This window comes from Stagnihabitans sp., from assembly GCF_964946895.1.
Genome location: NZ_CBBQHX010000002.1, coordinates 113310 through 170980, shown reverse-complemented (window position 1 = coordinate 170980; position 57671 = coordinate 113310). Strand labels below are relative to the sequence as shown.

Here is a 57671-nt window from a genome sequence, read left to right as displayed (position 1 = left end):
TGACCGTGTTGCCCTCAACCTCGGTGCTGGAGCGGACGATCAGGAAGCCGATCTGGCTGTCGATCTTCGCTTCGATCTGGGCCTGATTGACGCCCTCTTCGGCGAATTCGATGTCAAAGGCCCAACCTGCGCTGGAGGCCTTCTTGTTGTAGGTGACCGTGGCCTTGGAATTGCCGTCCTCGTCCTTGCCCAAAAGCAGGTCGATGGCGTTTTGCAGGCTGGTGCGCGTGGCCGCAACCGTGGCCCCCAGCTCCAGCTCGGCGCTGGTCTTCAGCGTGTCGTCTGCACCAGTGCCCTTGTAGGACAACTTGAAGGTGCTGGCGATGTCCAGGTCCTGACGCAGGAACAGGATGCGCTGCACCTCTTTCGTCTTGGCACCGATATCCAGAACCTTGATCGGCTCCGTGGTCTTGTCGCCATAGGTCAGGGTGAATGTCAGTTCGCTGTCGGCCTTGACCTTGTCCTTGTCGACCGTGATCGCAATGTCCTGCACGCCTGACGTGCCGGCTTCTTCGGTCCCTACCTGTTCGGCAGCGGCCGGCGCCTCGGCATCGCTGCCGTCGGCCTTGGGCTTGGGCTGCTTGGTCAGCGGAATGTCGAACCCGATGCCTTTAAGCACCTGAATGCCAACGTCGAAGGCCTGCGCATAGACCGGGTCCTTAAGATCGTCCGGGGTGATGTCCCCCAGCGCAATCTTCGGGATCGTGTAGTCCAGCTTGGCCGTCGTATCGACCAGATAATCCGACAGCTTCACGTTGTTGATCTTGGGCAGCACGGCGTCCCAGATGTCGGTCAGGTCAACCAGCAGGTGGTTGGTCGCGCCAGCCTGCAGCATCGGGCTGCCAAACTGATTGATCAGCGTGCTGACCGGCAGCTTCTCGGACAGGTTGTAGCCCAGCAACGAGAAGGTCAGCGTCGGATCGGTCAGGTCCAGCGTCTTGGGCAGGACCTTGAGCGCAGCCAGAAGGCTGTCCTTGAAGGCATCCGGGGAATTGATGCTGAAGGTGGTCGCTGTGTCCCAATAGGTGTCAGGGCGGCCCGCAAGGTCCTTAGCGTCCCAGATCAGCGCATCCAGATCAACGTCCTTGATGATCGACTTCGGCAGCGTCACCGCCGGCAACGAGGAGTCGAACAGAAGCGGGTTGTCGACCGGCAGCGTCAGCGCCTCCGTGGAATCATAATGCAGCTTGAACGCCTTGCCGTAGATCGAGAACTTGATGTCGAAGGTCGGCAGCTTGTAGCTGGTCGGCAGCTTCTTGATCAGCGTCACGTCCTTCTGGTCGGGCGCATCAATATAGAAGCCGAAGTCCAGTTTGGGCATGAAGTAGCTGGCATCGCCCGACAACAGGGCCGCGACCAGTTCGGGGAACTTGGGATCATCCCAGCCGAATTTGGCCTCGATGCCATAGTCGACCATCTTGCCCTTGTATTCGACCTGCCCGACGACCTGCTTGAAATCGTAGTTCGGCAGTTTGATCTTCGGCATAACCAGATCGACCGAGATCGACGGCAGCGCCAGCCCGGAATCGCCCGCAGCCCCAAGGCCGAAGACAAAGCCCGTGCTGGTCAGCCGGAAGCCCGCCGGGACAACCCCCTGCTTGGAGATGAAGTCCAGAATGGTCAGATCGTCCCACCCGGCCTTGACCTTGACGCCAACGGTCATGCCGTCCTTGCCGATCGGCAAGGTGGTGGTGAAGGACTTGGCCTCTTGCGGCATCGCCGAATAGAGGAAGCCGAGCGTGGTGCCCATGAAGCCGACGGGCGGCGGAATTTCAAACCAGTAGCGGGTGTCGGCGAAGTTGGTCTGTGACAGGTTCAGCGTCGTGTCCGTGCCCATGAACCGGTAGATATGGCCAACCGTGCCACCGGCCGTATGGCCGTCCTTGACGAAAACCTGATTGCCAAAGGCAACCTCAGTGTCGCCTTCGTCGCTATAGTCGTTGACCTTGATGTATTCCTTGCCAGCCGTGGCCGCATCGACGGTGGTCGCCAGAACGGTGCCCTTGGCCGTGATCTCTGCCGCGTCCTTGGAGGTGACAGACAAACCGCCGCTCACCAGAACCGTGCCAACCGGCGACAGCAGGGCGGAATCGGCATGCGACGACACAAGGTTCGTCGCCAGAACGATCGAGGCTGCAGCCCCAGCCGCGCCCGATTTGGATTCGTTCAGCACAGACGCCGTGATCATGGCGGCATTGTCCGCCGCAACCGTCAGATCGCCGCCCACCACCAGTGCCGAGGTCTTGACATTGGCAGTGACGGTATCGGTGTCCTGCGACCCGATGCTGGTGCCCAGCAGGGTGTCAATCGTGTTGGCGAAGATATTCGACGGGGCCCAGCCCACGGTGTTGAAGGCCAGCGTCACGCCCACGGCTGTTCCAGTACCGGCAGCCGACTGCGTCGCGGTGTTGGTCGCAGAAATGCTGCCGACGTTCTTGGCGGTCACCGACAGGCTGCCGCCGGTCGAGATGTCAGAATTCTCAAGCGTGGCGGCCGATTTCGACAGCACGAGGTTGGTCGCAATCACGCCACCAGCGCCGATCGAGGAATCCTGGCTGTCCTTGTCTTCGGTCGATTCCGTCTTGCCGGTCAGCTCTGCCGTGATTGTGGTGGCTTGATCCGCCGTCAGGATCAGGTCGTTCTGCACCAGCAGTTTCAGGCCCGTGATGGTGGCTTGCACATCGCCACGCGCGTCGTTCAGCACCACGACAATGCCCACCGCCGCACCGCCACCGCTGCCAGCCGTCATCGCGGTCTTGGCATTGATCGCCGCCGTGTCCTTGGCCGCCACGTCGAGGGACCCCACGGAATAGTAGTCCGGATCGGCAAATGCCGAGGTGACCTTGGCCGTGGTCGAGGTCAGAACCCGGTTGGTGGCCAGCACCAGACCAACCCCTGCGGACCCCGAACCGCCCGCCGTCGAACTGTCGATCGAGGCGTCCAGCAGCGCGCCGTTCTGCGCCGCACTCGGGTCTGTCGCACCGGCCAGCACGCGCATGGCCCCGCCCGCGGCGAAGACCGAATTCAGGATCTGCGCCGTGGTGGCCGCAGCTTGCTGGGTGCCAAGGCTGGTGCCCAGCAACGCACTGGCGCCTTGGGTGAAGATGTCGGAATTGCTCCAGCCAATGCTGTTGAAGGCCAGCGTGATGCCGACGGCGGTGCCATCGGATTCCGCCTTCATCGCGTTGCTGGCCTTGATCAGCGTCACCGTGTCGGCCAGAACATCCAGCCCACCGCCCGAAACAACCGTGCCGCTGGAAATCGTCGCCTCAGCACCGCCCAGAACCATGTTGTTGGCAATCAGGCCGCCAATGGCCGTGCCGCCATCCTTGCTTTCGGAATCCTTCGGGGCCGCCACCTTGGTCGTGCCCGAGGCCGTGGCCTCGATCTGCGCCGCCCCCTTGGCCGACAGCGAGAAGTCGCCGCCCGACTGCAAGGCCATATCCGTCAACAGCGCCTTCACACCGCCGTGCACATCATTGCGCACAACAAGCCCGCCCACCGACGAGGTCCCGCCCGAGGATTCCAGCGTGACATTGGCCGTGATCGTCGAGGTGTCCTGCGCCGCATAGGACAGGTTGCCGGTGACATCGACCAGCGGCAGCAGCGCCCACGCACTTTCATCGCTGAAGTCCGCGTGCGACAGGTCCATCGCCTCGCCCGCGCCGATGTAGCGATAGCGCCGCCCGGCCTGACCGTTGGTGCGCCGTCCATCATCAACCAGCACCACGTCATTCGGGACCAGCGTCACCGGTCCGCCAGTCGAGCCAGAGCGGTGGTCCACCGTATCGGTGACGATGATCTGGCTGCGCGAACTGACGCGGTTCATCACGACAACGAAGCCCGCGCCGACCTTGTCGGTCGAGCTTGCCACCGCAGCCAGCTTGGCACTGATCGCCTGCGCGCTTTCGGCGGCAACAGACAGATTGCCGCCCGCCGTCATTTCGGCATTGGTCAGGGTCACCAGCGCATCGGCAGGCGTCTCGGTCCCGATATTGGTGCCGATCAGCGCATCAATCGTGTTGAGCAGGATGTTCTGCGGCTCAAGCCCCACGGTGTTGAAGGCCAGCGTGATGCCAACCGCCGTGCCATTGCTTTTGACGGTGGCAGAGTTGTCCGCCGTAATCGTGCCCGACGTGCGGGCAAGGTAGGACACATCCCCCCCCGCGATCAGCGACCCGCGTGTCATCGTCAAATGGGCGCTGGTCAGGATCATGTTGTTGGCAATGAACCCGGCTGCGGCAAGGCCACCAGCCTTGGCGTCCGCGGAAATCTCGAACGACCCGCTCAGGGTCGCGGTGATGGTTGCACTGGACCGCGCCGCGAAATCCGCACCGCCATCCGCGTGCAGCGTGTCATCGGTCAGCGTCAGGCTTGCGCCGTTGCGCACGTCGTTGCGCGCAGCAAGGCCGCCCGCAGCCACGGTGCTGCCGGCCACCTTCAGCGACACATCCGCCGTGATGGTCGAGGTTTCGTTGGCCAGAACAACCAGGGCGCCGCCCGATACCGTGGCGCCCGTCATGCTGACGCCGGTCCGGCTGGCCACCATGTTGCTCGACAGCAGGATCCCCGCCGCCGCCGCCCCACCCGAGGCCGCCGCAGCGACCAGCTTGGCGGTGATGGATTGCGTATTCTCTGCCGTGACCGACAGCGTGCCGCCGTTGGCCGTCAGGGTCGAGGCCCCCGAAATCGTCACAGTATCAACGGACTCCGCCTTGGTGCCGATATTCGTGCCCAGGATCGAGTCGATGCTGTTTGAGAAGATGTCCTGCGCCTGCCAGCCAATCGTGTTGAAGGCCAGGCTCACGCCGACCGTCGTCCCGTGCCCGGACGCAGAGGCGGTGTTTTCCGCCGTGATGGTGCCGGTGTTGGCCGCCGCAATGGTCAGATCCCCCTGAGAGGTCAGCGCGGAATCCGTGACCGTCACCGTCAGGCCGCCCAGAATGGCGTTGGTGGCGATAACCCCGGTCAGCGCGAAAGACGGCTGATCGGATTCCTCTGCCTTCTCTTCCGCCTCAGGCTGCGTGCCGCTCACCGTGGCGGTGATCGTTGCCGCTTCGACGGCATTGGCCGCAAGCGCCCCACCCGCCGACACCGTGGCCCCCGTGAACGCCATGCCGACGTTCGAGGTGATCAGGTTGCGCGCGAACAGCCCACCCAAGGCCGGCCCGCCCTTGCTGGCCGAGGTCACACTGCCATCCGCCGTGATGGTCGAGGTGTCCGAGGACTCCAGCGTGATGTCGCCACCCGCCGCGATGTTCCGGCCATCGGTATTGGTGATGGTCAGACCAACATTGGACACAATCCGGTTGCCCGCCACAACCAGACCAGCCCCCAGCGACTTGTCAGCGGCGCTGGCACTGGCCGCGACCTTGGCTTCGATCGTCGGCCGCGCGACGGCCGAAAGGGTGACAGCGCCGGCGGCATCCACCAGCACATTGGTCATCGTGACATGCGTCTCGAACGGATCCGCGCTGCCGGCAACCGTCGTGCCAAGAATCGTGTCGAAGGTATTGCCCACAACACCGGCCGACCCCGAATTCCAGCCCACGTTGTTGAAGGCAATCATCGCCGCCACGGCGGTGGAGTTGGATTCAACCCCGCCATCGACGACCGAGGACAAATGCATCCCGTTGGTGGCCGCAACGGTCACATCCGCCGCATCGCCCGTCGTGGTGATCGAACCGCCGGACAGGCTGACGGTCACATGGGCCAACACCTCGTTGGCCGCAACCATACCGCCAATCGCCACTTGCGGCAGACCGGTTGACCCTGCACTTGCCCCGCCACCGACTTCATCCGGGAAGGACACGGCTCTGCCCGCCAGATGCGCGCTGATCACGCTGGAATCCGTGGCGGTCACGCCAACAGCGCCCACGGACTGGATCACCACATTGGTCAGCGAAACCGAATCCGTGACCGACACGTCGTTGAAGCCGAACGCCGCCAGAATCATGGCAAACTTCGGCGGATTGTCCACAGCGCCTTGCACCGGGCCCTCAGCCGTCACTCTCAAAGCGGTCAGCGCTTGGATTTGCACGCCAGCGGCGTCCGCGTCGATCGTCCCGTCCGAACCCGTCACCGTGGCAGAGCTCTGCACTTCGTTCCAGGCCAAGATCCCTGCGGTAGCGTAATGCGTGGAGTCGACGGCATCGACATTCACGCCGCCGCCCGAAACAATGTGCGACGTCCCCAGATCGACCGAGGCGGAGTCAGTGGCGTGGATGTGCACGAACTTCAGCGAGTCCAGCACGGCTCCAAGGTTTCCACCCAGTCCCATATTGGCGGCGGCAGACACTTGGCCCGTCACCGTCGCCTCGATGTTCACAAAACTGCCTTCAATCGCGACCGGATTTTCCTCAGAATCGCTGATCGAAACCGCCGCCGTGGCCGAGCCCAGTTGATAGTCGTTGATACCGATGGACGTGTCCGAGAACGCCCGATGGACAGAGGCGGTCACCGAAACCAGACCGAGCCCGGTGATCCCGCCAGACACCGCGACCTGAGCCGATGCATTGCCGCTCGCAACCTGCAAGGCCGAAGCCTCGATCACCGCATCGCCGCTCACCGAAAGGGAATCGGTCAAGGTGATCTGCGTCGCCCCGCCCGAGGTCGCGGAATCCGCCAGCAGCGACAAGGACCCATTGATCCCCAACGCCCCGTCCGACAACGTGCTGCTGCCAACAGAGATGGATTCCGACTTCACCGTCAAACTGCCCAGCGAAACCGCGCCTTGACGATCGATCGTGACGGAATCCGCCCCACCCAGGGCATCGACCGACACGGCCAAGCCGGAATCGTCAAAGCCGTCGCCGAAGGTCAGCTTGATCTGGTCGTCATCCGCACCGCCGGTGATGTCGATCTCATCATTGGCCGAAATGTCATAGGTCACATCCGGCGTCGTCACCGGATCCGCCGCATGGACAACAATCTGACGATTGCCCCCGGCCGTCTGGTCAAACCGCAGCTCCACCTGCCCGGCATAGGCCCCCAAAGCGATCGAGAACGGGTCCGCGCTCATCAAAACGCGCGGCTCCAGGGCCTCAAGCTTCCAGGCGTGATCAGCCCGCGTCAGGTGGGTGCTTTCGGGCACTGCTCCCCGCCGCAGGACACGACGACGGGCGCGCCGAAGGGCGCGGGAAAGTGACATGCCAAAGCTACGGGGACCGAAAGGTGCCGACATTGTGTCCTCATCAAAACTAGATCAGTCGCCTTCGAGGGCGACTTTTTGTAACTTTCACATGATGATATTTAGCCGCCAATTGCAATGGTTCTGTCCTGAAATCAAATATTTCGACCTGCGGCATAATTTCTTTGATTAGCCAGATGTATATTACGATAAACTTTCAATTTCTGTATAAAATCTTAAGCTATACATAAATATCTTTAGGCATACCAATAATTTATCTTTCGATTGCCGCCACGTCAGAATCGCACGCGGAACGTCAAACATACGTACATCCCGTCACAAAACAGACCCAAACGCGGATAATGGCCTGTTACAAGCGTGATCTTCTGACTATCATCACCTCGCGTTCCCTGAGGAATGCACAGACGAGGGTGCAAGATGAGCCGACAACTTCTTATCTACGACCGTGTGACCGCGATCGGTTCGGTCAGCCATGGCGACGTCAGCGTGGACATCAGCGGATCCTACGCCTTCGCCGCCAAGGTCAACTCCGTGCCCCTGCTCAGCATCGAGTTCGAGGCCGCAGCGCTCAGCCATCCGATCGTCTTTGCACGCAACGGCAGCTCGCTCTTCCCGGCCGCCCTGCTTGGCCTGCGCCCCGATCACAACGAACACGTCGATTTCGACGGCAGCTGGACCGGCGGCTACCTGCCCGCCTTCCTGCGCCGCTACCCCTTCATCTTCTCCCGCCACGAAGGTCAGGACGAAAAGTCCTTCACCCTGTGCCTGGACGAGGCTTACAGGGGCGTGAACCGCGACGGGCGCGGCGAACGGTTGTTCGACGACGCCGGGGTTCAGACGCCGTTTCTGGACAAGAAGCTCAGCTTCACCGTCGAATATCAGACCCAGTTCCTGCACACGCAGGCCTTCTGCGCCCATCTGGACCGCCTTGGCCTTCTGGACGACGCGCAGGCCACCTATCGCAGCGCGGCGGGCGCTCCGGGCAGCATGGGCGGCTTCTCGGTCCTGAACCGGGCGCGCCTCAAACAGATCCCCGAGGCCGAGATGCGGGCGTTGTTTGCCAACGGTGGCCTGTCGATCTGCTACGCCCATCTGCATTCGCTCCAGAACATCCTGAAGCTGGGGGACGCGGCCCGCTACTCCGGCGGTCCGACGGCCACGATCCGCGCAGCCTGAGTGCGGACCTGCGGCATGCTTGCCAGCCTGATCAACCCGCCAGCATCGCTGACGACGATGATCGGCGCGCTCGGCCCTGTGTTGCGGCATGACCCGCTGGTCGCCCAATCGCGCAAGATTTCGGCGCAGGGCCTGTCCTGCAACCGCTTCCTGCTGACCTTTCCCCGCGCCGCGATGGTTCCGGGGGCGGGCCCGCAGGCCTTGGGCGATCTGATCGGGGCCGCGCTGCCAGACAGCCTGACCCGCCACTGGCAGCGCGCCGAGATCCTGCACCTCGGCTTGGACGAGGCGGATACAACCGGCGGCAGCGTGCGGAAACTTTACCTGGAGTTTTCGCCGGAAACCACGCCGGAACAGGGGCTTGCCTATCTGGCCCTTAAGGCCGGATCGCAGACCCGGCTGCACCGCTATGATCTGCTGGCGGACCCCGCGCCGGTCCTGACCGCCCTCGCCCTGCCACCGGACCTGCACGCGTTCATCCTAAGGCTGTCGGCCTCCTGCCCCATTCTGCGCGTGTCCGAAGCCGGCAGCGCACGCCTGTCGTTGGACATCGGGCTGATGGACGTTGCGCCCGATCCACACCTGCTTGACACCCTTGGCCGAATCGTGGCGGCGTTGAACCCCGCCGCCACGGCCCCCACCATCTGGCCCTCCCACGTGGCCATCGGACGCGACCGGGCCGGCGCCGCTTTCGTCACCCTCTACGGCTGGCCAGAGGCGGCGCTGCCATGACCCTGACCCGCAGCCTGCGCCAGCCCGATGACCCGTTCCGCGACTTTTGCGAATGGGACTATGACCCCGTCACTGCCCCCAACGCCCAAACCCTGCGCCAATCGGCGCTGCTTGTGCACGCGCTGGACCAGACCCCCGGCGGTGACCGTCTCGCCGCCGTCTTCCGCCGCATTCAGGACCGCTGGGGCACCTTCAACACCGTCTGGGGCGTCAAATCCACCGCCGGCGTGCTGTCGTGGGAGCTGTATTTTTACGACTATGACCGGGCCGACCGCCGGCTTGGCATCGCCGACCTGCAAGATTGTCTGCCCGAACTTGTGGCCCCGGGCCTTGCGGCGGCCGATCCATGGCCGTGGTTCATGTTCTCCGTAGAATTTGACGCAAGCACCGTGGACACCGGGATCACCTCGGTCGATCTTTATTTCGAGCATGACGGCGGCACGATCAGCGCCGGCCTGTCCGAGGTCTGGGACGGCCGGGTGCGCCGCCCGAAGAACGACTACCGTTTCTACCGCAGCGCCCCCGACCGCGCCGCGATCATGCACGACCTGTCCGGCCTGCCGCCGCTGCCCGACCCCCTCCAGCCCGGACGCTACGACGAAGAGGTCTTCGTGATCTCGCGCAAGTCGCATTCCAGCGCGGTCTACTTCTCACGCGTGCCGGTCCGGCAAACCCTGCAGTTCGCGCAAGAGACCGGCTTCAGCCCGCCCCTGACCGCCGCCCTCGCCGCCGATGCCGCAGCCCTTGCCCCTTACCGCTTTGACCTTGGCATCGACTATTGGGTTCAGCCTGGCGGCAGCGTCATTCGCCGGTCTGCCATTTACGGAATATTCTGACACACGCGGCAAGGAATTCCGGCAGCCGAACCTTGATATTCCGATCGACGCCCGCGTTTCGAAACGACATATAACCCGAACGTCCGCGCAGACCCGGCTCAGGCTCACCCCACCCAGCGCCCGGGACCACCGCCCGATGCCGGATCCCGGCCGCAATACCACGGCGCAACACGGCGCAGCGACCGCGAACCTGCGGCTTTTATCGAAAGCGATGGCCTTAATATCGAAAGAGCACTTTATTGAATCCAAAGATTGCCCAGTTGACTTTTATCAATTCGGCCTAGAATAAAGCCCAGTTGCCACAGCGGCAATTCCACATCTGACCTCTGGCAGGAACAAGGCGCAGACATGAGAAGACTTGCCTTGGTGTGCTCGTCCCCCCCGTTCGACGGCAGCGAAATGCCCCTGCCGATGCCGTCTTACGGCATCCACCGCGTCCATGCGGCGGCGCGCGGGGCAAGCTATCCGCATGATGTCGACGTCCGCTTCTTCGATCTGGGCGAGTTGGGTCACGCCGCCGGACTGCAGGCGATCCTTGACTTCGCACCCGACCTTGTCGGCTTCTCGGTCTACGTCTGGTCGATGTCGATCCTGCTGGACTTCGCCCGCGACATCCGCGCTGCCAAACCCGATGCGCTGTTCCTGTTTGGCGGCCCCTCGGCCCGCCGCGATGCCTTTGACCATTTCCATTTCCGCCAGTCGGCGCGGGTCGTCGATGCCGTCTGCGAAGGCGATGGCGAGGCGATCATTGTCCACCTGATGGCCGCGCCAGTCCTGAACCACACCACGCTGGCCACGACACCGGGCCTGTGGACCCGCAAGGACGGCGACGGCGTCTGGTCGGCCTCGGGCGAACTCCTGACCATGAGCCTGTCCGCCACGCCCTCGCCCTATCAGCAGGGCCTGATGCCCGCCGGTGCGGTGGCCTATCTGGAAACCTATCGTGGCTGTCCCCTGTCGTGCAACTTCTGCGCCTGGGGCGTCTCGCGCCCCGCGCGCGAGGTCTTCCCGACCGATTACATCGAGGCCGAACTGACCGCCTTCCGCGCCCTGCGCGCCCCGGCGGTTTTCCTGCTGGATGCCGGGCTGAACCTGAACGCCAAGGCCTTCCGCAACCTGTCCGAGGCACACGCGCGCAACGGCTTCCTCTCGGAAGCCCTGTTCTGGGCCGAGATCTATCCCACCCTCGCCAAGCCCGAACATATCGAATTTCTGGCGTCCGTCGGCACCGCCTATCTGGGTGTCGGCCTGCAAAGCACCGACGAACGCGTGCTCAAGGCCCACAACCGCCCCTTCGACATGCGTCGCCTTGCGCCTGCCGTCGAAGAACTGTCGCGCGTGGCAGGGCTAGAGATGCAGATCATCATGGGCCTGCCCGAAGATACGCCGGAAGGCTTCCGCAGGACGCTGGACTACGCCCTCAGCCTGCCGGTCTATTCGGTGCGGGTCTATCACTGCCTTGTGCTGCCCGATGCCCTGCTCAGCCGGTCCTTGCCGCATTGGGACATCACCTTCGATCCGCGCAACATGGCGATGCTGTCCAACCATTCCTGGTCGGCGCATGACCTGATCGCCATGCGCGAGGAGTTGAACAACCGCGTGGCCAAGCACGGCGGGGAAGCCGGCGAATACTGGTGGTCGTTCCGCAAATGAAACGCCGGGGCCGGCGGGTCGCCTTGCTGGCGTGGTATCCGGCCGAAAACCCCGCCATGCCGCCCTTCATCCCGAACATGGGGATGTACATGATCGCCGCAGCCCTGGGCGCGGCCGGCCTTGACGGGCTTGAGGTGCGGATCTGGGACGAACGCACCCGCTCCGCAGCCGAGGTCGCGGCTGAGATTGCCGCCTTCGACCCCGACATCCTCGGCGGATCGGCCTTCTTGTGGTCACTGCCCGCGCTGGCCGAAACCGCGCAGCTGCTGTCTGAGGATGACCCGACCCGCCTCATCGTTCTGGGTGGCCCCTCTGCCCGGCCCAACATGCTGGCGCTGGCCCCGTTTCGCGCCGCCGCCGAACGGATCGACGTTCTGGTCGAGGGCGAGGGCGAGGCGATCTTCACCGCCTTGGTTCAGGCTTCAGACCGCAGCCCCGCAATCCTGTCGCAGATTCCCGGCGTCACCCTGCGCCAGAACGGCGCGTGGACGCGCAGTCCCCCTGCCCCGCGCGCCGTGCTGGACCTGCTTGCCTCGCCCTATCGGCAAAGCCTGATCCCGGCGGGCGGCATCGGCCTGATGGAAACCTATCGCGGCTGCCCCTTCACCTGCTCCTTCTGCGAATGGGGCGTGATGGAAGCACCCAAGAACGTCCTGTCCACCGCCCGCATCGCCGGGGAATTCGCCGCGATGGACGCGCTTGGCCTGAACGCGCTTCTTCTGGCCGATGCCGGGTTGAACCTGAACGGTCAGGCCTTCACAGCGCTCCGCCGTGCCGCCGAGGACACCGGCTTTCTGAAACACCGCGCCCTGATCGCCGAAGTCTATCCCAAATCCCTGACCGAGGATCACATCCGCTTTCTGGAACAGGTCGGCGCGCCGCATATCGGTGTCGGCCTGCAATCCTTCGACGATGCCACCCTGCGCCATGTCGAGCGCAAGTTTGACCCCTCCCGTCTGGGCGGTCTGCTGGGCATCCTGCGCTCGGTCGCTTCGGTCACGACCGAGATCATCATGGGCCTGCCGGGCGATGCGCCCGAACGCTTCCTGTCCAGCTTCGCCCGCGCCCGCGCCTTGGGCACCGGGCTGCGGGTCTATCACTGCGCCGTGCTGCCCTCGGCCCTGATGGCCCGCGCCCCGGCCGAGGATGTGATGGACTATGACCCGGTCACGCTGAAGATGCGCAGCTGCCGGGGTTGGCCTGCGGGCAGCATCGACCAGATGGTTCAGCGCCTGTCAGACGAGGCCAGCGCCGCCGGCGGGGCCAGTGGCGATTACTTCTGGGTCTTCCCGCCCGCCTGATCCTGCGGCTCAAGCACCAGCAGCGGATAAGACGCCACCCCCGCCTCGAACAGCCTCCGCAGTTCGATCACGGGGTTGTCGGTCACATGGGCCGGACATGGTCCACACATCCAGTCAAAGCCCGCCCGGCACCGCGGCGCCAGATCCTCGACCTGCACCACCGCCAGCCCCGCGCCTTGCGCCAAACCACACACTTCGGTCAGGCGCAGATCCGGACGCGGCCACGGCGCAAAGCCCGCGCTGACCACGGCAACCGAGGCTGCGTCGCCCCCTTCACCAAACAGGATCGTGCTGGCCACCATCCGCCCCCCCGGCCGCAACGCCCGTGCCGAGGCGGCAAAGAATCCCGCCAGATCGGGGAAATGGAACATCGCCTCCAGCGACAGGATGCGGTCGGCCCAAGCCGTGCGGCCCGGCGAAAACGCCGCCGCATCGCACAGCAGCCACGCCGCCGGGCTACGCCAGATGCCGCCGCGCGCCATCTCGATCTGGCGCGGGTCCACATTGACGCCGGTCAGCCGCAGCCCCTCCACCTGCCCGTCCAGCAGGCGCAAACTGCCACCAAAGCCGCAGCCGACATCCACCACCGCATCGCCGGCGCGCACCTGCAGATGGCGCAGATGATGCAGGCTCATCGCCTCTTGTGCCAGCTCCAGCGTCTGTCCGGGCACCGCATCCCACAGCCCCAGATGCACATGCTCTGACACCAGCCCGCGCTGCCGCGCCGCCAGCAGGCCGTCGAAATAGGACAGGTTCATCCCCAGCAATAGGTGCCGCCCCCCACCCGGGCCGAGGCCATGAAGCTGCACATCGTCCAGCGCGTCCGGCTGCCCTCGACCGGCGCCACCCTGTGCAGCCGCCGACCCGAGCGGACAACCACCATCGACCCCGCCGGCACCGGCACCAATTGCGAGCGCAGCTTGCTCAGATCGGGCTTCTGCGCCAACTGATCGTCGTTGCGATGGCCGGTCTCGGGGTCATGCGACAGCACATCGTACAGCTCCAGCATGCCGCCCGCCTCTGCCTCGGCCAAGGTCACGACGAAGGACAGGATATCGCCCTCCGTCGCCTCGGCAATGTGGCGATAGCTGGGGCGGAACCCCTGTTCATTGTCGAAATGCGCCGGAATATAGCCGCCCGGCCGATGGCCGCGAAAGGTCGTCGCGAAATGCCGACTGGCCCCCGGGCCGGGCGCCGCCGCAAAGGGTCGCCCGCCATCCAGCGCGGACAGCACCGCCATCAACCGCCCGGCAAGATCGACGCCAAGGCTATCACCGAACCGCCGCAGATCCGCTTCGAACCGGGCCGCCGCCGCGAAATAGCCGCCCAGATCCGGCTCGTTCAGGTTCAGATTGCGACCGTAGAAGAACGAGCGGAACGGGCCGGGAAACTCCGTCACCTCAAATCCCGGCGCGTTGGTCTCAAGGTCCGCCACCATCGCCGCACACAGGTCCGGCGCGAACACCCCGTTGACCACAATCACATCCACCGAGCCGTCGCGCAGGCCGTCCAGCCCGCCCTCGGGCGCGGGCATCCCCGGATCATGCCGCAGGATCTTCAGGAAATTCGCCGCTTCGTTCATGGTCCGCCCTGCCCCGTTTCGGCGCCAATCTGTGCACTTAGACAGCGGCGAATGCAACGGCGGGGCGGCGACTAGCCCGGCAAGCGGGCCATCCAGACCCGGTATCTGCCCTGACCCGAGATTTCGCGGATCACCTGCCGCGTCACCAGCAGGTCCAGATTGCGCTGCACGGCGGCGCGGCTGGCCCCCGTCTGCGCCTCGGCCATCGGCGCGGTCACCATGGGCCAGGCTGCCAGCAGGTCCAGCAGCAGGCCGGGGGTGCGGCCGCTCAGGTCTTGCAGACGCTCGGCCGTGGCGGCCCGCCAGCGCGCCACCCGCTCCAACTGGCCCAAGGCCACCCGGGTGGCCTGTTCGGCCCCGGTCAGCCAAGCTGCCAGCCGCGCCTCGGCCGTGCCGGTCGCGCGCAGCGCCAGCGCCCCGGCCCCGGTCAGCGGCAGGAACCCGGCGTGGCCCTGCCCCATCGTGGCGCCATGACAGGCCGCCATCGCCGCCGCTTCCATCCCGCGGGCCGGCCCCTGCCCCAGGATGCGCCAGACCTGAAACAACAGCGCCGCCTGCACGACCGGATGCAACGCCGCCGCCGGCTCCATCACCTCCGCCAGATCGTCTGCATCGGCCAAGGCCGCCCGGCCCAGAAACCCGGCAATCCCGCTGGTCCAGCCGCCCTTGGCCGGCCCCTGCCCCGCCATCAGCCGGCGCAGCACCCAACCGGCCTCTGCCAGTGCGGGACCATCCTCGCCAGCGCCGCCCAGCCTTGCGCCCAGCCACAGGCCCAAACGCTCGCCCCCGATCCGCCCGCCAGACCACCACGACAGTTCCGCCACCTCGCGCAGCGCCAGCCGCTGCCGTGCCCCCTCGCCCGCGTCGCGCAGCCGTTCGTCCAGTGCGCCGAACCGGCAGGCAAGATCGGCCAGTTCGCCGCTCAAGCCCGCCTGTGCGCGCCGCCACTCGGCCACGTCAAACAGCTTGCGCCGATCCGCCCGGGGCAAAGGCGGCAACGCGGTGTCGACCGGCTCGCGCTCCGGCAGAAACCAAAGATCCGCCTCTTCCGACACCCGGTCAAAGGGCGAGGCAGAGCTGAAGTCGTCCTCGTCCAGACTGTTCGGGTTTGTGGAGGGGCGGCTGATCATGCTGATCATAATACACGTCTTTTGCGCAGCACCAAGTCATCTTCGGTGTGCCGGCATTACACATGATAAGTTCGCCTTATCGTGCCTCTTGCCTTTTGCCCCGCCGCAGCCTCAAATAGCCCAGCAACGAAGGCAGAATGATGGCCCACACCCCCACCTCCGCCCGTCATCAGCCCGCCGTTCTGGCGTTGGCCCCCGGCATCACCCCGATCAGCCCGGAGGACGAGGCCGCCCTGATCGACCTTTACCGCCGGGGGACCCCCGCCAATACCCTGCGCGCCTGGGAACGGGATCTGGCCTACATCACCGCCTGGAAGGCCGCGACCTTCGGCACCGCCCTGTCCTGGCCCGAGGAGGAGCGGGTGGCGCTGCGCTTTGTGCTGGACCATTCGGTGGACCTCACCCTTCAACGCGGCCCGGCGCAGGACGCGGCGATGGAGCTGATCGCCCGCGGCCTGCGCGTCTCGCTGGCTTGCCCTGCCCCGGCGACGTTGGACCGCAGGATCGCCTCGTGGCGGGCGTTTCACCGGATGCGCAACCTGCCCTCGCCCTTCGCAGCGCCACAGGTTGCCGCCGCCCGCCAGAAATCCCGCCACGCCAATGCCGCCCCCCGCCAGCCGAAATCGCCCCGGCCCGTGACCCGCGAGGTGCTGGAACGGTTGCTGGCGACCTGTGATGACAGTCTGCGTGGCCTGCGCGACCGGGCCATTCTGATGCTGGGCTTCGGCACCGGTGGCCGCCGCCGCTCGGAACTGACCACACTGTGCCGCGAGGATATCGGGACCGAGGATTTCGCAGCCAAGGGCCTGATCTGGGTCCGCCTTCTGGAAACCAAGACCACCCGCAAGGCACAAGCGCCGCGCTTGCCGCTGAAGGGTCGGGCCGCGCGCGCCGTGATGGGCTGGATCGCGGCGGCAGAGGTCAGCAAGGGCCCGCTGTTCCGCCCGGTTTCCACCGCTGACCGCGCCCTGCCCCGCCAGATGGCCCCTGACGCCATCCGCCACATCCTGCGCCACCGGCTTGGCCTTGCCGGTCTGCCGCTGGATTATGCCACGCCGCACGGCCTGCGCTCGGGCTTTCTCACGCAGGCCGCGCTGGATGACGCGCCCTTGGCGGCGGCGATGAAACTGTCGCTGCACCGTTCGGCCATTCAGGCGCAGAAATACTACGCCGATGTCGAAATCACCGAGAACCCGGCGACTGACCTGCTGGGTTAACCCCGATCCAGCACGGCAAAGAACGCCTCCACCGCCGCCTCCAGCCTTGCGCGTTCGATGACCGAGAAGTCGGTATCCAGCCGCAACTCCACCTTCCCGGGCGAGGCGGTACAGCGCAACTCCCCCTCGGGCCGGGACAGGCGCAGGCTGGTCTTGCCCCGGCTGACCGGCCTGCCGCGCGCCGGAGTTCCCCGCGGGGAAATCGGCGGCGCCACCGGGGTCTCCATCACATGAAGCAGCAGCGCGGTTTCCTCGTCGGCGTTGCGGTCCGGAAGGGTGCGCAGGGCCTGCACCATCTGCGCGGCACTGCCGGGATCCACCTCGATGCGCTGCGCCAGAGCCAGGCCAAGGCTGCGGGAAATCGCTTCGGGGTGCTCCAGGTACTTTTCCAGATGCCCCATCAGATAGGCAAAGCGCCGGATGTAGCTGCGCTTTTGCGGGTTGGCCGAGGCGTAAAGCATGTTCACCGCCTGATCGAGATCCTCGCAGCCGCCGACCCGGTCCTCCGCATAGGCCCGCGCCAGACGCGCCATCTCGGCCCAGGAGATGTCCTTGCGCACCAGGTTTTCATCCACCATGCGGCGGTAAAGCCCATCCAGCGTTTCGCCCACTGGCATCAGCGACGCCGGAATCGCGGCAAAGCGCGGATCGCCGGTTTGGTCCAGCAAGGCCTTGAACGCCGAAAGCCGCCGCCAGCCCTGAACCAGCTCGTAGCCGCCCCGGCTGTCGGGCTCGACCAGAATCGGGTTGGACAGGCCCACGGCAAGGATCGAAGCCTTGAGGTCGTCGAGCTGCGGATCCAGCCGGCGCGAACGGTCGCGCAGCAGCTTGCCGACATGGATGGCGTCCAGCGGGATCAGATCGGTGATCAACCCCAGCTTCTTCAACCGCACGAATTCATGGGCCAGCGCGTCATTCTCGGCCCTGATCTCGGCCTCAACTTCGGCGCGTTGGCGGTTGGCCACGGCACTTTCGCCAATGGCCGTGGCCATCGGCCCGCGACGGTGCGCGGCCCCCATCGACTTCACCTCCAGATCGGGCGGCAGGTCGCTGGCCAGATCGGGCCCCGCGTCCGGCAGGTCGATGTCGAACATCCGGCGTTTCTTGGTCATGCCGCGTCCTCCAGCTTGGCCCAGGCGGCCAGCACATGGGTCTTGAACTCTTCATAGGCGGTGTCGAAGGTCGTGCGCGCCCTTCGCCAGGTTTCCCGCGTCATGTCGCGGTAGTCGATTTCGTAGATCGATGACAGGAAGCGCCCGGATTGTTCCACGGCGCGGGTGTGCTCGATCGGGTTCTGGGTCATTCTTTCGCCAAAAACCTTGCCAAAAGCATCGCGCATCGCACGGTGCAGATCGTTGCCCGGTTCATAGCGGGTCAGAAGGAAGCGCACGTCGAGGAATTCTTTCGGCAGCCGCGATTTCCCCGCCGGGAAATCCGCGCCGAAGTCCTTCAGGTCGGCCAGCGCCTCCGCCAACTGACCGATGAACGAGGTGGTGCTGTCATATTCCCAATAGCCGGGGCCGGAGGGGATATACAGCACGTCGGCCGCAAAGACCGCGTTCATCGACTGATAGCCGATGGCCGGCGGGCAATCGAAGATCACCATGTCATAGGCATCATCGGGCAGCGCATCGAGCCAGCGCGACACGGCGGCAAAGAAGCTCCAGTCCGGGGCGAGGTGGCGGTACTGGGCCGAGGCGAATTCGACGAAGGCGGCGTTGGCGCAGGATGGCACAAGGTCAATGGTCGGCCACGAGGTTGGGCGGATGAAGTCGTTGACGCGAAACTCTCCAAGCCCGGTGTCCGAGATGGAGGCGGGCAGGCGGCGCGGCGCCACTTGCTTGCCCGTCTCGGCCCCGGCGGCGCGGGCATTCATCCGCGCGGTCTCGCGGATCAGATCGCGGGCCATGATGCCCCAGACGGTGTGCTCCTCGGACACATCCGACAGGCCCATCGAATGCGACAGCGTGGCTTGCGGGTCAAAGTCCACCGCCAGCACCCGGTAGCCATCCAGCGCCGCCGCATGGGCGAAATGCAGCGCCACGGTAGACTTGCCGGCACCGCCCTTGAAGTTCGCCACCGCGACCCGGATCGCCCGCTTGCCCTTGGGCCGCTCGGGTTGCAGGCTTTGACGGTTGATCTTCATCTTGCGGCGCAACTCGTTGATCTCTTCCAGCGAGAACCAGCGCTGCCGGCCGTCCGCCTCGATTTCCCCGCCGGGAAGTCCGGGCTCGCTGACCAGGCGACCGCGGAAGGTGTTCTGGTTGACGCGGAAGATCAGCTCTGACACCTCCCACGAGGAAAAGCGGCGCAGCACCTTTTCATTGGCAGGCGAGAAGGTCTGCTTCCTGATCCAACCCTGCATCTTCAGCGAACTGTCCTGCAGTGCCTGCAGATCTTTGTAGCCGTACATCGGTTTCCTCAACGCAAATTCTGATCTAAACGCGGATTACGCCGGATTTGACATTTTCGCAAACAAGAAGTGTAGTGGAGCACGATTTCCCTGCGGGGAAAGCCCGGCAACGCCAAACGCCAGCACTGCAAGGCAAACGGGCAGGGCAGATGATTCGGAAGGCGCGACAGCGTCGGGGGAAGGCCTCCAGATCTTGGGGGGACATGCTGACGACCTCACCAGCGATTGGGGGGACATTTCTGGGCGATGGGGTGACAGACTGGGTGTCCCCCAATACCATTGAACCTAATCTTTCAGATCTGAAACGATTTGCAGAACAGCCGCCCAGACGGCAGCCTTGACAGAATCGAAACACTCAACGTAAATCAGCCCACGGGTCGGAAAAGCGTTGGGTCATTCAGAAACCACACCGCCCCAAGCAGCCAAGGGGCAGGCAGATGCGGACAGTTAAGGCAGCCGGGCCGAATGCCGCGGCGATCAAATATGACGTCCTGACCGCCTTGGGGGTTCATGCCTGCGCCCAAGGCAAAGACCTGCAACGGCTGGTGTTGCGCTTCATCACCCTGATCGTCGCCCGCTACAACTGGACGGTTGACAGCCTGACCGTCGGGCAGCGCGAAATTGCGGCGCTGTGGTCGATCGACGAACGATCCGTCAAGCGCGAGATGGCCAAGCTGCGCGCCTTGGGCTGGCTGGAGGTCAAGCGTCCGGCCGCGCGGGGCAGGGTGGCGGAATATGCTTTGGGGCTGGCGGCGATCCTGATCGCGACGCGACCGGATTGGACACGCGTTGGCCCGGATTTCGACAGCCGTCTGTCGGGTCCGGAGGCGGCACCTGTATCGCCCAGCAATGTCATCGCCTTTCCCGCACCTGCGGCAGGGCAGGGGGTTTGGGCCCGGGTTCAGACCATGCTGCATGGCAGGGATCAGCATCTGTACCGCAGCTGGTTCGCCGCCGTCACGGCAGAAGACCCGACCGATGGCATCTTGCGTCTGGTGGCCCCAAGCCGGTTTCACGCAACCTATCTGTCAACCAACCACGCCGACGCGCTGCTGCGCCTTGCCGCAGGGTGTGACCCCAGCATCCACCGGATCGAAATCCTCGGTCCTGCCGAGGTTTAGCGCAGGCTTGGCTCAGGCGTTGAGGCCCAGAACATCAAGCCAGCCGGTGTGGGTGTTGTCATCCAGGAAGGGCTGGGCTGCTGACTTCGGCACCGTACGGACAAACGTCGTGGGATGTTGCACGACATTGGAGACGGTCGGGCCCGGAGGACTGTCACGGTGCAGTTGGGCACCTTTCAGTTCGGCCGACTCGACACGGGACGCTACCATCGCTGACTCTCCAGACCTTCGCGTGAAATCGAGACGATTTCCGCCGGTGATGGTGGTACGGGCAATGAAGGGTCAAATCCATAAATCATGCGCATCGGTGTCGTGCTCTGGTGGGACCCGACGTGCCATTTTAGAGACGATGGCCGGGTATTGGATATCGAAGGGATATAACCTCCACGCCTTTGCGCGCGCTGATGGGATAACAGGACAGCCGGGGCGAGAAAGATGGGGTGCCGAGGTGGTCGGTGCTTGGGAGCGGCAAATATGATCAGAGCCGCGCTGAACGCCCGCAGGGTACGGATTTTCGTTGGCCCGGCCGGACCCGGCCTTGGCCGCCCACGCCAGGCCTTGGCCGCTTGCGCCTTTCGATGCCGGGAAGAGTTAAAAATGCGCCATCGAAAGAGATTTGCAATCGAAAGATATATTAACCCGCCAGCCTTGGTGCTTTCTGACAGGGGCGGAGCGTGTTAGGCGTGGTCCGCAAAAGAACGCGGGAAAGCTGTCGGGGCAGACATGGCGACGATCCGGTCAGATATTCAATTCAATCAAGATGGTATAAGCTTCAGCCTTATCCTGGGCGGAGTCATAAACTATACTTTTGCGAATGATCACAATGTCAGCTGGCATGGCACGACCTATCGCGACAACTACAACCTGATCTATTCGGACGCGGTGCCAGAGTTCACCGCCCAGCTGTTCGGCCCCTCGATCTATGTCAACTCGACCGGGGCGATCACCGGCGGGGTTGTGAATGGCTTTGGCGAGTCGGTCTGGACCGGCACGCTGTGGTCTCCGACCTGGACGATGACGGGGGTCGACGTGGATGCGGCGCAGCTTTACGCAGCGACGCTGACCACAACGCTGACCGATGACGCCGACGTTCTTGCGCAGTGCTTTGCAGGCGACGACACCTTTGTGCTGTCGGCCTTTGACGATCTGGCGCGCGGTGACTATGGCAACGACAACTTGCAGGGTCTGGCCGGCAACGACACGCTTTATGGCGGGCATGGCGCGGATACGCTGGATGGCGGGACCGGGGCTGACAGTCTGATCGGCGGGGCGGGCGCGGATGTCTACATCGTTGACGATGTCGGCGATGTGATTGTCGAAGCGGCTTCGGAAGGCACGGATACGGTGCGCGCGTCGCTGAGCTATACGCTGACGGCCAATCTTGAAAACCTGACACTGACAGGCAGCGCCGAGATCAGCGGGACGGGCAATGAGCTGGACAACCTGCTGACGGGCAATGCAGCGGCCAATACCCTGACCGGGGGCGACGGCAATGACACGCTGGTGGGCGGCGATGGCAATGATCTGCTGATCGGGGGCAACGGCGTCGATCTGGCCTCGTATGACGGGGCGACGTCGGGGGTGACGGTCAGCCTTGCCGTGACCGGGGCGCAAAACACCGGCGGCGCCGGGACCGACACGCTGACGACGATCGAGGGGCTGGTCGGGTCGGCGTTCAATGACAGTCTGACGGGCGACGACGGGGCCAATGCCCTGTCTGGCGGCGACGGCAACGACACGCTGAGCGGCGGCGATGGCAGCGACACGCTGACCGGGGGCGCCGGTGTGGATACGGTGACCTATGCCGATGCCTTGGCCGGGGTCACCGTCAGCCTGGCCTTGACGGCTGCGCAGAACACGGTCGGGGCCGGGATTGACACGCTGGCCACGCTGGAGAATCTGATCGGCTCGGCCTTTGACGATGCGCTGACCGGAACCTTGGGCGCGAACCGGATCGAGGCCGGAGCGGGAAATGATACGGTCGATGGCGGGGCAGGGGCGGATACGCTTCTGGGCGGCGAGGGCGACGATCTGTTCATCCTCGGCTCTGTTGCCGATTTTGCGACCGGAGAGATGATCACCGGCGGCAGCGGCACAGACACGCTGCGCTTTGCCGCGACCGCTGCCGGCACGCTGGTTCTGACCGCAAATGTGACGGTGGAACGTGTCGAGATCGGGACCGGCACGGCGGCCTTGGCGGTGACGGCGGGCAACCTGGCCTTGAACGTCAACGCCGCCGCACTGCTGAACGGCGTGACGCTGGTTGGCAACGATGCGGCCAATGCGCTGACCGGAACGGCTTTTGCCGATACGCTGGACGGTGGTGCGGGCAATGACACGCTGACCGGCGGGGCCGGGGCGGATGTCTTTGTGGTGGGGGCCGGGGTCGACAAGATCACCGATCTGCGCGGCACCGAGGGTCTGACAGTTGCCGAAGGCGCCACGGCCAATGCCACGCTGGCCGCCGCCTGGACGGCCACGGCAGCGAGCAGCAATGACGGTACGGCCAATCTGACCTCAGCCGGATTTGCAGTGGACGTGTCGGCGGTGACCCAAGGCTCGGCTGGCTTCAAGATCACCAACACCGGGTCGTCGGCGCTGTTCACCGGGTCGGGCTTTGCCGACAGCCTGACGGGGGGTTCGGGTGCGGACACGCTTCTGGGCGGGGCTGGCGATGACACGCTGGTGGGCGGCGCAGGCAATGACCGGCTGACCGGTGGCGCGGACAATGACATGTTCACGGTGGGTGCCGGCACCGATACGATCACCGACCTTGGCGCGGGGGATGCCCTGACGGTGTTCGCCGGGGCCGTGGCGAAGGCAACACTTGCGGCGGCCTGGACCGTGACGGCGGCGACCAGCAATGCCGGGGTGGTGAACCTGACGACCAATGGTCTGGCGGTCAACCTTGCGGCGGCCAGCGGAACCGCGGGCTATACCGTCACCAACACCGGCGATGCGACAACCCTGACCGGATCGGGCTTTGCCGACAGCCTGACGGGTGGCACCGGTGCGGACACGCTTTTGGGCGGCGCAGGCAGTGACACGCTGAACGGCGGTCTGGGCAATGACGTGCTGACCGGCGGGTCGGGCAGCGACACATTCACCGTAGGCGCCGGCACCGACACGATCACCGACCTGGGCGGCGGCGATATCCTGACCGTGGCTGCCGGGGCGGTGGCCAATGCCACGGTGACTGCTGCCTGGACGGCCGGCGTTGGCACCAGCATTGCTGGCGTGCTGAACCTGACGACCCTTGGGATGGCCGTGAACTTGTCTGGGGTCAGCGGCGGCACAACGGGGATTTCGGTCACCAACACGGGCGGTGCGGCGATCCTGACCGGCTCGGCCTTTGCGGACACTTTGATCGGTGGCACCGGGGCTGACATGTTTGTGGCCGGGGCGGGCAACGACAGTCTGACTGGCGGCGCGGGCAATGACTTCTTCGCCGTGACCGCAGGAACCGATGTCATCACCGACCTTGGCGAGTCCGATGTGCTGGTGGTCAGTGCCGGGGCCAAGGCGGTGGCCACGCTGGCCGGAACCTGGACGGCCACCAATGCCAGCGTGAATGGCGGCATCGTCGTGCTGACCACGGCTGGCCATGCGATGGACCTGACCGCGGCGGCCGGGCCACACGGCTATGCGGTGACCAACACGGGCGACGCGACAACGATCCTGGGGTCGGGGTCTGCCGATACGTTGGTGGGCGGAACCGGGGCCGATACCCTGAGCGGCGGGGGCGGCAACGACAGTCTGACCGGCGGGGCAGGGGCCGACCAGTTCACTGTGGCCAGCGGCACCGACACGATCACCGATCTGGGTCTTGGCGGCGCCGATGCGCTGGCGGTCGGCTTTGGTGCCACGGCGCTTGTCACGCTGGCGGCGGACTGGACGGCGACGGTTGGCACCGCCAATGGCGGAACCGCCGCGTTGACGACGAATGGCTTTGCCGTGGATCTGACCGCAGTGACCGGCGGGACCATGGGTTTCACGGTGACCAACACCGGCACGGCCACCACGCTGACAGGCTCGGCCTGGGGGGATGTGCTGCTGGGGGGCGTCGGGCATGACACGCTGTCAGGCGGCGGCGGCAATGACGCGATAAGCGGCGGGTTGGGCAACGACAGCCTGACCGGCGGCGCGGGCAATGACATCCTGTCCGGCGGTGCCGGCAATGACAGCTTCGTCGTGGATGCCGGAACCGACCGCGTCACCGACCTTGGCGGCGGCGATCTGCTGTCGGTCAGTGATGGGGCCACGGCAGTCGTCACACTTGGCGCCGCCTGGACCGCGACCAGCGCCAGCAGTAATGCCGGAACCGCGACCCTTTCAACCGCCGGTTTCGCCGTGAACCTGAGTGCGGCCAGCGGTCCGGTGGGCTTCGGCCTGACCAACACCGGAAGCGGGACGACGCTGACCGGCTCTGCCTTCGCCGATACGCTGGTGGGGGGCAGTGGGCAGGACATCCTGCTGGGCGGCGCGGGGGACGACAATCTGACCGGCAGTGCCGGCAATGACACGCTGACCGGCGGAAACGGGGCGGATACCTTTGTGTTCAACGTGCTGACCGGCGTCGATCATGTGACCGACTTCACCTCGGGGACGGATCACATTGCCTTGGCCAGATCGGTGCTGACCGCAGTGGGCCCGGTTGGGGCCCTGACGGCCGATGCCTTCTGGAGCGGGACTGCCGCGCATGATGCCAGCGACCGGGTGATCTACAACGCGGCCACCGGGGCGCTGTTCTATGACGCCGACGGAACCGGCTCCAAGGCCGCCGTGCAGATCGCCGTGCTGGATGGCCATCCGGCGCTGGCCTATACGGATGTCTTGATCTGGTAGACAGGGGCTGTGCCGACCGCTGTGGCAGCGGCTGGCGCGGCGGGATCACACCTTGCGCGCGATGGACAGGCGGGCCGGAGCGGCGGGATCAACCGCGGTCAGGCGGGAGCGGAGGATGCGGCCAAGGTCTGCGGTGAAAAGCTGGCCATATCCGCCCGGCACGAAATCAACGCTGGCGCCGTCAGGATAGGCGGCTGCGATCTTTGCCGAGGGCTCGGTCCGGGCGAAGGGATTGAGGTGGCTGTCCTGCCCGAACAGAAGGGCCACCTTGCCCGGCAAGGGCGGGAACTTCGGCTCCTCCATCAGGAACACCAGTGCCACCTCGCGGCCATTCTGGCGCAGGCGGTTGGTCATTGCGATGGCAAGGGTCGCGGCCTGACAGTTGCCGCCGATCATCAAGGGACCTTCGGGCTGGAATTCCCGGATCTCGGCCACATAGCTGTCGGCCAGTAGCGCGACATGGGCGTCGGAATAGTCCATGACCAAATGGCCCGAACGCATGCCGACGACGGGCCGGTTCGGACCGATATGGCGGGCAAGGGCCTGAAGCTCGTCGTATCCCTGCAGGCACCAGAACAGCGGATGCTGCTGCCCGCTGGTATTCTTGGCAAACAGCAGTCCATCGGGGTGCAGTTGATCGCCTGTCCAGGTCTGCAGGAAGGCGCGCTGACGGTCCAAAAAGCGCAGTTGGTCGGCGTTTGCCGTGCCCGCCCGATCAAGCCGGGCGGCGAACCGGCGCAGCGTGGGCGCGTGAAACAGCGCGGACAGGTCGACCTGAACTTCGGTTGCGGCCTCGATCGCCAAGGCCAGACGCAGGGCTGCAAGGGAATCGACGGCCAGATCGCGGAACAGGTCATCGTCGCGCCCGATTGCGGCAAGGCCCAGTTCGGCGCACCAGATCGGGGCCAGACTGCGCTCGGTCGCGGTCAGGGGCGCTTCGTGGTGGCGCGCAATCGTCAGGAGCCGGCCGGACAGGCGCGCCGCTGCCGGGCGATCCACCTTGCCGCCCGGCAACGTGGGAAACTGATTGACCACGACAAAGCGCGCCGGGATCATCGGCACCGGCAGGTCCCGCAGCAACCCCTCGCGCAGGGACCTTGCGTCAACGACGGCATCTGGCTGCAGCAGAATATGGGCCACCAGATGCGGATCCCCGTCTGCGCCTTTCGACACGACCGCCGCAGCGATGCCGTTCTGCCGCAACAGCGTGGCTTCGATTTCGCCGGGTTCGATCCGCAACCCTCGGATCTTGATCTGATGATCGGCGCGACCGATGTATTCGATCACCCCGTCCGGCCGCATCCGCGCCAGATCCCCGGTGCGGTACAGGCGGTCGCAGCGCAGTTCGGGGAAGGGGTTCGGAAGGAAGACGGCGTCCGTCGCTGCCGGATCGTTCAGATAGCCAAGGCCAACGCAGACGCCGCCCAGATACAAGTCCCCCACCGTCCCAAGCGGCGCGGGATCCGAGCCTGACAGGACAATCGCCCGCACATTCGCGAAGGGCCGACCCAGAGGGATGGGGTTTTCGTCTTCATCCGGCAGGATGTGAAAGATTGTTCCGATCGATGTCTCGGTCGGGCCGTAACTGTTGACCAAGATCACCTTCGGCAACAGCCGTTTGAGACTTTGGCTGTCGGCAGGGCGCATGGCCTCGCCTCCAATGAGGAGAAGGCGCAGGCAGTCCAGTGCTGCGGCACCCTGCTGCACCAGATGCGCCACCAGATCGGCGAAAATCGCCGGCACAAAATCGGTCACCGTCACCGCGTGATCCTCGATCAGCCGACACAAGGCCGAGGGAGACACCGCCTGTTCGCGCGCGGGGATGACCGTTGCGCCGCCCGAGATCAGCGGCCAGAAGAATTGCCAGACCAGCGAATCCACGGTTGGGGCCGCGGTGCTGAGCACGGTGTCTTCGGCCGGGGAACCGAAGGCGTGGGTCATGGCCAGCAGGCGGTTGACGATGCCGCGATGGGCGTTGACGGCGCCTTTGGGCTGCCCGGTCGATCCAGAGGTGAAGATGCAGAAGATCGGGTCATCCAGCGCGACGATCCGGTCGGGCGCGCCGGGGTCCTTGGTGCCGGTCAAGGCATCGGTTGCCGACAGGCTGCCGTCGGGCGCAGGTCCGGCCACGATCAGCGGGGCCGGACCCAGACGGGCCCGCAGCGCGTCGACGCGAGTCTGGGGCCAATCGGGCGAAAGCGGCACGAAGGCGCTGCCGCATTTCATCACCGCGAGTTCAGCGATCAGCATTTCGACCGACGGCTGCAGGCGCAGGGGAACGAAGTGACCTGCCGCGACACCCCGCGCGATCAGGGCCGCGGCCAGACGGTTCGACGCCGCGTCAATCTCGGCATAGGTATAGACCGCCTCGGGCAGCACGACGGCGATGCGGTCGGGGGTCAGGGCCGCCTGACGCGACACCAGAACATGCAGCGGCGCCATCTCGGGGAAGGACACATCCGTTGCGTTGAAGGGGCCCAGAATTTGGCGACGGTGGCTGTCGGGCAAAGTGCTGAAGACGGACAGCGGCAGGTCGGGCTGGGCCAGCGCCTGAGCCAGAAGACTGTGATACTGCTTGGAAAGGCTGCTGGCGGTTTCGGTCCGCAAGGCTTGGTCGCGCCAACGCCAGATCAGGTGGAACGTCGCGCCAACCTCTTGGATCTGCACGGCAAGATCGCGATCCTGAAAGGGAGGATGGATTGTTCCGTCCGTGGTTCGCAGGCTGCCATCCTGACGCTGAAGCGCCTTGGGGCGGCGCGTGAAGGCAATTCCCGTCACCCCGGCCCGAACCGTCTCTGCCGGCACACCTGCGGCCTGAAGGGCGTGCCGGTAGGGCAGGTATTCATGGGTCACGGCCAGATCGACCTCGCCATGGATGTGGCGGGCCAGAGCGGCCAGAGATGTCGAGGCCTCGACCCGGGCCGATAGCAGGGCGGTGTTCACAAGGTACCCGATGCTGTGGCGGAAGGCCGGGTCCGGACGGCCTGCCAGCGTGGTGCTGATCAGGACATCTTCGCGCCGGGCATGGCGCGCCATCAGGGCGACGAAGGCCGCCAGCGCCAGTCGGAACGGCGTGGTTCCCAGCTGCCGGGCCACTTGTCGCAACTGTGCCGACAGCGGCTCGGTCAGATCGGCAATGCCGGTTTGGGCCTGGGTGCTGCGAAACCGGCGGATGCCGGTGGCTTCTGACGGCAGGGCCCACGGCTCTGCCACATCCGACAGCTTGTGTCGCGACACCTGACGGGCGGCCTCGGCCTCTGGCCCGGCAAGCCAGTCTGATTGTGCCTGCACCTGCGCCAAGGGCCCGGGCGGCGCGGGCGGCAGTGGCAAGCCGAGTGTCGCATCGACAATCTCGGTGGCGAGGATGGGCCAAGAGGTGCCGTCGATCACCAGATGGTGGAACCCGCACAGCAGCATATGATCCTCGGGGCCCGACCGCACGATCTGGAACCGGAAGAGGGGCCCTGCCGAAAGGTCATAGGGCGCGCTGCCGAAGGCGTTCGAATCGAAAGGGGCATCGCAAAGGTCAAGCACGACGGGGGCCGGCGGCAGGGTTGCGGTTTCCAGATGCCCACCCGCCCAGCGAAAGACGGCCCGAAGCGCATCATGTCTGGCCACGACCTGATGGACTGCCTGTCGCAGCAGGGCCAGATCCAGCGGCCCTTCAAAGCGAAGAGACCATACGAGGTGGAACGTTGCAGACCCATCCGCGGCGTCTGGTGACAGCCACAGGGCTTCTTGCCCAGCTGAGGCGCGTGTGAACCCGTTCATCCAAGGCCCTGTTGCTTCGGTGCGACACCGCTAGACAGCAAAACCCCAAGGCCTTCAAGGCAAGTCGCCGGGAAGTCTCGAAAGAGAGCGTCCTGCGGCCTGCGGGATCCGGTAGGGCAGGGGGGTGGCGGGCGATGTCGGTCCGGGGTGTCAGCGGGGTGTCACGGCAGTCCCACCTTTGCACATCGATCGGCTTTCTATATGGTCCCGCACTGTTCCCCATGACCAGCGAGCCCAGATGACTCCGCAGAGCGCCCTTGATCAAACCATACCCGTCTGGCGGTCAGATATCCAAGCGGGGCGCTATGCCGATGCCAGCCGCGCGTTGCGAGACCACCTGAGGACCAATCCCTCGGACACAGGGGCGCAGACAGAACTTGCCCTGTCGCTGGTCTTGGCCGGTGCATTTCGCGAGGCCCTGTCCGTCGCGGCCAAAGTGGTGGCAGAGCATCCCAGCAATATCGATGCCGGGCTGTGTCTGAGCCGTGCCCTGATGGAGTTGGGCTTCGAAACGGAAGCCCGCGCACAAATGTCGGCCTTGGTTGCGCTTGGGTGTCCCGCCCTTCACATGGCCTTGCTGCAGATGCGTATGGACGAGCTGGCAGATCGCTTCGACGCGGTGCTGATGAAAGCCGGTGATCTGCTCAGACAGGACGCAATGTCTGCCGATGCCTGGCTTATTCTGAACCGCGCTTTCCTGACTTATGAAAGGAACGGCTCGGGCGAGCGGATGAACACGCTGGTGCAACGTTTCGGACTGGGTGGACACCGTCTGATGCCCAGACTGGCAGATGCCCCACAAGACATTGACCTTCTGGTGGTCTGCGATGGTCGTGATGCGGTTTTCCCGCTGGATGGATTTGGCGGGCCGGGTCTGCAGGATATTTCCACGGTTCGGCTGATCGGGCGAAAGCCCGCGCTGACGCGGGCAATTCGCGAGGCGCACCTGGCCGGCATCCCGCGGCTGGCCATCCATCCGGTCCGCGCGCAGGAAACCTTGGGAGCTGCGCTGAACGCGGTGTTTTCTGCGGTGCCCAACGCGCATTTCGGGCTCATGACCACGGATGTGCTTGCCAGCGGACATCACCTGCGCGCGTTGTCGAAAGACCTTTCGGCAGCCCCCCTTGCCGGCATGGCCACGGCGCTGAACATGGCCGTCCGCCCGCAGGATTACGAAAGCGACCCGTTCCGTGATGGCGCGCGCCATGCGGTGACCGCCCTGTCGGTGATCTGCGCGGATCTTGCGGCAAACCCTGCCACCGTCGCGGGATTTGTGCCATTCGCCCGTTCCGGACTTTCGGTGATTTGCCGCCAGAGTTTCCTGTCGGGCGGCGGCTTCGATCTGGCATTGGACGATCTGGAGACCCTGTTGGCCGACTTCAGCCTTCGCCTGACAACCGCGGGTGTCGGGCTTGTGCAAAGCGGCAAGGTCGTGGTCGGCAGGCCAAGGGTTGAACCGCAGGGCAATCCGGCTTTGGCCAGACTTGCAGGCATTCACACGCCAGACAAGCTTCTGCTGGCAGATCTTCTGGTGCGGCATTCCCGACAGGTTCGCGTTGCGACCGCGATCGTTGGCCGGGGACGTGTCTATGCCTGAACCTGTGGCTGGTGCGCCGAGCTGCTGAGCAGGGAAAGTTCCTCGGCCAGAAGTTCGATGCGGCTGCCAACCTGACGCTGCAGCGAATAGACATCGCGTGCCGTACGTGCGCCCATCTCGCCGATCTGCCGCAAGAGATGCGGCGCGGCCCTGAGCTGGACGATCCGCTGCACAACCTCGTCAACATCTCGGCGGATCAGGATCAAGTCCTGGCCGTCGGTGAAGTGGATGTTCATCCCGAGCGGATCGGTGCACAGCAAGGCCGTTTCGCACAGCATGGCATCCGAGCCGCAGCCGGTGGGAAACCCATCAAAGGCCCCGGGCCCCAAGATGAACGGTTCATTGGCCAACAGGATCAGATCCTTGTCTTGGTAGAAGGTTCTGAACCAGCTTTGATCCTGCGCACCGTAAAAGCGGATGCGGCCCTCTAGCCCGTCAATCGGCAGGTCGGTTTCGGCAAATCCGCCGGCCACGTGGAACATCGCTTCCGGGCATGTCGAGGCAAGCCTGCGGGCGACATCAAGGAAGACGTCATAGCCCTTGTCGCGGCCACTTGGCATGTATTTGTGTGCGGTGAAACAGATGTCGAGGGTTTCCTTGCCATAGCCGAAGCGGGCTTTTGCCTTGGTCAAAGGGGCAAGGGTCGGTGCCGGGGTTACGACGCCATAGATCAGCGCAATGCGGTCCGCCGCACAAAGCCCCTTCTCGATCAGATAGTTGCGGACGAAAACCTGCGTCACGATGACCCGCCGGAACATCGGGCTGGAGAACACGTCCCTGAGCCGGCTGTCCGAAACAGCATCATTCACCAGAAATCCGCCGCCCGGATAGAGGGTGAAGACGAACGGCACCTGATCGCGTTCGAAGGTCTTCAGGTGCCGCCAAGCGTTCGAGGCAAATATCGTGTAGGCCAGCTTCGCCCGCAGCGGTTCGCTGTCACGATAGCGGACAATGCGCCCCTGCAGCTCTGGGTGGTGCCTGTTGTGGGCGGCAATCGCGCGTTCGAGGCTTTGGAAGGGGCGAAAGAATTCACAGGCTTCCCCGGTTGCATAGACGGAAGCTGCCGAAAAGGTTTCAAGATAGGCTGTCAGCTCTTCCATCCTGAAGCCGGATTGGGGATGTGGGAAGGCTTCATCCAGAATGATCAGCGCGCCTTCGGCAGCCGGTTCCTTGTCCAGTTCAGCCCAGATGCGGCTGCGGAAACGATTGAACTCGGCAGAATGCCGATAGCCCGTCGCAAGGTCTGCCTGACTGGCGATGGTCAGGGACTGCAGGTTCTTTTCCTGCGATGATCGGGATGTCCAGATACCACCGGAATGCTGCCGGTACGCCGCCATCGGGCGCGGCATATAACCGATCCTGCCGGCTTGCGAGACCATCATGTCGAACGGCCAATCGCATCCCGGCAGGGTGAAAAGCCACTCTGGTTCGCGATGGATAGCCGTGGCGCGAAACATGCAGGAGGCTGTGGCGATGTAGTCCCCTGACGCAAGATCCTTGGTTTGGGTTTCGGGCGGGACCTCTGTCAGAAGCAGTGCGCCCAAGGCACCGGTTTCATCGGTCTTCCAGACATTGTGGCAGGAAATGACATGGTCTTCTTGCGCTTCAAGGAATGCGACCTGACGGGCAAGTTTGCTGGGATCGGTCCAGAAATCATCCCCTTCCAGCATTGCAACATATTTGCCTTTGCACGCAAAGCAGGTTCGCAGGTAGTTCCGCACGGCGCCAAGACGTTCGCCATGCCGGACCCTGCGGATCACGCCGGGATGCTGGCGCGCGTAGGTGTCTATGATTTCTGCGGTTCGATCGCTGGAGCCATCGTCGCTGATCACGAGTTCAAACGAAAAGGCGGTCCTTTGCGCAAGCACGCTTTCAATGGCCTGTGCGATGAATTTCTCTTGGTTATAGGCGATCATCGAGACGGAAACCAAAGGCAGGGGCGGTCGTGCGCCTGACATCAGCGCCAAGGCCTGCGCTTCGTGAGCCAAGCACAGGCCATTGAGGGTGGCCAACTGGTCCGGGGCTACGCCGGGCCCGGCGAAGATCGCATAGGTTTGCGTTTTGAACACCAGCGTCATGCAGCGCGCCGCTTCATCGAAGGCGGGCTGCACCGATGGCCAATCTATGTCATCCAGAACAAGAATGCCTTTGGACGACAGTCTTGGCAGGTGGAGTGCAAGGTCGCGCAGGACTTCGGGCGTGTCGTGGTTGCCATCGACATGCAACATGTCGAACGTCAGGGCCAAAGCATCAAGAAGTTCGGCCGCTTCTTCAGAGGTATGCCGAAGAAGGGTCGAAGCCTCTGTCAACCCGAACCGCTGTTGTCGTTTCACCACATTGCGGAAGACGGCTTCATAATCGCAGGTGCCGATGAACGCATCGACAATCGTGGCAATCGGCGCAGGCATCTGACGCTGGCGGGCGGCATCGGTGCGGTAGGGATCTATGCCGTAGGAATGCCCGCCGCGCGCGGCAAAAGAAGACGCCAGCGGAAAGAAGCTTCGCCCATGCCAGACACCGATTTCCAGATAATGGCGCAAGTCCAGAAAGCTGGCGACGGCCGCCATGACCGCCAGCTTGTCATAGGGGCTTCCGCCGCCGGTGTCGCCGGGTATGGCGGATGCGACCCAGAACAGCCGGGGCGTCACAAGTGGGCGCGGGAGGGAAACGTTCGTCATGGCGCGAATTCCAGATAGGGCAGAAGCGCTTCCAGAACCGTGTCGACCTGCGCATCGGACATCGTATCGAACAACGGCAGCGACAGGATCCTGCCGGCGACGGATTCGGTGGCATCCAGTGGCATGGGGTTCGGAATGTCGGCGAAGTAGGGTTGCTGGTGCAAGGCCGGTGAAAAGTACTTGCCCAAGGCGATGCCCTGATCTGACAACTTGGCCACGATCGCATCCCGCCGGTTCAGGCCCGGGTCCTGCGCGCAGAGCAGGGGCAGGAATTGATAGACCGGCCGTTGCGCCGTGCAGCGTTGCAACAGCGCTGCGGGCAGGTGCCTGACATACCGGTCGACCAGCGCCTGCCGCCGGCTGACCACGTCCGAAAACCGCGCCAGCTGCGATATCGCCTGTGCAGCAGCATATTCGCTCATCTTTGCGTTCAAACCGGGCAGGGTTGCGGTCCTTGGCTCTGTAAAGCCGAAATTCGACATGGCGCGCAGATTGGCGATGGTCTTGTCGTCATTGCTGTAGATCAGCCCGCCTTCACCCGTCGAAAAGATCTTGGTGGCATGCAACGAATAGACAATCGGAAGCGGCTGGGCCGCACCGAATTGCCGCCCGGCGCTGTCACGGCTGCCTAGGCTGGGTGCGGCGTCCACGACCACCGGAATTCCGGTGCGCGCCCGGATTGACAGGTAGCGGCCAAGATCAAGTGCGTTGCCAAAGGTCGCATAGGGGACAATCACCGCGATTTCGTCGGCGTGGGTGTTCAGCAGGTCCGCTTCCTGCGCCGCACAAGGCAACCATGTCTGCGGATCGATGTCGCAGAACAAAGGGGTCAATCCGGCCCAGATCGCCGCATGCGCGGTCGCCGCGAAGGTGAAGGACGGCATCAGCGCATAACGGCGCCCGGCGGTCTTGTGGCTGTGGACGGCCTCTTTGATGGCCAGCATCAAGCCGATGGTCGCATTGTTGACCGTGAGCACGGAACCGCTGCCGCCAAAGACCTGCTCGGCCATTTCCGCTTCGAAGCGCCGGACCATGGGTCCGAAATTCGTGAAGCTGCCAGACTGGTCAATCTCGGCAAAGAGGCCGCGACAGTCTTCCAGCCGGGGCGGGGAGGGCTTCTGGAGCGGAATGAGCATTTGCCTACCTGTGGTGTCTGATGTTTTGGGAATGCTTCGCCCGTGACAGCTGAAGTGCAGGGTCCACGATGGGCCCAAATTGGCTGAGAAGAACCGGCAAGGCGGCGTGCTGCGTCATGAGTGCGCCGAGCAGATCCTGCGGCGCGTGGGATGCGGCGGCTGTGATCTTGCCAATGACCGCGCTGTCCAGTCGGATCGCGTATCCGGCCTGCAGACCGCGCAAAGCGGCATCCGCGAACTGGGCGGTTTCAGACGGGAACAGATCCTGCCTGACCCCGCCCAACGCCAGAAACGACGCCCGATGCAGGACCCCGCACAGAACATTGGGCAGCAGGGGCAAGCTTGACACCGCACCGGCGTGCAAGACCTCGACAGAACTGCGCCGCGACGTATCCGCTTCCTGCAGGATGCCGCGCGAGGTGACCCGCAGGAACGGCGAGTGCAGCGCGACACCGACCAGCGCTGGTATGGCCATAAGGCAGGTGGTATCGTCCTGCAGCCGGTTTAGCAGCCCATTTGCCCAGTGTTCCGGCAGTGCCAGCGACGTCTCTGCCAGCGCAAGGTATTCCGCCTGGGACTGCCCTGCGATGGTATTGAGCCAGCCCGGGGTGGCAAGAACGACATGGGCACCTTGGTTGCGCGGGAAGGACGTCTGATCGTGGAAATCCTCTGGGTCGAGGACGAGATTGAACGGGACGTGATCCAGCGGGACGCGCTTGCCGCAAATGGGGGCCAGATCTTTCCATTGGCGGCCGTCCCGGCGATGCCGCAGGATATGGGCGACCGTGCCGGGGCCGCCGGGGGATCGCTGCGCAGAATTTGAGCTGCGAACCGCAGCGTCATACCATTGGCAAAGCGCAGCCTGCCCCTGGCCCGCCACAAATTTCGCCAGCGTGTCGACAAAGATGCTGCGCGCCTCAAGCGATTGCGGTGTGTCCGAAACAGCTTGCGCCGCGTTGAAAAGCGCCGCCTCATGGTCGCCGCGCGCGGTGCAGAGCCTTGCGTAAAGTTGGGTCAGACTGTCCGCCGGTTCGGACAGACTGAGCCGCTTGAGAATATCGGCAGCAAGACTGACCTCGGCCGTGTCGATGCTTGCATGAAAGGCAATCTTGAGAACTTCGGAAGACAATTCCTGATGTCCGGTTCTTGCAAGTTCCAAAGCTGGCTCTGCATGGCCAAGCGCCGCCGCCGCGATGCACAGATTTTGCCGTGCCGCGCCGAAATTGGGTGACAGGCGCAGTGCCGCTTCAAAACAGTGCAGCGCGTCTTGCGGACGATTTTCCGCGAAGGCCTTGCATCCAGCGGCATTTGCGTCTTCGGAATTGCGAAAGGTCGGGGGAAAAAGCCGTGGTGCCGTGAAACGATCGGTCCCGCCGACCGTTGCATCATGGATCACATTGTGGTCGAAGGCGCTTGAAAGCGCCGGGTTATGACCGACGATGCGGAAGGCGAGTGCCGCCCCAACCGATTTGAGCGCGGGCCCCATTGGGCCCTCTGCGGAAAGCAGGAACCGCGTTCTGTCAATAAGCCCGCCATCCGTGTCGCCCTGTGCGTGACCGAAGGATTCAAGGAAGACTTTGTTGTCCATGCGATCAAACAAGTCCTGCATGATCATCAAATACTCGCGATGCGATCGTAGAGAGTTGATCTCATCCAGGCGCGAAGCATTGTTGGCATGCTGCCTGAAGCAGACATATTCCTCCGGCATGACAAATATATCGTGCTGACTGGTCAGCCGCAGCCACATTTCATAGTCCGGCAGTTGACGGAGCATATTGTTATATGGGCCGACCTTCTGAAAAATGTCCCGCCGTATCAGCACCGATGGGTGGCACAAACAATTGCCATGTTCCACCAGTCGCCGTATCCAGGCTGCACGTGACCTATTTTCCTGCCGAAAGACGTCGCTGAAACCCGGGCATTTGTAATCCGGAAGTCGCTTGCCAGTTTCATCGATCCATTTTGCCGATGTGAAGACGGCTGCCAGTTCTGGTGCGCTGCGCAGAAGATCCACTTGAGCGCGAAGCTTGCCGCGTTCCCAGAGGTCGTCTGAGTTGCATATGGCCAAAAATTGACCGCTGGCCTGAGAAATTCCAATATTTAGCGCCGCGGCGCCGCCGTTGTTCTTTGGCAGTCGAACCAATTTTATCCGGGGGTCTGTCAACCGGGCTACAATTTCGGCGGAATTGTCGCTGGACGCATCATCAACAACAATGACTTCGGTGTCCTGAAAATCCTGATCCAGCACAGACTGAATTGCGGCTGCGATGAAAGAGCCGTGATTGTAAGACGGGACGATGATCGATACTTCAGCCATTTGCGGCGACTTCGTTCATTCGTCTTAATTGATCAGCCAAGGCTGCCTTCTTGAGCCCGCCGAGAGCTTTGCCCAGTTCTTGCAGGGTTTGGACGCGCAATTTCTGGTCGTGACGCGAGTGGGGCGGGCAAATCACCAGAAGGTCCGCTGAAAAGAGCACGGGGTGATCTGCGGCGGTTGAAAGGGCGATGTACCAAGCCAAATCCACGCCGTGCGGTACGTTGGGCAGGATGGATTGAAGAAGCGCTCGATTCATGGTCAAGCCCGACAATGAGGCTGGAAGGTGAAGGTACAAGACATCCAGAAAGTCAATTCTTCCGCTGCGGCCGCTTTGATAAGGCCTTGGCCACGGCAATGCCACGCCGGTGGCGCTATTGACTGTGATTGCGGGATGTATGACGAGAGTGTGGCCTTCAGATTTGAAAGGTCCGAAGCCAGAATCCTCTGGCGTCTGTTGATTGACGATCTGGTCGTCTTCGATGAGCAGGCGAATAAAGGGCTCGCTTGAGGAAGACACTCGCCGGGCGATTTCCTGCGGGTTGGACGTGTCATCGCGCGAAACGGGCAGGATAAGAACATCATTTGAAGACTGCGGCATGTCATGCCCCTCTCCGGCAAACTCTTGCCGGTACGCCCACAACTGTCACCCCATCCTCAACATCCGTCGTTACGACCGCCCCGGCCCCAACAATCGCACCTTGTCCAATTCGCAGCGGCTGGGCGAAGGATCCATTCAGGACGGTGGCTCCGACGCCGATCCAGCATTCGGCTCCGATATGAACATGACCGGACACGACTGCCCTTGGTCCGATGAATGCAAAGGGTTCTGCCTTGACGTCATGGCACAGGATTGCGCCGAAATGCACAATTACCCCGTCGCCAACCGTACAGCCGGTCGATATACAGGCCCCAGAGAATATCTGGGCCCCGTCTCCGATCGAGGTATCTTCGCAAATTGTGGCATTTCCGGAGATGTAACTTCCGCAGGCAAGGCCTTGCAATCTTAGCTTTTCATATATCAGCCGGCGCGTTGATGGGCTTCCAATCCCGACAATCCATTCATGGTCGGAAAACCTGTCGAGTGCGTCTGCAAATGTCAGGACGTCCGCCATTCCAACTTTACGATCAGGGTCTATATCATCGACAAAGCATGAAACCGAGGAGCCATCTGCCGTAATTTGAAACGCAAGTTCTCTGGCGTGACCGCCGGCGCCATAAATCACGATGTGCCGCCCGCCCCGAGGATTGTTTGAAGCATGTGCGCGCAAAGCGGTGCCTTTTGTGTTCCGCTTTTTGGTCTATCTTTGCCCACCCGAACACTCAATAACGCTTAGGAGTGCGCTGCGTATCGAAGGAAGTCCGTCCGGATATTTGCGGGATAGGGTTGCTGCGCAGTCTGGGCTGTTGCGGGAAACTGGAAATAAAAGCGGCATTTTCATTTGCCATTCGAGGAGTCAGGGCTAGCGCTGATCGAGACGTGTTATGTCCGGGCGCGCGGAAGGTGGCGGTCTGACCCGGAGCGATGACGGCGTCCGGTACGGCGGTGCGCCATGTCCGGCGGCACGGATGCGATCAGTCGGTGTTGCGGGGGGGCGTCCTTTGATCTTGCGGGCGCGGAATATCTTCGTGAACACGCCGAATTGTCACGTGACTTCAACACGCGGGGCGCATAGCAAACCCGCCATGTGCTGCGCGGGTTCAGGGTTCGCCTTCGGCTTGTGCGTGTCTTGCGGTCCCATGCCAGAGGCAAAAGCGATGCTGACGTCCCCTCAATGCGCTGCATGGCAGCATCTGTCTGACCGATTGTCGATCCGGGTGGGGTGTTCGCAATGACGTTCTCTGTCGTGCCGATTTCGGCGACCAAGCGGCGGTCGGGGGTGTTGATCTGGGATCTGGTTGCAGCGCTTCTGGTGCTGGCGACAGTGATCTTTCTGGCGGATGTGGGCGAGGGGCTGGTGCAGCCGCTGGTCGTTGGCGCGCCGAACCCGATCACGCTCGACCCTTGGGCCTTGCCGGAATATGCCGCGCGCACCAGTCTGCGGATGCTGATCGCGATGGGATGCTCGCTGGTTTTCACGCTGACCTATGCCACCGCCGCCGCCAAAAGCCGGCGGGCAGAGATGATCCTTGTCCCGATCCTCGACATTCTGCAGTCGGTGCCGATTCTGGGGTTCATCTCGGTCACGGTGGTGTTCTTCATGTCGCTGACGCCGGGGCATTTCATCGGGGCGGAACTGGCGTCGGTGTTTGCCATCTTCACCAGTCAGGCCTGGAACATGGCGTTCAGCTTCTATCAGTCGCTGCGCACCGTGCCGGTGGAACTGACCGAGGTCACCTATTCGTTCCGGCTTGGCCCGTGGATGCGGTTCTGGAAGCTGGAGGTGCCCTTTGCCATGCCGGCCCTGGTGTGGAACATGATGATGTCGATGTCGGGCGGCTGGTTCTTCGTGGTGGCGTCGGAGTCGCTGAGCGTTGGCAACACCGCGATCACCTTGCCGGGGGTTGGGTCGTACATCGCGCTGGCGATTGCGAAAAGGGACCTGTCGGCCATCGGCTGGGCCGTTCTGACCATGCTGGTGGTGATCCTGATCTATGACCAGCTGCTGTTTCGCCCCTTGATCGCCTGGACGGACCGGTTCCGGTTTGAGCAGGAAAGTGACATTGCGCCGCCGACATCCTGGGTGATGACGACGCTGCACCGGTCGCGGCTGGTGGCGGCGGTGGCGCGGCCACTGGGCCGGGTTTGGGACTGGACCTATCAGATCGCGCCGAAACCGGTGCGGGCCATGCCGCCGGGGGCGGAAGGCTTTGCAAGGCCGGGATGGCCTGACCGGGTCTGGCGGGCCTGCCTGGTGGCAGTGGTCGCGCTGGCCCTGTGGCGGGTCAGCAGCTTTGTCCTGTCAGGCCTGCCGCTGCGCGAGGTGGTGACGCCGGTCCTGCTGGGGCTGATCACCATGGTCCGGGTCTTTGTGCTGATTGCGGCGGCCAGCGTCGTCTGGGTGCCCGTCGGGATCTGGCTGGGCCTGCGCCCGAGGGCTGCGCGGATCGCCCAGCCCATCGCGCAGTTCATGGCGGCGTTTCCGGCCAATATCCTGTTCCCGGTCGTGGTCTCTGCCATCGTGGCGCTGCACCTGAACGCCGATATCTGGCTGAGCCCGCTGATGATCCTGGGCACGCAGTGGTACATCCTGTTCAACGTGATCGCCGGGGCCTCGACCATTCCCAGCGAGTTGCGCGATGTCGGCACCAGCATGCAGGTCCGAGGCTGGCTGTGGTGGCGCAAGATTGCCTTGCCGGCGGTGTTTCCGTTCTACATGACCGGCGCGCTGACCGCGTCGGGCGGGTCGTGGAACGCCTCCATCGTGGCCGAGGTGGCGAGCTGGGGCAGCACGACGCTGCAGGCCCACGGCCTTGGCAGCTATATCGCCGAGGCCAGTGCGGCCGGAGATTTCCGCCGCATCGTGCTGGGCATCGCCGTGATGAGCGGCTTTGTCGTCATGTTGAACCGAACCATCTGGCGTCCGCTGTACGGCTACGCCGAACGCAAATACCGCCTGACCTGAGGAAGGCCGCCATGGATGCCATACCGCAACTTCTGAACGTCGATGCCGTGCGCAAAGCCTTTCCCAAGCCCGATGGCGGGGAATTGCTGGTGCTGGATGATGTCGATCTGACCCTGAAAGCCGGTGAGATCGTTGGCCTTCTGGGCCGATCCGGCTCTGGCAAATCGACGCTGCTGCGGCTGATTGCAGGGCTGTCCAAGCCGGGGGCCGGGTCCGTGACCTATATGGGCGCCGCTGTGGAAGGCCCGCCCAAGGGCATCGCCATGGTGTTTCAAAGCTTTGCGCTGTTTCCTTGGCTGACCGTTCTGGAAAACGTCGAGATCGGGCTGGAAGCCTTGGGCGTGGAGCGCACCGAACGCCGTCGCCGTGCGCTGGAGGCCATCGACCTGATTGGTCTGGACGGTTTTGAATCCGCCTATCCGCGCGAATTGTCGGGCGGCATGCGCCAGCGCGTCGGCTTTGCGCGGGCGCTGGTGGTGCATCCGAATATCTTGCTGATGGATGAACCCTTCTCGGCGCTGGATGTGTTGACGGCGGAAACCCTGCGCACCGATTTCCTGGACCTTTGGGGCGAGGGGCAGTTGCCGATCAAGGGCGTGATCATCGTCACCCACAACATCGAGGAGGCGGTGCTGATGTGCGACCGCGTGCTGATCTTTGGCAGCAATCCCGGCCGCATCCTGCGCGAGATCAAGATAGATCTGCCGCAACCCCGCGCCCGACTGGACCCGAATTTCCGCGAACTGGTGGAAAGCATCTATGTCGAGATGACCGCCAAACGTTCCACCGACAAGACCGGTGACCGGCAGGAACGTTTCCCGGGCATGGGCATCGGGTCGTCTTTGCCCAATGTCTCCACCAACATTCTGGCTGGCCTTCTGGAGACCGTCGACGCGGCACCCTACAATGGCGAGGCGGACTTGCCGGTCATCGCATCGTCTCTGCAACTGGAGATCGACGATCTGTTCCCGGCGGCGGAGACCCTGCAGATGCTGCGTTTTGGCGAGTTGGTCGGCGGTGATTTCCGGCTGACAACCGAAGGCCGCCGCTTTGCGCAGGCCGATACCGATGACCGCAAGCGCATGTTTGCCCAGCATTTGCTGACCTATGTGGCACTGGCTGCGCACATCAAGCGCGTGCTGGACGAACGGCCGGGCCGCAGCGGCCCCTGGGCCCGGTTTTCGGCCGAACTGGAGGATTACATGTCCCCCGAAGACGCCGAGCGCACCCTGCGCGCTGTGGTCAGTTGGGGGCGCTATGCCGAAATCTTCTCGTACAGCAACGATACTCACACGTTCAGTCTGGAAAACCCCTGATCCCTACGGCTTGTGCGCTTGGCCCTGCATCGACCCAGCAACCAGACGGGTGATGTCTGCCAGTCGGCAGGCATAGCCCCATTCGTTGTCATACCACGCGTAGACCTTCACCTGTGTGCCGTTCACCACCATCGTCGACAGCGCGTCGATGATCGAAGAGCGGGGGTCGTTGGTGTAGTCCGACGACACCAGGGGCCGGGTTTCATAGCCCAGAATGCCGGACAACGGGCCCTCGGCGGCGGCTTTGAACAGGGCGTTGACCTCTTGCACCGTCGTGGGCCGCGCCACCTCGAACACGCAATCGGTCAGCGAGCCGTTCAGCAGCGGCACCCGGACCGCGTGACCGTTGAGGCGGCCTGTCAACTCGGGGTAAATCAAGGTGATGGCCGTGGCCGATCCGGTTGTTGTCGGGATCAGGTTCAACAGGGCTGACCGCGCGCGCCGCATGTCCTTGGCCGGGCGGTCGACGATTGTCTGGGTGTTGGTCACATCGTGGATCGTGGTGATCGACCCGTGCCGAATGCCGATGCCTTCGTGGATGACCTTGACCACCGGCGCGAGGCAGTTCGTCGTGCAACTGGCCGCCGTCACCAAATGATGGGTGGCCGGGTCATAGCTGTCGTGGTTGATCCCATAGACAAGGTTCAAGGCTCCACCGTCCTTGACGGGGGCCGAGACCACCACCTTTTTCACCCCCGCGGCGTAATAGGGCGCAATTCTGGCTGCGGTCTTGAAGACACCGGTGCAATCAATCACCAGATCAATGCCCATGTCGACCAAAGGCAAATCCTCGATCCGCCGGGCGGCGGTGACGCGCAGACGCTGGCCCTGCAGGGTCAAGCTGGCGTCGTCAAAGCCGATGTCGGCCTTCCAGCGACCATGCACGCTGTCGAACTCCATCAACAAGGCGTGCTGTTCGGGCGTGCCTTCGGCGTCGTTCAAAAGCACGATCTCTCCGCCCGCGCCGCTGTCGATCAGGTCGCGCAGTACAAGTTTTCCAATGCGGCCAAGGCCGTTCAGGGCGATACGGGTCATGGTGTCCTTTCAGGCCTGACGCAGGCCGATGCTGTCCACGCTGCGCTGCAAGGCAAGGCGGTTGAGGTCTTCGATGGGCAAAGCAGCAAAGGCGGTGATCCGGCGGTACAATTCGGCAAAGGCCTGCGCAAAGGCCAGACCCCTTTCGGCATCGGTTCCGGTGGCTTTCACCGGGTCAACCAGACCCCAATGCCCCGTGACAGGCTGACCGGGCCAAGGCGCGCAGTCTTCGGCTGCGGCAGCGTCGCAGACGGTGAAGACGAAATCCATGTGCGGGGCATCAGGCGTGGCAAACTCGGACACATGCTTGGCGCGCAGTCCGGTTGTGTCCAGCCCGTTGCGACCCAGCACGTCAACCGCGAAAGGGTTCAGTTGACTGCCCGGCCGCGTGCCCGCCGAAAACGCGCGGAATTTTGCGGCCCCGAAGTGGTTCAGGATCGCCTCGGCAAAGATCGACCGCGCGGAATTGCCAGAGCAGATGAACAGCACGTTGTAAGGGGGGGTTGTCATATCGGCCTCGTGTCGTCCATCGGTGTTCTGGCAGGTGAGGTCCGCCCGGCCGCGGCAGCAATCGTTGACCAGATAGTCGACCAAGCCTGCTGTCCGGGTCAGGTCAACCGCGTAGAACAAGGAGCGCCCCTGACGCGCGCTTTGGATCAGGCCGCACCGTTCCAGCGCGTCCAGATGGTGCGACAGCGTGTTCGGCTTCAGGCCCAATGCCCCGGCAATCTCGGTCGGTCTGCCGCCTTGTGGCGCGAGCCGCATCAGCATCCGGAACACCGCGAGGCGGCCGGGATGTCCAAGGGCGGTGAAGGTTTGGGCGGCGATGTCATATTCCATATTTCATGAATACTGGAATGAATGGCCAAAGCCAAATGAAGCTTTTGTAACAGCCCAGCCGATCTTGCCGGAAAGGTCAGGCGGACCCGGACGCGTCGGCGGTGCTTTCGGCCAAGTGTCACAAATCGTTGGCATAACTGAAACGCGGTCGTCACGTGCTGCGGCTATCCAGCCGTCAGGGAAACACGATCCCGCCCACCCCTGCCATGCCGGCCCACCCATGGGCCGCAGATGTCAGGCGGGCTTGAAATGACAGGAGATCACTATGACCACTCTCAAAGGGCTTCTCTCGGGCGCCAGCCTGTTCGCCGTCATGGCCGGCTCGATGGCCTATGCCGATGGCATGGCCGATCTGGAAACCGCTGCCAAGAAAGAAGGCGCGCTGACCGTCATCGCCCTGCCGCATGACTGGTGCAACTACGCCGCCGTGATCGACGGCTTCAAGAAAAAATACCCCGAGATCACCGTCAACGAACTGAACCCCAATGCCGGTTCGGGTGACGAGATCGAGGCGATCAAGGCCAACAAGGACAACACCGGCCCGCAATCGCCCGACGTCATCGACGTGGGTCTGTCCTTTGGCCCCTCGGCCAAGAAAGACGGTCTGATCCAGCCCTACAAGGTTGCAACCTGGGGCGATATTCCTGACTCGGTCAAGGATGCCGATGGCTTCTGGTACGGCGATTATTACGGTGTTCTGGCGATGGGCGTGAACAAGGACGTCGCCAAAACCGCGCCGACCAGCTTTGCCGATCTGAAGGATGCCAAGTTCGCCAACGCCGTGGCGCTGCCCGGCGATCCGCGCACCGGCAACTCGTCGATGATGACGGTCTATGCGGCGGGCCTTGCGACCAATGGCAAGCTGTCGGGCGCTGACGCGCTGAACGCCGGCATCGCTTACTTCAAGGACCTGAAAGCCTCTGGCAATCTGGTTCCGGTCAACGGCTCGGCACAAAATCTGGCGCAGGGCACCACCCCGGTTTACTTCGACTGGGACTACAACCTGCTGGCGATGCGCGACAAGCTGGCGGGCAACCCGCCGGTTGATGTCGTGATCCCGTCGGACTCGGTCATCGCCGGCGTCTATGTGCAGGCGATCTCGGCCTATGCGCCCCATGTCAACGCGGCCAAGCTGTGGATGGAATACCTGTATTCCGACGCGGGTCAGACCGCATGGCTGTCGGGCTACTGCCACCCGATCCGCTTCAACGCCATGTCGGCGGCGGGCAAACTGCCGGCCGATCTGATGGCGAAACTGCCGCCGGCGGACGCCTATGCCAAGGCTGTCTTCCCGACGCTGGACGAACAGGGTGCGGCCAAGACGGCCACGGCCGCCAACTGGGCGAAAGAAATGGGCGCCAACTGATCGAAAACCCTGACATCCGGTGTCAGGGACCAGTCCCCGAGGGTAGCGGTGCTTTTCCGCTTTCCTCGGGTTTTCCCGTTCCGGTTCACAGCGAAAGACGTCTGACGTGACCCAAAGCCAACCCAAGCCAGCCCGCACCCTTCGGTGGACATGGCTGGGTGCCGTGCCCTATTTCGCCTTCACCATCCTGTTCCTGATCGCCCCGGTCTTCTACCTTGTCGTCGGAGCCTTCCAGAATGCCGAGGGCGGGTTCACGCTGGACAACATGATCGGTCTGACAAGCCCGACCATCGCCGCGTCTTACTGGCTCTCGATCCGCCTCAGCCTTGCCTCGGCGGCGATCGGCACCATCGCAGGGCTTTTGCTCGCGCATGCCCTGATTCTGGGCGGTCTGCCGCACTGGCTGCGCCGCGTGCTGACCACCTTTTCCGGCGTCGCCTCCAACTTCGCGGGCGTGCCGCTGGCCTTTGCCTTCATTGCCACCCTTGGCCGGCTTGGCCTTGTCACCGTGACGCTGCGGGATGTCTTCGGCGTCAACATCTACAATGCCGGCTTCTCGCTGTTCTCATTCTGGGGGCTGGCGATCACTTATCTGTATTTTCAGGTTCCCCTGATGCTTTTGGTGATCACCCCCGCGCTGGAGGGCCTGAAATCGGAATGGCGCGAGGCGGCCGAAAGTCTGGGGGCCAGCGATGGCCAATATTGGAGGATGGTCGGAGCCCCTGTGCTGGCCCCGTCCGTCCTTGGCTGCTTCCTGCTGCTGTTCGCCAATGCGTTTGGCACGCTTGCGACCGTTATTGCGCTGACCGGGTCGAATTTCTCGGTCGTGCCAATCCTTCTGTTCCAGCAGATCCGCGGCAACGTGCTGTACAACCCCAACCTTGGCTATGCGCTGGCGCTTGGGATGATCCTGATCATGTCAGTGTCGAACCTGCTGTACCTGGCCCTGCGCGGGCGTGCTGAAAGGTGGCAGAAATGAACCGCCGCTACCGCCTTGGCCCGGTGCTTGTCACGCTGGCAGCCCTGCTGTATTTCTTCGTCCCGCTTTACGCCGCCTTCCAGTTTTCGCTGCAGATGAAGCGCGGCACGCTGTCGTTTGCGGCATATGGCGCGGTGTTCAAAGACGGTGTTTTTGTCAATGCCCTGACCTTCTCCATCCTCGCCTCTGCCGCCGCGATCGGGTTCGGGGCGCTGCTGGTCGTGCCCACCGCCTATTGGGTGCGCCTGCGCTTGCCCAAGCTGCGCCCGGTGGTGGAGTTCATCTCTCTGCTGCCGCTGATCATTCCCTCGGTCGTGCTGGTGTTTGGCCAGATCCGCATGTTCGGCTCCAGTTCTTTCCTGCCGCTGACGACGTCTGACTGGGGTACCAATGCCCTGCTGGTGATTGGCTATGTCGTGCTGTCGCTGCCCTACATGTTCCGCGCCGTCGACAATGGCATGGCCGCCATCGACATCGCCACCTTGACCGAGGCGGCTGAAAGTCTTGGTGCCTCCCGTCTGCGGATTGTCCTGACCATCATCTTCCCCAACATTCGCGCCGCCGTGGTGTCGGGTGCCTTCCTGACCTTCTCGATCTGCCTGGGGGAATTCGCCATCGCCAGCCTGCTGAACCGCAGCGCCTTTGGCCCCTACATGGTGCAACTGGGCCAGGACCGCGCCTATGAACCCGCCGCCCTTGCGATCATGAGCTTTGCGCTGACCTGGGTCCTGATGGCCCTGATGCAGGCCTTTGCCCAGATGAAACCCGGCCAAGGCCTGTTCCGCCTGCCTTTCCAGAAAAAGAGCCCGCGCCCATGAGCCTGTTGTCCCTTCGCAGCTTGCAGAAAAGCTTTGGCACCAACACGGTCGTCAAGGATTTTGACCTGTCGATGCAGAATGCCGAGTTCATTTCGCTTCTTGGCCCCTCGGGCTGTGGCAAGACCACAGTCCTGCGCATGGTCGCAGGGTTTGAGGTGCCCAGCGTCGGTGCCATCGAGATTGACGGCCAGAACGTCACCACCCTGCGCCCGAACCAGCGCAAGATCGGCATGATGTTCCAATCCTACGCGCTGTTTCCCAACCTGACCGTGGCGGGCAACGTGGCCTTCGGGCTGAAGGTCGCCGGCGTGGCGCGGGACGAAACCAGCCGCCGTGTGGACGAGATGCTGTCGATGGTCGGCTTGACCGGCTTTGGCGGGCGCTATCCTTATCAGCTGTCGGGCGGCCAACAGCAGCGCGTGGCTTTGGCCCGCGCCATTGCCCCCCGGCCCCGCGTGCTGTTGCTGGATGAACCGTTGTCTGCCTTGGATGCCAAGATCCGCGTTGCCCTGCGCGGTGAAATCCGGGCGATCCAGCGCGAGTTGGGCATCACCACCCTGTTCGTCACCCACGATCAGGAAGAGGCGATGGCAATGTCAGACCGGGTGGTCGTGATGAACGGTGGCCGGGCCGAGCAGATCGGCACGCCCGACCAGATCTACAACCGCCCCGCCAGCCGCTTTGTTGCCGAATTCATCGGGGCCCTGAACCTGCTGCCCGCCACCCTGCGCGATCCCGCCACGGGCCGGGTCGACACCGCCATCGGCCCGATCACTCTGGGCCGCGTCGTCCCGCAAGACACGGGCAGCGCGGTAACACTCGCCTTCCGTCCCGAGGCTTTGCGGCTGCTGGCCCCCGGCGAAGCCGCGTTGCAGCAGACCTTTGCCGGTCGCTTGATCACACGCGAATTTCTGGGTGCCATCGTGCGCTTTCGCGCCGAAATGGCCAAGGATGTCACGCTGGGCATCGATTGCTTCAACCGCAGTGGCGGATCGTTGCCTGATGTCGGCCAAGAAGTCCGTCTGGGCATCCCCGCGAACGAGATCCTTCTGCTGCAATAACACCGGGGCGCGGCGGATTGCCCGCCCGATCCGCCGCAAGGGTATCATTGCGGCCGGTGGATGATTGCGGCCCGCCAAGGCTTGCCGGGACATGTCCCGCACATCCTTGGCGGACAACGGCTTGGGCCTTCAGCTTGTCAGCGAAAGGCGGCGCCGTCTGGCCGTTTGCCGAGGCGTCACGAAAGCGGACGCCCGGCCGCTTGGCGACCGGGCCATCCGCCAGCCACAGACCTTTGGTCAGCGGCGGGTCTTGCGCAGCAGGCTCAGCGCCAGTGCGGCAAGGCATCCGACCAGCAGCAACCCCGCCCCCACCAAGGGCGAGATGCCCAGAAGCTTGACCGCCCCGGCGACCCCGGCGATCAGCAGCACGGCCTGCAGCGCCAAGGCACCGTCATCGACGAACATGCCGAAGGTTTCGTCCCAGATGATCTTCAGCAGGTTCATGCTGTCACCCCTTTCAGCGGTTTTGCAAGCAGGCGCACGGCGATCAAGGCAAACACCAGGAACACCGCGAAGAGTCCAACCAACGCCAGATCGGCGCCAGGCCAGTCTGCCCCCAGGCCCTCGCCTGTCCAGAACACGCCGAAGGACGACAGCATCAGGCCAACGACGAATTTCAGCGTGTTTTCCGGGACCTGCACCAACGGGCGATGCACGGCCATGCCGACCAGCGCCACGAGGATCACGGCGGCCAAGGCGCCCATGCCGGCCCAGAAGGTCTGGCCATGCGCGGTGCCGACGGCGATGACGATGAAGACGACCTCGACCCCCTCCAGCAGCACGGCCTTGAAGGCAGCGAGGCCAGCGAGGAAATCGGCGCGACGCTCGGCGGCCAAAGCCTTCAACTCGTTGGTTTCCTTGGCGAATTCCGCCGCCTCATCATGCAGGGCGATCCAGCCTGCCGACCGCAGGATCGCTTTGCGCAGCCAGCGCAGGCCGAACAGGATCAGAAGCGTGCCCACGGTGAATTGCAGCACGGCGATCGGGATCAGCGCCAGCAGCGGCCCGAAGATCAGCACGATCAGCACCAGCAAGGCCAGCGCTGCGGCCGAGCCGGTGAAGGCCGGGCGCCAGCCTCGGGTCAGGCCGACGGCGAGGACGATGGTGAAAGCCTCGACCACCTCGACCAAGGAGGCGAGGAAGGCGGCGGTGATGGTGGGCAGTAGGGCGGTCCATGTCATGCGTCAGGCATCCTTGAGAGTTTGTACCGGGTCAACCGGTAAAAGGCGGCAGCGGTCGGGCGGAAGCGAGAAATCCAGCCAGTCGCCCGGTGTGGCGCCACAAGGCCAGTCAAGCCGGACGCTTTGGCCCGCGATGGCAACCGTCAGACGCCAGCAGCGGCCCTGATAGGCGGCGCTTTGCACGTGGGCGTGCAACCGTGTCGCGGGATGATCGGTGGCGGGGCGGGCATCCTCGGGCCGGATCACCAGAACGGCGGGGCCTGAGGGCGCGGGCAGGGTCAGGGTCTGGTCCGCGATGCGGAAGGCCCCCGCGTCGCCCATGCCGGAAAGCAGGGAGAAGCCGCCGATGAAGCTGGCGACAAACGGCGTGGCGGGGGCGTTGTACAGGGTTTCGGGCGTATCCAGCTGCGCGATCTCTCCGGCGCGCATCACGGCGATGCGGTCGGAGACCGCCATCGCCTCGGCCTGATCATGGGTGACGTAAAGCACGGTGATGCCCTCGCGGCGGACCAGATCCATCATCTCGGTCCGCAGGTCCTCGCGCAAGGCGGCATCGAGGTTGGACAGCGGTTCGTCAAACAGCATCAGGAGTGGGCGCGCGGCAAGGCAGCGGGCGATGGCGACGCGCTGCTGCTGGCCGCCGGACAGGGCGGCGGGCATGCGGTCGCGGAAGGGGGAAAGGCGCGTCACCTCCAGCGCATGGGCGATGCGGGCCTCGGCCTCGGCGGCGGGCAGGCGCTGGGTGGCAAGGGCAAAGCCCAGATTGCCGGCGACGGTCATGTGGGGCCACAGGGCATAGTCCTGAAACACCATGCCGATCTGGCGCTTTTCGGGCGGCACCACACGGCCGGTGCCAAAAACCTCGGCCCCGTTCAGCACGATGCGCCCGGTGTCGGGATGGTTCAGCCCGGCGATGGCCCGCAGAAGCGTGGTCTTGCCAGAGCCGGAGGCGCCCAGCAGCGAGACGACCTCTCCGGTCCTGACGCTTAGGTCCAGCGCGCGCAGGATGGGTTTGGTGCCAAGGCGCTTTTCCACGGCTTCGCAGATCAGGGCGGTGGTCATGCCGCAGGGTCCTTTTGGGCAAAGGTCAGGTGTTTGCGCGCCACCAGCCAGCCAAGACCGGCCAAGCCTCCGGCGCCGACCATGCAGACGAGGGCGAGGGCCGAGGCGAGGCCGTCGTCATCGTGGCCCAGCAGCCGCACGACATAGGGCGGCACCGGGCTGCCGGTTTGCGGGACCACCAGTTGCGAGACCGGCAGTTCAAAGACCGTGCGGATGAAGGTCAGCAGCACAGCGGTGATCACCGAGAGCAAGACCAAGGGCAGCACCACCTTCACCAGCCGCGCTATCGGCCCGTGGCCGTGCAGACGGGCGCTGTCGGTCAGGCTGGGGGCCAGTTGGCCGACGGCGGTCAGGATGATGATCAGGCAATAGGGCAGGGCTGCGGCGACATAGCCTGTCACCAGCAGGGACGCCTGCCCGTAATGCGGAAACGGCCAGTCGCGGAAGACCGGCAGGCGGTTCCAGACGAGGATATAACCAAATGCCAGCACGATGCCGGGGATGGCGATGGTGCCCAAGGCCATGCCCGTGACCGCCGCCTTCAGGTTCGGCCCGGCCCGGTCCAGCCGTGCGGCAAGGGTCAAGGCAATGGTGGACGCGATGAGCGCGGTCAGCGCGGCATAAAGGAAGCTGCGGCCCATCGCCTGCAGCGCCGGGGCGCCGGGGGTCAGGGTTTGGGCCAGGTTTTGCAGGGTGAAGTTGGAGGCTTCCAGCCCGTGGCCTAGGGTGGCGGTGAAGGTGCGGATCAGGATGACGCACAGCGGCAGCCAGATCGCCAGCACGCCGATCAGCACGGCCACGCCGGCCAGACCCCAGCGCGCCGTGGGGCCGGGCTCGCGGGGCAGGCTGTGGCGGCTGCGGCCTGAAATCAGGCGCAGGGCCCCTTGGCGGCGCAGCAAGCGGTCGCCCAACGTCACCAGCAGGATCAGGACGAGCAGCACCAGCGCCTCGGCCCCGGCCAATGGGAAATCGACGGGGTAGTCGGAGGCGGCGGCATAGATGCCATAGGTCAGGACGCCAAAGCCGGATGAGTGGGCGATGGTGGCGGCAAGGCCGAAGTCTGACAGAACCTCGGCAAAGGTGGCGATCAGGGACAGGGCAATGGCGGGCAGCAGAAGCGGCAGGTTGATCCGCAGCCAGATGCGCCAGGTGCCGGCACCGGCCATGCGGGCGGCATCCTCGACATCCTGCCCCAAGCCGGCCAGAGCCGAGCCGAGGATGAAGGCGGGCAGGGGGAACAGGCTGAGGGTGTGGACAAAGACCAGCCCGCCCAGTCCGAAGAAGGCATCCGAGGCCCAGTGCGGCAGGACGCCAAGCTGCGCGAGGTAGCCTCCGGGTGCCATCAGCAGCACCCAGGCGAGGGCTTTCAGATAGCCCGGCGTCAGGAATACGAGCCACGGCACCGGGGAGTAAAGCGCCCGCAAAGGCAGGCGAAAGCGTTGGGTGAGGGCGGCGAAGAGGCCTCCGGTGACGGTGGCGGTTAGGGCGACGGCGGCGCCCAGTTCGACGGAATGGAAGATCGACCGCAGCACACGCGGTGCGAAAAGCGCGCGTTGCAGCGGGGAGAGGTCGATGCCGAAGCCCGGCGCCTGAGGGTCAAAGAGAGCTGGCATCACGGCTTGCGCCAGCACCATCAGCAAGGGCAGCACGATCAGCAGGCCAAAGACGCCGAGGATCGGCAGATCCACCGCCGCCATGGCGATCCACCCCGGCAGCGCAAGCCGCCGGGGTGTTTGCATGCGGGCCAAAGCCGCGCCTTGGGTATCTGACAGGGTCATGCGCCGATCATTGCGGAACGAAGGTGTCTTTGTACCACTGCTTCCACTCGGTCTCGTGGTCAGAGGCGGTCTTGTCGTCCAGCGTGATGAAGGTGATGGCGGGACGTTCGGCTTTCGGCTTCACGCCGTCGATGACGGGGATGAAGAAGAAGTCGGTGTCGTCGCCATCCTGCATGGCGGCCTGACCCTCGGACGAGGTCACGAAGGCGATGAACTTCTTGACGGCGTCCATGTGCTGCGACTTGGCGCCGATGCCCAAACCCTCGGGCAGGGCGACTGAGCCTTCGGAGGGGTAGACGACTGCAACCGGCTCGCCAGCGACCTGCTTGGCAATGATCGAGCTGTCCTGATTGATGCCAACCGATGCGTCTCCGGTCAGCACGGCCTTGTTGATCTTGCCGCCCGAGCCCAGACCCGACAGGTCCTTGTTGGTCAGCACCTGCGCCAGCAGGGCTTTGCCCGCGTCGACGCCATTGGTCTGGAAGAAGCCCGCCAGCCACTGATAGGCCGGTCCGGACAGGTTCGGGTCCTTGGCGGCGACGGCACCGGCGAACTTCGCCAGATCGGCCCAGGACTTCGGATAATCGGCAGCGGCGACCTTCTTGGTGTTCACTTCAATGCCCGTGGTCGAAGCCCCGGTCGGGATGAAGGCGAGGTTGGCGGGCGTCAGGGTTTTGCCCAGATCGTTGAACTTGATCGTCCCGGCCACATCCGCCGGGATTGCCTGCACAGAGCCATCCTGCATCAGACGTTCGAACACCGCCGAGCCATCGACCCAGAGGATGTCGAACTGCGGATTGTTGCCCTCGGCCGCGATCTTGCCCAGGGTTTCGCCGGTCGAGCCGGGTTCGACCACATCGACGGTCAAGCCGGTGGCCTTGGTGAAGGCTGCGGTCACCGGACCCGCGAAATCAAGCGCATCATAGAGCACCAGATCAGCGGCAGCCGCGGGCAGGGCTGCGGTGGACAAAAGCAAAGCAAGGCCAAGGGACGCGTGTTTCATCATCGGACTTTCCTTCAGGGCGAGGGCGGCAGATGTGCCGCAGGGGAGGTTTCGGAAATCTTGCGGCGACGGGTGCCGCGTTTTGTCCAGCTGCTGTCGAGGGCGGCGCGCAGGCTGGCAAAGTCATCCAGCGCATCCAGCGCGCGTTCCCGGTTGCGGGCGGACAGGCCCAGCACCAGCGCCTCGATCATCACGAGCGTGGCGGAATGCAGGGCCAGGTGTTCGGACCTGCCACGCGGCACATCCAGGGTAACAGCGACGCGGCCTTCCAGAACCGGACCAAGGCTGTCCGAGATGAGCACGATCGGCAGGCCAAGGCCTTCGGCCCGCTCCAGCGCCACGCGGACCTCGCGGTAAAGCGGCGCATAGGCGATCAGGACCAGCACGTCCCCGGCCCGCTGGCCCAAGATCTGATCGGCCAACCCGATGCCGCTTTGCCGCAGGGCGCGGGCGGGAAGGCCCACGCGGCCCAATTGCAGGGCCAGATACTCTGCCATGGCGCCCGAGGGTCCAAGGCCGAAGACATGCACTGTCGCGGCGCCAGCCAGCAGGTCCAAAGCGCGGCCATAAGCCTCGGCCAGCGCAGGGTTGCGCAGGGCGGCGAGGTGGTCTTCCTGAATGCCCACCACATGGGCCAGAAGTCGGGCCGGGTCGCTGCCCGCCTCTTCGATCGTCATCTGCATGCGCAGCGAGGGGGCCGAGCCTCCGGTCAGATCGGCCAGCAGATCCTCGCGCAGTTCCGCCAGCGAGTCATAACCCAAGCCCCGCATCATGCGCAGCAAGGTGGCGTCACTGGTGCCCGCCATCTCGGCGATCTGCGCCGCCGAGGCCAGAACCACGCGGTCTTTCTGCAAGGCAATCGCCCGCGCCAGACGCTGTTCGCTCAGCGACATTTGCGCCAGCTGTGTGCTCATGCGGGTCTCGAACCGGCCGGGGGTCACGCGGGTCTCCGTTGCTGCGACGTCACGGCCCCCTGATGCGTTGCGTTTGCAACAACTGCATGACGCCTCGATGAATATCGAATAACGCTTCTGCACATGCCGGGCAGGACGGTCCGGCGCCAAGCGCCTACGGCAGAGAAGAACAAGAGCGTGCCTGTTGAAATCGAACGGAAATTCCTGACAGCCTCGCAAGATTGGCGTCAGCGCGTGGTGCGGACCCAAAAGATCCTCGACGGTCTGTTGATGAACGCCGATGGCTGCAAACTGCGCGTGCGACTGTGTGACGGGCAAGCCACCCTGACCTTCAAAGGCCGTCGTGCCGGGTTGTCCCGCGAAGAACTGGAACTGCCGCTGGATCATGCACAGGCGCAGATGCTGCTGGATCACCACTGCGAGGGCCGCATCCTGTCCAAGACCCGCCATCTTGTACCGCAGGGTGATCTGCTTTGGGAGATCGACGAATATGACGCCCCTCTGGACGGCGTCATTCTGGCCGAGGTTGAACTGCCCGATGCCGACCACCCAGTCGCGCTGCCGGACTGGATCGGGACCGAAGTCTCAGGTGATCCGCGCTGGCGCAAGCTGAACATGCTGCAGACGCGGCGGCAGGCAGAGTAAGCGCCCGGTCGCGTTTCAACCTGCCAGACCCGCATCCTTCAGACATGCGGGATAAGGTCTGCTGGGCGCGCTGCAAAGAGAATCCGCAACCGAAGGGCAAAAGGTCATATGACCTTTACTAAGGAATCATATGATCTATATTGGTGATTGAGGAGACGCCAATGCCCATGGCTGTCAAGACCCGACACCCTGCTGAGATCAACGCCGTCGCCTTGAAGGCCTATGCGCGTGTTGTGGATGCATGGTCCCTCAGCCTCAGGGAGGCGGCGGCTTTGGCGGATATGTCGGAAAGCACCTGGAAGCGCGCCAAGAAGCCCGACTTTGCCGGCGAGCTGACCAAGGACCAACTGCTGCGCCTCAGCGCGGTGATTGGGATTTACAAGTCGCTGGAACTTTACTTTTCAGCAGCACTTGCCCGGACCTGGTTCACCCGACCGAACACTGGCCCGTTGTTTGGCGGAAGTCGGCCGATCGACACGGTGATCGACGGTGGCTTGCCGCAGATTCTGTCCGTCCGAACCTATCTGGATGCCCTGCGGGGGGGCGCATGAGGCGGATCGAGATTTCGGATCGGGCATTGGTGCGCCTGCTGCCTGCCACCTGGCACAAGCCGCCGTCACTGCGCGGGCTGGTCGATTCCGATGACGAAATGGAGATCCTTGCCGAGATTGAAGGCCTGACCAGTGCCCGGCTTCTGGCCGAGCGTGGCCGCAACCCCCACCTTGACCCGCGCGAACTTGCGTGGCGGCGGCGCAGTCGGGATCTGCGCATCTACGGTGACACTCATGTCAACGCGGCCTTCACCTACACCCGCGCGGGCGGCAACCGCTTCAATGCGCAAGAGCGGGGGGCTTGGTATTGTGCTTGGGATGTCATGGTCTCTGTCGCCGAAGTGGCTTGGCACAGGACCCGAGAGTTGGGCTTCACCGGGAGTTTTACCGATCGCGCCCGCTATGTCGAAATCCTTGCGGATTTCATTGGTGTGTTTGACGACATGACCGATGAGCCGGGCCATGCGGCGCTGAACCCCGACACGGCCATTGGCTATCCGGAGGGTCAAAGCCTTGCCGAGCACTTGCGGCGGGCAGGCTCTCGGGGCCTGATTTATCCTTCTGTCCGCGCGCCCGCCCCGGGCGGGAACTGTCTGGTGTGCTTTGAACCCGGTGCGATCCAGAACGTGCGTCCGGGCGCGTCCTGGGACCTGGTCTGGGATGGAACGCCGGACTATTCGGTTCGTGCCGTCAGCTGAACGAAGGCTGGGGGGGCAAGGTCGCGCCACACGGTGTCACAAGCGACCGCCGGTGCAAGAAATGCACGCCCACGCAGCCACCGGACTGCGCAGCCATCAGAGGATACGCGATCTTACCGGTTGCGCCCCTGATCCACAGGCGTTTTCGGCCATTCGGGTCCATCGCGATCCGGGCCATGCCCTGACGCAGGGGCAGGCGGCGCGGGTTCTGGCGGCGATGCTCTGCTGACCGTGCAAACCGGCCTTGTCGCTGCGCGCCTTGCACAGGTTCCCGCTTTCGCCTCTCTTGCCGTCGTCGCACCGGAGCGCAGCATGGAATCGCCCATCGCCCTTTCGATCCGCCAGTTCCGCCGGGCGACGTTTCGTGCGGTCCACAATGGTGCCTGCGCGCTGATCCGGGTTCAAAGCGGGGTGAAGCGGGTGCAGGTCGGCACCCGGATGCTGGAGATCCCCGCAGGCGCCCTTGCCGTCATGGCCCCGCGCCTGTCGATGACCATCGAGAACTGTCCCGAAGGCCAAGCCCCCTACGCTGCCCAGCTTCTGGTCCTCCCCGAAAGTCTGGCCGTGGCCGAAGCCGGTGGCGGCGATGCCCTGCGCGCCACGGTGCGGGCTACGACGCTGGCGGCCTTCGATCGGGCGATCAGCTTTGCGCAGGACCCGCAGGTCCCGCAGCGCCTGAAAACCCATGCCCTGCGGGAGGTGCTGATGTGGCTGGGCGAGGAGGGGATCGGCTTTGGCCGCCTGCGCCCCGCGTCGCTGGCGGACCGTTTGCGGGCCCTGCTGGCCGGTGCCCCCGACCGCGCATGGCGCGCGCCCGAAGCTGCCAGAGCCCTGGCCGTCAGCGAGCCCACATTGCGCCGCCATCTGGCTCAGGAGGGCACCACGTTCAGCGCGCTTCTGACCGATGTGCGGATGGGGCAGGCGCTGACGCTGCTGCAAGCCTCTGACCTGTCGGTCACCCGGGTTGCGCTGGATGTGGGCTATGCCTGCCCCTCGCGCTTCGCCGTGCGGTTTCGCAAGCGGTTTGGCCTGTTGCCTTCGGACATCCGCAGCCGGAGGCCGGATTGATCGGATCGGCACGAAAGTCGATCCCTGCGGCACGGCATCGAATGGGGCAGGGGGCTAGGATGAGTGCATTCCCACACAAGGTCCTGCCCCATGCGCCATGCCCTGCCGCTTATTCTCCTTGCCTCGCCCGCCTTGGCTGACATGACACTGGCCCTGCCCGGTGTCGTGGAGGGCCGCTTTCAGCCTGCTCAGCTGCTGTCGGGCTTTGGCTGCACGGGTGAGAACCGGTCTCCGGAACTGGCCTGGAGTGGTGCGCCCCCTGAGACGAAAAGCTTTGTCGTGACCGTCTATGACCCCGATGCGCCGACTGGGTCCGGTCTGTGGCATTGGTCGGCCTTCAACATCCCAGCCGATGTGACGGGGCTGACGGAGGGCGCCGACGGCGGCATGCCGCAGGGTGCGGTGACCGCGCGCAACGATTTTTCGCACAACAGCTATGATGGCGCTTGTCCGCCGCAAGGCAGCACGCATCACTACATCGTCACGGTCTTCGCCATGCCGGCTGCAACCCTGCCGCTGGACCAGACGGCCTCTGCCGCGATGGTGGGCTATTTTGCCAACTCTGGTGCCCTGGCCCGTGCCAGCGTCACCGTCAGCTACGGGCGCTGACCATGAAGGGCTATCTGCTGACCGCCGAAGAGATTGCCGCGACCGAAGGTCTACGCAAGACGCATTTCCTGAACCCCAATGCCCGCCGGGTCAACACATCCCTGGGCGATCTGACCGGGCTGACGGGCATGGGTTTCCATCTGATCGAGGTGGAACCCGGCCATGAGACGACCGAGCATCATCTGCACCACCACGAGGATGAATGCCTGTACATCCTGTCCGGAGAGGCGACGGCGCTGATTGGGGACGCGGCCTTTGCTGTCAAGGCGGGGGATTTCCTGGGCTATCGCAAGGGCGGTCTGGCCCATTCGATCCGCAACACGGGCACGGCAGTCCTGCGCTGTCTGGTGGCCGGAGAAAGGCGCGCGCATGATGTGGGTGACTATCCGCGCCTGGCCAAGCGCATCTATCGGAACGAGGGGATGGCCTGGAACCTGGTCGATCACAACGCCATCACCGAACCCAAGGCGGGTGCGAAATGACAGGCGTCATCCCCGCCTCGCGCCAGGGGGAGCGGCCGGGATAGGCC

The 57671-nt window shown here is 64.1% G+C and carries 43 protein-coding genes (1 of these 43 only partly in view); 22 read left to right on the top strand and 21 right to left on the bottom strand.

Annotated elements, in window-relative coordinates; translation table 11 throughout:
• Nucleotides 1-7150: the beginning of an LEPR-XLL domain-containing protein gene (locus AC1Y2B_RS02260; RefSeq protein ID WP_482251448.1), read on the bottom strand. 33317 nt of this gene lie to the left of the window's left edge; 7150 of the gene's 40467 nt are visible here — the first part of the coding sequence; its start codon is at nt 7148-7150; its stop codon lies off the left edge, out of view.
• Between the two features lie 417 nt (nt 7151-7567).
• On the opposite strand from AC1Y2B_RS02260, the gene AC1Y2B_RS02255 reads away from it, so the two are divergent.
• The 5 genes from AC1Y2B_RS02255 (at nt 7568) to AC1Y2B_RS02235 (ending at nt 12848) form a co-directional block, all read left to right on the top strand.
• Complete coding sequence (locus AC1Y2B_RS02255) at nt 7568-8326, top strand: SapC family protein (protein WP_482251426.1); 759 nt, start codon at nt 7568-7570, stop codon at nt 8324-8326.
• A gap of 15 nt (nt 8327-8341) precedes the next feature.
• A complete protein-coding gene (locus tag AC1Y2B_RS02250; RefSeq protein WP_482251425.1) occupies nt 8342-9058 on the top strand; it encodes a hypothetical protein in 717 nt (238 codons plus the stop codon).
• A complete protein-coding gene (locus AC1Y2B_RS02245; RefSeq protein ID WP_482251424.1) occupies nt 9055-9894 on the top strand; it encodes a hypothetical protein in 840 nt (279 codons plus the stop codon). Before AC1Y2B_RS02250 ends, AC1Y2B_RS02245 begins: the two co-directional genes overlap by 4 nt.
• Before the next feature lie 348 nt (nt 9895-10242).
• Nucleotides 10243-11547, top strand: coding sequence for a B12-binding domain-containing radical SAM protein (locus AC1Y2B_RS02240; protein WP_482251423.1), 1305 nt, complete (start codon nt 10243-10245; stop codon nt 11545-11547).
• A complete protein-coding gene (locus tag AC1Y2B_RS02235) occupies nt 11544-12848 on the top strand; it encodes a B12-binding domain-containing radical SAM protein (protein WP_482251422.1) in 1305 nt (434 codons plus the stop codon). Before AC1Y2B_RS02240 ends, AC1Y2B_RS02235 begins: the two co-directional genes overlap by 4 nt.
• Here the strand turns inward: AC1Y2B_RS02235 and AC1Y2B_RS02230 are convergent.
• The 3 genes from AC1Y2B_RS02230 to AC1Y2B_RS02220 form a co-directional block, all read right to left on the bottom strand.
• Nucleotides 12821-13606, bottom strand: a complete 786-nt coding sequence (locus AC1Y2B_RS02230) for an SAM-dependent methyltransferase (RefSeq protein ID WP_482251421.1) — start codon at nt 13604-13606, stop codon at nt 12821-12823. The genes AC1Y2B_RS02235 and AC1Y2B_RS02230 overlap by 28 nt on opposite strands.
• A complete protein-coding gene (locus AC1Y2B_RS02225; RefSeq protein ID WP_482251420.1) occupies nt 13603-14430 on the bottom strand; it encodes a 2OG-Fe(II)-dependent halogenase WelO5 family protein in 828 nt (275 codons plus the stop codon). The genes AC1Y2B_RS02230 and AC1Y2B_RS02225 overlap by 4 nt, the downstream gene beginning before the upstream one ends.
• A 71-nt stretch (nt 14431-14501) precedes the next feature.
• Nucleotides 14502-15569 carry a helix-turn-helix domain-containing protein gene (locus AC1Y2B_RS02220; RefSeq protein WP_482251419.1) on the bottom strand — a complete coding sequence of 356 codons (1068 nt, stop codon included), beginning with the start codon at nt 15567-15569 and terminating at the stop codon, nt 14502-14504.
• Nucleotides 15570-15700: 131 nt separating this feature from the next.
• On the opposite strand from AC1Y2B_RS02220, the gene AC1Y2B_RS02215 reads away from it, so the two are divergent.
• Complete coding sequence (locus AC1Y2B_RS02215) at nt 15701-16777, top strand: tyrosine-type recombinase/integrase (protein WP_482251418.1); 1077 nt, start codon at nt 15701-15703, stop codon at nt 16775-16777.
• Here the strand turns inward: AC1Y2B_RS02215 and AC1Y2B_RS02210 are convergent.
• On the bottom strand, nt 16774-17889 hold the full coding sequence (locus tag AC1Y2B_RS02210) for a ParB/RepB/Spo0J family partition protein (RefSeq protein WP_482251417.1): 1116 nt from the start codon (nt 17887-17889) through the stop codon (nt 16774-16776). The two genes, AC1Y2B_RS02215 and AC1Y2B_RS02210, sit on opposite strands and share 4 nt — an antisense overlap.
• The gene (locus tag AC1Y2B_RS02205) at nt 17886-19190 is read right to left on the bottom strand and encodes an AAA family ATPase (RefSeq protein WP_482251416.1); all 1305 of its coding nucleotides are present in this window, start codon (nt 19188-19190) and stop codon (nt 17886-17888) included. Before AC1Y2B_RS02205 ends, AC1Y2B_RS02210 begins: the two co-directional genes overlap by 4 nt.
• Nucleotides 19191-19627: 437 nt before the next feature.
• Here AC1Y2B_RS02205 and AC1Y2B_RS02200 point away from each other — a divergent pair, with 437 nt between their 5' ends.
• Entirely contained in the window at nt 19628-20311 is a 684-nt protein-coding gene (locus AC1Y2B_RS02200) for a hypothetical protein (RefSeq protein ID WP_482251415.1), read from the top strand.
• A 12-nt stretch (nt 20312-20323) separates the two neighbouring features.
• Here the strand turns inward: AC1Y2B_RS02200 and AC1Y2B_RS02195 are convergent, their stop codons facing one another.
• Nucleotides 20324-20521: a hypothetical protein gene (locus AC1Y2B_RS02195; protein ID WP_482251414.1), complete on the bottom strand. Its 198-nt coding sequence runs from the start codon at nt 20519-20521 to the stop codon at nt 20324-20326.
• Nucleotides 20522-21034: 513 nt separating this feature from the next.
• Here AC1Y2B_RS02195 and AC1Y2B_RS02190 point away from each other — a divergent pair.
• The gene (locus AC1Y2B_RS02190; protein WP_482251413.1) at nt 21035-25156 is read left to right on the top strand and encodes a beta strand repeat-containing protein; all 4122 of its coding nucleotides are present in this window, start codon (nt 21035-21037) and stop codon (nt 25154-25156) included.
• Nucleotides 25157-25201: 45 nt separating this feature from the next.
• Here AC1Y2B_RS02190 and AC1Y2B_RS02185 read toward each other — a convergent pair whose 3' ends face one another.
• A complete protein-coding gene (locus AC1Y2B_RS02185; RefSeq protein ID WP_482251412.1) occupies nt 25202-28927 on the bottom strand; it encodes a non-ribosomal peptide synthetase in 3726 nt (1241 codons plus the stop codon).
• A 238-nt stretch (nt 28928-29165) separates the two neighbouring features.
• Between AC1Y2B_RS02185 and AC1Y2B_RS02180 the strand changes: the two genes are divergently transcribed.
• Complete coding sequence (locus AC1Y2B_RS02180; RefSeq protein WP_482251411.1) at nt 29166-30524, top strand: tetratricopeptide repeat protein; 1359 nt, start codon at nt 29166-29168, stop codon at nt 30522-30524.
• Here AC1Y2B_RS02180 and AC1Y2B_RS02175 read toward each other — a convergent pair.
• The 5 genes from AC1Y2B_RS02175 to AC1Y2B_RS02155 are packed head-to-tail and all read right to left on the bottom strand — an operon-like array spanning nt 30515 to nt 37878.
• A complete protein-coding gene (locus AC1Y2B_RS02175; RefSeq protein WP_482251410.1) occupies nt 30515-33202 on the bottom strand; it encodes a glycosyltransferase in 2688 nt (895 codons plus the stop codon). The genes AC1Y2B_RS02180 and AC1Y2B_RS02175 overlap by 10 nt on opposite strands.
• Entirely contained in the window at nt 33199-34338 is a 1140-nt protein-coding gene (locus tag AC1Y2B_RS02170) for a DegT/DnrJ/EryC1/StrS family aminotransferase (RefSeq protein ID WP_482251409.1), read from the bottom strand. Before AC1Y2B_RS02170 ends, AC1Y2B_RS02175 begins: the two co-directional genes overlap by 4 nt.
• 4 nt (nt 34339-34342) lie before the next feature.
• On the bottom strand, nt 34343-36655 hold the full coding sequence (locus AC1Y2B_RS02165; protein WP_482251408.1) for a glycosyltransferase: 2313 nt from the start codon (nt 36653-36655) through the stop codon (nt 34343-34345).
• Nucleotides 36648-37253 carry a hypothetical protein gene (locus tag AC1Y2B_RS02160; protein WP_482251407.1) on the bottom strand — a complete coding sequence of 202 codons (606 nt, stop codon included), beginning with the start codon at nt 37251-37253 and terminating at the stop codon, nt 36648-36650. Before AC1Y2B_RS02160 ends, AC1Y2B_RS02165 begins: the two co-directional genes overlap by 8 nt.
• A gap of 1 nt (nt 37254) precedes the next feature.
• Entirely contained in the window at nt 37255-37878 is a 624-nt protein-coding gene (locus tag AC1Y2B_RS02155) for an acetyltransferase (protein WP_482251406.1), read from the bottom strand.
• Between the two features lie 606 nt (nt 37879-38484).
• Between AC1Y2B_RS02155 and AC1Y2B_RS02150 the strand changes: the two genes are divergently transcribed.
• Complete coding sequence (locus AC1Y2B_RS02150; protein WP_482251405.1) at nt 38485-40218, top strand: ABC transporter permease; 1734 nt, start codon at nt 38485-38487, stop codon at nt 40216-40218.
• An 11-nt stretch (nt 40219-40229) separates the two neighbouring features.
• Nucleotides 40230-41534 (top strand): ABC transporter ATP-binding protein, encoded by a 1305-nt coding sequence (locus AC1Y2B_RS02145; protein WP_482251404.1) that lies wholly within the window; start codon nt 40230-40232, stop codon nt 41532-41534.
• A 3-nt stretch (nt 41535-41537) separates the two neighbouring features.
• On the opposite strand, the gene AC1Y2B_RS02140 is transcribed toward AC1Y2B_RS02145, so the two are convergent.
• Both AC1Y2B_RS02140 and AC1Y2B_RS02135 read right to left on the bottom strand, forming a co-directional pair.
• Complete coding sequence (locus AC1Y2B_RS02140) at nt 41538-42569, bottom strand: ArsJ-associated glyceraldehyde-3-phosphate dehydrogenase (RefSeq protein WP_482251403.1); 1032 nt, start codon at nt 42567-42569, stop codon at nt 41538-41540.
• 9 nt (nt 42570-42578) lie between these two features.
• Entirely contained in the window at nt 42579-43409 is an 831-nt protein-coding gene (locus AC1Y2B_RS02135; RefSeq protein ID WP_482251402.1) for a metalloregulator ArsR/SmtB family transcription factor, read from the bottom strand.
• 265 nt (nt 43410-43674) lie between these two features.
• Here AC1Y2B_RS02135 and AC1Y2B_RS02130 point away from each other — a divergent pair, with 265 nt between their 5' ends.
• The 4 genes from AC1Y2B_RS02130 (at nt 43675) to AC1Y2B_RS02115 (ending at nt 47633) form a co-directional block, all read left to right on the top strand.
• Nucleotides 43675-44775: an ABC transporter substrate-binding protein gene (locus tag AC1Y2B_RS02130; protein WP_482251401.1), complete on the top strand. Its 1101-nt coding sequence runs from the start codon at nt 43675-43677 to the stop codon at nt 44773-44775.
• 106 nt (nt 44776-44881) lie between these two features.
• Complete coding sequence (locus AC1Y2B_RS02125; protein WP_482251400.1) at nt 44882-45754, top strand: ABC transporter permease; 873 nt, start codon at nt 44882-44884, stop codon at nt 45752-45754.
• On the top strand, nt 45751-46572 hold the full coding sequence (locus AC1Y2B_RS02120) for an ABC transporter permease (RefSeq protein ID WP_482251399.1): 822 nt from the start codon (nt 45751-45753) through the stop codon (nt 46570-46572). Before AC1Y2B_RS02125 ends, AC1Y2B_RS02120 begins: the two co-directional genes overlap by 4 nt.
• The gene (locus AC1Y2B_RS02115) at nt 46569-47633 is read left to right on the top strand and encodes an ABC transporter ATP-binding protein (protein ID WP_482251398.1); all 1065 of its coding nucleotides are present in this window, start codon (nt 46569-46571) and stop codon (nt 47631-47633) included. The genes AC1Y2B_RS02120 and AC1Y2B_RS02115 overlap by 4 nt, the downstream gene beginning before the upstream one ends.
• 237 nt (nt 47634-47870) lie before the next feature.
• On the opposite strand, the gene AC1Y2B_RS02110 is transcribed toward AC1Y2B_RS02115, so the two are convergent.
• From AC1Y2B_RS02110 to AC1Y2B_RS02085, 6 genes are read right to left on the bottom strand one after another with little or no spacing between them, the layout of a single operon-like run.
• The gene (locus AC1Y2B_RS02110; protein ID WP_482251397.1) at nt 47871-48077 is read right to left on the bottom strand and encodes a hypothetical protein; all 207 of its coding nucleotides are present in this window, start codon (nt 48075-48077) and stop codon (nt 47871-47873) included.
• Nucleotides 48074-48814 (bottom strand): COG4280 domain-containing protein, encoded by a 741-nt coding sequence (locus tag AC1Y2B_RS02105; protein ID WP_482251396.1) that lies wholly within the window; start codon nt 48812-48814, stop codon nt 48074-48076. Before AC1Y2B_RS02105 ends, AC1Y2B_RS02110 begins: the two co-directional genes overlap by 4 nt.
• A 3-nt stretch (nt 48815-48817) precedes the next feature.
• The gene (locus AC1Y2B_RS02100; protein ID WP_482251395.1) at nt 48818-49876 is read right to left on the bottom strand and encodes an ABC transporter ATP-binding protein; all 1059 of its coding nucleotides are present in this window, start codon (nt 49874-49876) and stop codon (nt 48818-48820) included.
• Complete coding sequence (locus AC1Y2B_RS02095; RefSeq protein ID WP_482251394.1) at nt 49873-51654, bottom strand: ABC transporter permease; 1782 nt, start codon at nt 51652-51654, stop codon at nt 49873-49875. Before AC1Y2B_RS02095 ends, AC1Y2B_RS02100 begins: the two co-directional genes overlap by 4 nt.
• 7 nt (nt 51655-51661) lie before the next feature.
• The gene (locus tag AC1Y2B_RS02090) at nt 51662-52657 is read right to left on the bottom strand and encodes an ABC transporter substrate-binding protein (RefSeq protein ID WP_482251393.1); all 996 of its coding nucleotides are present in this window, start codon (nt 52655-52657) and stop codon (nt 51662-51664) included.
• A gap of 14 nt (nt 52658-52671) precedes the next feature.
• Entirely contained in the window at nt 52672-53571 is a 900-nt protein-coding gene (locus AC1Y2B_RS02085; protein ID WP_482251392.1) for a MurR/RpiR family transcriptional regulator, read from the bottom strand.
• A 177-nt stretch (nt 53572-53748) separates the two neighbouring features.
• Here AC1Y2B_RS02085 and AC1Y2B_RS02080 point away from each other — a divergent pair, with 177 nt between their 5' ends.
• The 7 genes from AC1Y2B_RS02080 (at nt 53749) to AC1Y2B_RS02050 (ending at nt 57624) form a co-directional block, all read left to right on the top strand.
• A complete protein-coding gene (locus tag AC1Y2B_RS02080; RefSeq protein ID WP_482251391.1) occupies nt 53749-54216 on the top strand; it encodes a CYTH domain-containing protein in 468 nt (155 codons plus the stop codon).
• A gap of 161 nt (nt 54217-54377) precedes the next feature.
• The gene (locus tag AC1Y2B_RS02075) at nt 54378-54767 is read left to right on the top strand and encodes an antitoxin Xre-like helix-turn-helix domain-containing protein (protein WP_482251390.1); all 390 of its coding nucleotides are present in this window, start codon (nt 54378-54380) and stop codon (nt 54765-54767) included.
• Nucleotides 54764-55465: an RES family NAD+ phosphorylase gene (locus AC1Y2B_RS02070; RefSeq protein WP_482251389.1), complete on the top strand. Its 702-nt coding sequence runs from the start codon at nt 54764-54766 to the stop codon at nt 55463-55465. The genes AC1Y2B_RS02075 and AC1Y2B_RS02070 overlap by 4 nt, the downstream gene beginning before the upstream one ends.
• A gap of 61 nt (nt 55466-55526) precedes the next feature.
• A complete protein-coding gene (locus tag AC1Y2B_RS02065) occupies nt 55527-55694 on the top strand; it encodes a hypothetical protein (RefSeq protein ID WP_482251388.1) in 168 nt (55 codons plus the stop codon).
• A gap of 83 nt (nt 55695-55777) precedes the next feature.
• Entirely contained in the window at nt 55778-56533 is a 756-nt protein-coding gene (locus AC1Y2B_RS02060) for a helix-turn-helix transcriptional regulator (protein WP_482251387.1), read from the top strand.
• 90 nt (nt 56534-56623) lie between these two features.
• Entirely contained in the window at nt 56624-57142 is a 519-nt protein-coding gene (locus AC1Y2B_RS02055; RefSeq protein WP_482251386.1) for a YbhB/YbcL family Raf kinase inhibitor-like protein, read from the top strand.
• Nucleotides 57143-57144: 2 nt separating this feature from the next.
• Nucleotides 57145-57624 (top strand): cupin domain-containing protein, encoded by a 480-nt coding sequence (locus tag AC1Y2B_RS02050; RefSeq protein WP_482251385.1) that lies wholly within the window; start codon nt 57145-57147, stop codon nt 57622-57624.
• Nucleotides 57625-57671: the final 47 nt, after the last annotated feature.

Coding starts and splice junctions, on each gene's coding strand:
- AC1Y2B_RS02255 (WP_482251426.1), top strand. CDS start 7,568: ATGAGCCGACAACTTCTTATCTACGACCGTGTGACCGCGATCGGTTCG.
- AC1Y2B_RS02250 (WP_482251425.1), top strand. CDS start 8,342: ATGCTTGCCAGCCTGATCAACCCGCCAGCATCGCTGACGACGATGATC.
- AC1Y2B_RS02245 (WP_482251424.1), top strand. CDS start 9,055: ATGACCCTGACCCGCAGCCTGCGCCAGCCCGATGACCCGTTCCGCGAC.
- AC1Y2B_RS02240 (WP_482251423.1), top strand. CDS start 10,243: ATGAGAAGACTTGCCTTGGTGTGCTCGTCCCCCCCGTTCGACGGCAGC.
- AC1Y2B_RS02235 (WP_482251422.1), top strand. CDS start 11,544: ATGAAACGCCGGGGCCGGCGGGTCGCCTTGCTGGCGTGGTATCCGGCC.
- AC1Y2B_RS02230 (WP_482251421.1), bottom strand. CDS start 13,606: ATGAACCTGTCCTATTTCGACGGCCTGCTGGCGGCGCGGCAGCGCGGG.
- AC1Y2B_RS02225 (WP_482251420.1), bottom strand. CDS start 14,430: ATGAACGAAGCGGCGAATTTCCTGAAGATCCTGCGGCATGATCCGGGG.
- AC1Y2B_RS02220 (WP_482251419.1), bottom strand. CDS start 15,569: ATGATCAGCATGATCAGCCGCCCCTCCACAAACCCGAACAGTCTGGAC.
- AC1Y2B_RS02215 (WP_482251418.1), top strand. CDS start 15,701: ATGGCCCACACCCCCACCTCCGCCCGTCATCAGCCCGCCGTTCTGGCG.
- AC1Y2B_RS02210 (WP_482251417.1), bottom strand. CDS start 17,889: ATGACCAAGAAACGCCGGATGTTCGACATCGACCTGCCGGACGCGGGG.
- AC1Y2B_RS02205 (WP_482251416.1), bottom strand. CDS start 19,190: ATGTACGGCTACAAAGATCTGCAGGCACTGCAGGACAGTTCGCTGAAG.
- AC1Y2B_RS02200 (WP_482251415.1), top strand. CDS start 19,628: ATGCGGACAGTTAAGGCAGCCGGGCCGAATGCCGCGGCGATCAAATAT.
- AC1Y2B_RS02195 (WP_482251414.1), bottom strand. CDS start 20,521: ATGGTAGCGTCCCGTGTCGAGTCGGCCGAACTGAAAGGTGCCCAACTG.
- AC1Y2B_RS02190 (WP_482251413.1), top strand. CDS start 21,035: ATGGCGACGATCCGGTCAGATATTCAATTCAATCAAGATGGTATAAGC.
- AC1Y2B_RS02185 (WP_482251412.1), bottom strand. CDS start 28,927: ATGAACGGGTTCACACGCGCCTCAGCTGGGCAAGAAGCCCTGTGGCTG.
- AC1Y2B_RS02180 (WP_482251411.1), top strand. CDS start 29,166: ATGACTCCGCAGAGCGCCCTTGATCAAACCATACCCGTCTGGCGGTCA.
- AC1Y2B_RS02175 (WP_482251410.1), bottom strand. CDS start 33,202: ATGACGAACGTTTCCCTCCCGCGCCCACTTGTGACGCCCCGGCTGTTC.
- AC1Y2B_RS02170 (WP_482251409.1), bottom strand. CDS start 34,338: ATGCTCATTCCGCTCCAGAAGCCCTCCCCGCCCCGGCTGGAAGACTGT.
- AC1Y2B_RS02165 (WP_482251408.1), bottom strand. CDS start 36,655: ATGGCTGAAGTATCGATCATCGTCCCGTCTTACAATCACGGCTCTTTC.
- AC1Y2B_RS02160 (WP_482251407.1), bottom strand. CDS start 37,253: ATGCCGCAGTCTTCAAATGATGTTCTTATCCTGCCCGTTTCGCGCGAT.
- AC1Y2B_RS02150 (WP_482251405.1), top strand. CDS start 38,485: ATGACGTTCTCTGTCGTGCCGATTTCGGCGACCAAGCGGCGGTCGGGG.
- AC1Y2B_RS02145 (WP_482251404.1), top strand. CDS start 40,230: ATGGATGCCATACCGCAACTTCTGAACGTCGATGCCGTGCGCAAAGCC.
- AC1Y2B_RS02140 (WP_482251403.1), bottom strand. CDS start 42,569: ATGACCCGTATCGCCCTGAACGGCCTTGGCCGCATTGGAAAACTTGTA.
- AC1Y2B_RS02135 (WP_482251402.1), bottom strand. CDS start 43,409: ATGGAATATGACATCGCCGCCCAAACCTTCACCGCCCTTGGACATCCC.
- AC1Y2B_RS02130 (WP_482251401.1), top strand. CDS start 43,675: ATGACCACTCTCAAAGGGCTTCTCTCGGGCGCCAGCCTGTTCGCCGTC.
- AC1Y2B_RS02120 (WP_482251399.1), top strand. CDS start 45,751: ATGAACCGCCGCTACCGCCTTGGCCCGGTGCTTGTCACGCTGGCAGCC.
- AC1Y2B_RS02115 (WP_482251398.1), top strand. CDS start 46,569: ATGAGCCTGTTGTCCCTTCGCAGCTTGCAGAAAAGCTTTGGCACCAAC.
- AC1Y2B_RS02110 (WP_482251397.1), bottom strand. CDS start 48,077: ATGAACCTGCTGAAGATCATCTGGGACGAAACCTTCGGCATGTTCGTC.
- AC1Y2B_RS02105 (WP_482251396.1), bottom strand. CDS start 48,814: ATGACATGGACCGCCCTACTGCCCACCATCACCGCCGCCTTCCTCGCC.
- AC1Y2B_RS02100 (WP_482251395.1), bottom strand. CDS start 49,876: ATGACCACCGCCCTGATCTGCGAAGCCGTGGAAAAGCGCCTTGGCACC.
- AC1Y2B_RS02095 (WP_482251394.1), bottom strand. CDS start 51,654: ATGACCCTGTCAGATACCCAAGGCGCGGCTTTGGCCCGCATGCAAACA.
- AC1Y2B_RS02090 (WP_482251393.1), bottom strand. CDS start 52,657: ATGAAACACGCGTCCCTTGGCCTTGCTTTGCTTTTGTCCACCGCAGCC.
- AC1Y2B_RS02085 (WP_482251392.1), bottom strand. CDS start 53,571: ATGAGCACACAGCTGGCGCAAATGTCGCTGAGCGAACAGCGTCTGGCG.
- AC1Y2B_RS02075 (WP_482251390.1), top strand. CDS start 54,378: ATGCCCATGGCTGTCAAGACCCGACACCCTGCTGAGATCAACGCCGTC.
- AC1Y2B_RS02070 (WP_482251389.1), top strand. CDS start 54,764: ATGAGGCGGATCGAGATTTCGGATCGGGCATTGGTGCGCCTGCTGCCT.
- AC1Y2B_RS02065 (WP_482251388.1), top strand. CDS start 55,527: ATGCACGCCCACGCAGCCACCGGACTGCGCAGCCATCAGAGGATACGC.
- AC1Y2B_RS02060 (WP_482251387.1), top strand. CDS start 55,778: ATGGAATCGCCCATCGCCCTTTCGATCCGCCAGTTCCGCCGGGCGACG.
- AC1Y2B_RS02055 (WP_482251386.1), top strand. CDS start 56,624: ATGCGCCATGCCCTGCCGCTTATTCTCCTTGCCTCGCCCGCCTTGGCT.
- AC1Y2B_RS02050 (WP_482251385.1), top strand. CDS start 57,145: ATGAAGGGCTATCTGCTGACCGCCGAAGAGATTGCCGCGACCGAAGGT.